This is a genomic window from Pseudomonas sp. B611, from assembly GCF_055407965.1.
In genome coordinates, this window is the sequence record NZ_JBUZST010000008.1 from 114,451 (window position 1) to 171,378 (window position 56,928).

48 protein-coding genes (1 of these 48 only partly in view) are annotated in these 56,928 nt (G+C 62.3%); 25 read left to right on the forward strand and 23 right to left on the reverse strand.

Annotated features, from left to right (window positions below; all coding sequences use genetic code 11):
• Positions 1 to 5 precede the first annotated feature (5 nt).
• Positions 6 to 905, forward strand: coding sequence for a LysR family transcriptional regulator (locus tag ACZRMO_RS18695; RefSeq protein WP_463973796.1), 900 nt, complete (start codon positions 6 to 8; stop codon positions 903 to 905).
• Between the two features lie 89 nt (positions 906 to 994).
• Positions 995 to 1,774, forward strand: coding sequence for a DUF2242 domain-containing protein (locus tag ACZRMO_RS18700; RefSeq protein ID WP_124528863.1), 780 nt, complete (start codon positions 995 to 997; stop codon positions 1,772 to 1,774).
• 1 nt (position 1,775) lies between these two features.
• On the opposite strand, the gene aceE is transcribed toward ACZRMO_RS18700, so the two are convergent.
• Positions 1,776 to 4,436, reverse strand: a complete 2,661-nt coding sequence (aceE, locus tag ACZRMO_RS18705) for a pyruvate dehydrogenase (acetyl-transferring), homodimeric type (RefSeq protein WP_463973797.1) — start codon at positions 4,434 to 4,436, stop codon at positions 1,776 to 1,778.
• A 145-nt stretch (positions 4,437 to 4,581) separates the two neighbouring features.
• Between aceE and ACZRMO_RS18710 the strand changes: the two genes are divergently transcribed.
• Positions 4,582 to 5,034 (forward strand): MarR family winged helix-turn-helix transcriptional regulator, encoded by a 453-nt coding sequence (locus ACZRMO_RS18710; RefSeq protein ID WP_124528864.1) that lies wholly within the window; start codon positions 4,582 to 4,584, stop codon positions 5,032 to 5,034.
• An 18-nt stretch (positions 5,035 to 5,052) separates the two neighbouring features.
• Here the strand turns inward: ACZRMO_RS18710 and ACZRMO_RS18715 are convergent, their stop codons facing one another.
• The 3 genes from ACZRMO_RS18715 to ACZRMO_RS18725 all read right to left on the reverse strand — a co-directional run bounded on the left by ACZRMO_RS18715 (position 5,053) and on the right by ACZRMO_RS18725 (position 8,536).
• On the reverse strand, positions 5,053 to 6,057 hold the full coding sequence (locus ACZRMO_RS18715; RefSeq protein ID WP_463973798.1) for a transketolase-like TK C-terminal-containing protein: 1,005 nt from the start codon (positions 6,055 to 6,057) through the stop codon (positions 5,053 to 5,055).
• A gap of 317 nt (positions 6,058 to 6,374) precedes the next feature.
• Positions 6,375 to 7,409 (reverse strand): AraC family transcriptional regulator, encoded by a 1,035-nt coding sequence (locus ACZRMO_RS18720; protein WP_463973799.1) that lies wholly within the window; start codon positions 7,407 to 7,409, stop codon positions 6,375 to 6,377.
• Entirely contained in the window at positions 7,406 to 8,536 is a 1,131-nt protein-coding gene (locus tag ACZRMO_RS18725) for a carbon-nitrogen hydrolase family protein (protein WP_463973800.1), read from the reverse strand. The genes ACZRMO_RS18720 and ACZRMO_RS18725 overlap by 4 nt, the downstream gene beginning before the upstream one ends.
• A 212-nt stretch (positions 8,537 to 8,748) precedes the next feature.
• On the opposite strand from ACZRMO_RS18725, the gene ACZRMO_RS18730 reads away from it, so the two are divergent.
• Complete coding sequence (locus tag ACZRMO_RS18730; protein ID WP_463973801.1) at positions 8,749 to 10,788, forward strand: oxidoreductase; 2,040 nt, start codon at positions 8,749 to 8,751, stop codon at positions 10,786 to 10,788.
• Between the two features lie 214 nt (positions 10,789 to 11,002).
• Positions 11,003 to 11,887, forward strand: coding sequence for a 1-aminocyclopropane-1-carboxylate deaminase/D-cysteine desulfhydrase (locus ACZRMO_RS18735; RefSeq protein ID WP_463973802.1), 885 nt, complete (start codon positions 11,003 to 11,005; stop codon positions 11,885 to 11,887).
• Here the strand turns inward: ACZRMO_RS18735 and ACZRMO_RS18740 are convergent.
• The 3 genes from ACZRMO_RS18740 to ACZRMO_RS18750 form a co-directional block, all read right to left on the reverse strand.
• A complete protein-coding gene (locus ACZRMO_RS18740; protein WP_463973803.1) occupies positions 11,877 to 12,434 on the reverse strand; it encodes a cytochrome b in 558 nt (185 codons plus the stop codon). The two genes, ACZRMO_RS18735 and ACZRMO_RS18740, sit on opposite strands and share 11 nt — an antisense overlap.
• Before the next feature lie 134 nt (positions 12,435 to 12,568).
• Positions 12,569 to 13,396 (reverse strand): phosphonoacetaldehyde hydrolase, encoded by an 828-nt coding sequence (gene phnX, locus ACZRMO_RS18745; RefSeq protein WP_463973804.1) that lies wholly within the window; start codon positions 13,394 to 13,396, stop codon positions 12,569 to 12,571.
• Positions 13,393 to 14,514: a 2-aminoethylphosphonate--pyruvate transaminase gene (locus ACZRMO_RS18750; RefSeq protein ID WP_463973805.1), complete on the reverse strand. Its 1,122-nt coding sequence runs from the start codon at positions 14,512 to 14,514 to the stop codon at positions 13,393 to 13,395. Before ACZRMO_RS18750 ends, phnX begins: the two co-directional genes overlap by 4 nt.
• Positions 14,515 to 14,625: 111 nt before the next feature.
• On the opposite strand from ACZRMO_RS18750, the gene ACZRMO_RS18755 reads away from it, so the two are divergent.
• Together ACZRMO_RS18755 and ACZRMO_RS18760 are read left to right on the forward strand one after the other, a co-directional pair.
• Positions 14,626 to 15,483, forward strand: a complete 858-nt coding sequence (locus tag ACZRMO_RS18755) for a LysR substrate-binding domain-containing protein (protein ID WP_463973806.1) — start codon at positions 14,626 to 14,628, stop codon at positions 15,481 to 15,483.
• A gap of 99 nt (positions 15,484 to 15,582) precedes the next feature.
• Positions 15,583 to 16,290: a YebC/PmpR family DNA-binding transcriptional regulator gene (locus tag ACZRMO_RS18760; RefSeq protein ID WP_122306558.1), complete on the forward strand. Its 708-nt coding sequence runs from the start codon at positions 15,583 to 15,585 to the stop codon at positions 16,288 to 16,290.
• 133 nt (positions 16,291 to 16,423) lie between these two features.
• Here the strand turns inward: ACZRMO_RS18760 and ACZRMO_RS18765 are convergent, their stop codons facing one another.
• Positions 16,424 to 17,716, reverse strand: coding sequence for a protein kinase (locus tag ACZRMO_RS18765; RefSeq protein ID WP_463973807.1), 1,293 nt, complete (start codon positions 17,714 to 17,716; stop codon positions 16,424 to 16,426).
• 39 nt (positions 17,717 to 17,755) lie between these two features.
• Entirely contained in the window at positions 17,756 to 18,838 is a 1,083-nt protein-coding gene (gene zapE, locus ACZRMO_RS18770) for a cell division protein ZapE (RefSeq protein ID WP_463973808.1), read from the reverse strand.
• A gap of 215 nt (positions 18,839 to 19,053) precedes the next feature.
• On the opposite strand from zapE, the gene ACZRMO_RS18775 reads away from it, so the two are divergent.
• From ACZRMO_RS18775 to ACZRMO_RS18805, 7 genes are read left to right on the forward strand one after another with little or no spacing between them, the layout of a single operon-like run.
• Complete coding sequence (locus ACZRMO_RS18775; RefSeq protein WP_463973851.1) at positions 19,054 to 19,554, forward strand: Csu type fimbrial protein; 501 nt, start codon at positions 19,054 to 19,056, stop codon at positions 19,552 to 19,554.
• Complete coding sequence (locus tag ACZRMO_RS18780; RefSeq protein WP_463973809.1) at positions 19,548 to 20,090, forward strand: Csu type fimbrial protein; 543 nt, start codon at positions 19,548 to 19,550, stop codon at positions 20,088 to 20,090. Before ACZRMO_RS18775 ends, ACZRMO_RS18780 begins: the two co-directional genes overlap by 7 nt.
• Before the next feature lie 18 nt (positions 20,091 to 20,108).
• Positions 20,109 to 20,642 carry a Csu type fimbrial protein gene (locus tag ACZRMO_RS18785; protein ID WP_463973810.1) on the forward strand — a complete coding sequence of 178 codons (534 nt, stop codon included), beginning with the start codon at positions 20,109 to 20,111 and terminating at the stop codon, positions 20,640 to 20,642.
• 5 nt (positions 20,643 to 20,647) lie between these two features.
• Entirely contained in the window at positions 20,648 to 21,142 is a 495-nt protein-coding gene (locus ACZRMO_RS18790; protein WP_463973811.1) for a Csu type fimbrial protein, read from the forward strand.
• Positions 21,143 to 21,168: 26 nt separating this feature from the next.
• Entirely contained in the window at positions 21,169 to 21,951 is a 783-nt protein-coding gene (locus ACZRMO_RS18795) for a fimbrial biogenesis chaperone (protein WP_463973812.1), read from the forward strand.
• 42 nt (positions 21,952 to 21,993) lie between these two features.
• Positions 21,994 to 24,387: a fimbria/pilus outer membrane usher protein gene (locus ACZRMO_RS18800; protein ID WP_463973813.1), complete on the forward strand. Its 2,394-nt coding sequence runs from the start codon at positions 21,994 to 21,996 to the stop codon at positions 24,385 to 24,387.
• A 16-nt stretch (positions 24,388 to 24,403) separates the two neighbouring features.
• Complete coding sequence (locus tag ACZRMO_RS18805; protein WP_463973814.1) at positions 24,404 to 25,390, forward strand: Csu type fimbrial protein; 987 nt, start codon at positions 24,404 to 24,406, stop codon at positions 25,388 to 25,390.
• On the opposite strand, the gene ACZRMO_RS18810 is transcribed toward ACZRMO_RS18805, so the two are convergent.
• A complete protein-coding gene (locus tag ACZRMO_RS18810; RefSeq protein WP_463973815.1) occupies positions 25,387 to 26,124 on the reverse strand; it encodes an anti-sigma factor family protein in 738 nt (245 codons plus the stop codon). The two genes, ACZRMO_RS18805 and ACZRMO_RS18810, sit on opposite strands and share 4 nt — an antisense overlap.
• On the reverse strand, positions 26,121 to 26,627 hold the full coding sequence (locus tag ACZRMO_RS18815) for a sigma-70 family RNA polymerase sigma factor (protein WP_463973816.1): 507 nt from the start codon (positions 26,625 to 26,627) through the stop codon (positions 26,121 to 26,123). Before ACZRMO_RS18815 ends, ACZRMO_RS18810 begins: the two co-directional genes overlap by 4 nt.
• Positions 26,628 to 26,826: 199 nt before the next feature.
• Here ACZRMO_RS18815 and ACZRMO_RS18820 point away from each other — a divergent pair, with 199 nt between their 5' ends.
• The 5 genes from ACZRMO_RS18820 (at position 26,827) to ACZRMO_RS18840 (ending at position 32,213) form a co-directional block, all read left to right on the forward strand.
• On the forward strand, positions 26,827 to 28,416 hold the full coding sequence (locus tag ACZRMO_RS18820; RefSeq protein ID WP_463973817.1) for an amino acid adenylation domain-containing protein: 1,590 nt from the start codon (positions 26,827 to 26,829) through the stop codon (positions 28,414 to 28,416).
• Positions 28,409 to 29,695, forward strand: a complete 1,287-nt coding sequence (locus ACZRMO_RS18825) for a hypothetical protein (RefSeq protein ID WP_463973818.1) — start codon at positions 28,409 to 28,411, stop codon at positions 29,693 to 29,695. The genes ACZRMO_RS18820 and ACZRMO_RS18825 overlap by 8 nt, the downstream gene beginning before the upstream one ends.
• A gap of 39 nt (positions 29,696 to 29,734) precedes the next feature.
• On the forward strand, positions 29,735 to 30,499 hold the full coding sequence (locus ACZRMO_RS18830; RefSeq protein WP_463973819.1) for an enoyl-CoA hydratase-related protein: 765 nt from the start codon (positions 29,735 to 29,737) through the stop codon (positions 30,497 to 30,499).
• 104 nt (positions 30,500 to 30,603) lie between these two features.
• A complete protein-coding gene (locus tag ACZRMO_RS18835) occupies positions 30,604 to 31,677 on the forward strand; it encodes a catalase family peroxidase (protein WP_463973820.1) in 1,074 nt (357 codons plus the stop codon).
• Positions 31,674 to 32,213 carry a cytochrome b gene (locus tag ACZRMO_RS18840; RefSeq protein WP_463973821.1) on the forward strand — a complete coding sequence of 180 codons (540 nt, stop codon included), beginning with the start codon at positions 31,674 to 31,676 and terminating at the stop codon, positions 32,211 to 32,213. The genes ACZRMO_RS18835 and ACZRMO_RS18840 overlap by 4 nt, the downstream gene beginning before the upstream one ends.
• Positions 32,214 to 32,252: 39 nt before the next feature.
• On the opposite strand, the gene ACZRMO_RS18845 is transcribed toward ACZRMO_RS18840, so the two are convergent.
• Positions 32,253 to 33,404, reverse strand: a complete 1,152-nt coding sequence (locus ACZRMO_RS18845) for a M14 family metallopeptidase (RefSeq protein ID WP_463973822.1) — start codon at positions 33,402 to 33,404, stop codon at positions 32,253 to 32,255.
• Between the two features lie 465 nt (positions 33,405 to 33,869).
• Complete coding sequence (locus tag ACZRMO_RS18850; RefSeq protein WP_463973823.1) at positions 33,870 to 34,220, reverse strand: DUF6124 family protein; 351 nt, start codon at positions 34,218 to 34,220, stop codon at positions 33,870 to 33,872.
• A gap of 131 nt (positions 34,221 to 34,351) precedes the next feature.
• Here ACZRMO_RS18850 and ACZRMO_RS18855 point away from each other — a divergent pair, with 131 nt between their 5' ends.
• Positions 34,352 to 34,987, forward strand: a complete 636-nt coding sequence (locus ACZRMO_RS18855) for a LexA family protein (protein WP_463973824.1) — start codon at positions 34,352 to 34,354, stop codon at positions 34,985 to 34,987.
• Here ACZRMO_RS18855 and ACZRMO_RS18860 read toward each other — a convergent pair.
• From ACZRMO_RS18860 to ACZRMO_RS18875, 4 genes are read right to left on the reverse strand one after another with little or no spacing between them, the layout of a single operon-like run.
• On the reverse strand, positions 34,984 to 36,909 hold the full coding sequence (locus ACZRMO_RS18860) for an acetyl/propionyl/methylcrotonyl-CoA carboxylase subunit alpha (protein WP_463973825.1): 1,926 nt from the start codon (positions 36,907 to 36,909) through the stop codon (positions 34,984 to 34,986). The genes ACZRMO_RS18855 and ACZRMO_RS18860 overlap by 4 nt on opposite strands.
• The gene (locus ACZRMO_RS18865; RefSeq protein ID WP_463973826.1) at positions 36,906 to 37,712 is read right to left on the reverse strand and encodes a gamma-carboxygeranoyl-CoA hydratase; all 807 of its coding nucleotides are present in this window, start codon (positions 37,710 to 37,712) and stop codon (positions 36,906 to 36,908) included. Before ACZRMO_RS18865 ends, ACZRMO_RS18860 begins: the two co-directional genes overlap by 4 nt.
• Before the next feature lie 14 nt (positions 37,713 to 37,726).
• Positions 37,727 to 39,334, reverse strand: coding sequence for a carboxyl transferase domain-containing protein (locus ACZRMO_RS18870; RefSeq protein ID WP_463973827.1), 1,608 nt, complete (start codon positions 39,332 to 39,334; stop codon positions 37,727 to 37,729).
• Positions 39,335 to 39,345: 11 nt separating this feature from the next.
• Entirely contained in the window at positions 39,346 to 40,509 is a 1,164-nt protein-coding gene (locus tag ACZRMO_RS18875) for an isovaleryl-CoA dehydrogenase (RefSeq protein WP_463973828.1), read from the reverse strand.
• A 150-nt stretch (positions 40,510 to 40,659) separates the two neighbouring features.
• Between ACZRMO_RS18875 and ACZRMO_RS18880 the strand changes: the two genes are divergently transcribed.
• Complete coding sequence (locus tag ACZRMO_RS18880; protein ID WP_463973829.1) at positions 40,660 to 42,297, forward strand: AMP-binding protein; 1,638 nt, start codon at positions 40,660 to 40,662, stop codon at positions 42,295 to 42,297.
• Positions 42,298 to 42,989: 692 nt separating this feature from the next.
• Here ACZRMO_RS18880 and ACZRMO_RS18885 read toward each other — a convergent pair.
• The 3 genes from ACZRMO_RS18885 to ACZRMO_RS18895 form a co-directional block, all read right to left on the reverse strand.
• Complete coding sequence (locus ACZRMO_RS18885) at positions 42,990 to 43,889, reverse strand: hydroxymethylglutaryl-CoA lyase (RefSeq protein WP_463973830.1); 900 nt, start codon at positions 43,887 to 43,889, stop codon at positions 42,990 to 42,992.
• 16 nt (positions 43,890 to 43,905) lie between these two features.
• Positions 43,906 to 44,298, reverse strand: coding sequence for a MerR family transcriptional regulator (locus tag ACZRMO_RS18890; protein ID WP_017737716.1), 393 nt, complete (start codon positions 44,296 to 44,298; stop codon positions 43,906 to 43,908).
• Positions 44,299 to 44,416: 118 nt separating this feature from the next.
• Positions 44,417 to 45,352 carry a LysR family transcriptional regulator gene (locus ACZRMO_RS18895; RefSeq protein WP_017737717.1) on the reverse strand — a complete coding sequence of 312 codons (936 nt, stop codon included), beginning with the start codon at positions 45,350 to 45,352 and terminating at the stop codon, positions 44,417 to 44,419.
• A gap of 152 nt (positions 45,353 to 45,504) precedes the next feature.
• Between ACZRMO_RS18895 and ACZRMO_RS18900 the strand changes: the two genes are divergently transcribed.
• Positions 45,505 to 46,734, forward strand: coding sequence for an acyl-CoA dehydrogenase (locus ACZRMO_RS18900; RefSeq protein ID WP_017737718.1), 1,230 nt, complete (start codon positions 45,505 to 45,507; stop codon positions 46,732 to 46,734).
• 118 nt (positions 46,735 to 46,852) lie between these two features.
• Here ACZRMO_RS18900 and ACZRMO_RS18905 read toward each other — a convergent pair whose 3' ends face one another.
• Together ACZRMO_RS18905 and xthA are read right to left on the reverse strand one after the other, a co-directional pair.
• Positions 46,853 to 48,184 (reverse strand): substrate-binding domain-containing protein, encoded by a 1,332-nt coding sequence (locus ACZRMO_RS18905; RefSeq protein WP_463973831.1) that lies wholly within the window; start codon positions 48,182 to 48,184, stop codon positions 46,853 to 46,855.
• Between the two features lie 213 nt (positions 48,185 to 48,397).
• Positions 48,398 to 49,210 (reverse strand): exodeoxyribonuclease III, encoded by an 813-nt coding sequence (gene xthA, locus ACZRMO_RS18910; protein WP_463973832.1) that lies wholly within the window; start codon positions 49,208 to 49,210, stop codon positions 48,398 to 48,400.
• A 170-nt stretch (positions 49,211 to 49,380) separates the two neighbouring features.
• On the opposite strand from xthA, the gene ACZRMO_RS18915 reads away from it, so the two are divergent.
• From ACZRMO_RS18915 to ACZRMO_RS18925, 3 genes are all read left to right on the forward strand, one after another.
• A complete protein-coding gene (locus ACZRMO_RS18915; protein ID WP_124528933.1) occupies positions 49,381 to 50,031 on the forward strand; it encodes a GNAT family N-acetyltransferase in 651 nt (216 codons plus the stop codon).
• Between the two features lie 64 nt (positions 50,032 to 50,095).
• Positions 50,096 to 51,823, forward strand: coding sequence for an autotransporter assembly complex protein TamA (locus ACZRMO_RS18920; RefSeq protein WP_463973833.1), 1,728 nt, complete (start codon positions 50,096 to 50,098; stop codon positions 51,821 to 51,823).
• Entirely contained in the window at positions 51,823 to 55,494 is a 3,672-nt protein-coding gene (locus tag ACZRMO_RS18925; RefSeq protein WP_463973834.1) for a translocation/assembly module TamB domain-containing protein, read from the forward strand. Before ACZRMO_RS18920 ends, ACZRMO_RS18925 begins: the two co-directional genes overlap by 1 nt.
• A gap of 176 nt (positions 55,495 to 55,670) precedes the next feature.
• On the opposite strand, the gene ACZRMO_RS18930 is transcribed toward ACZRMO_RS18925, so the two are convergent.
• Positions 55,671 to 56,928 carry the 3' portion of a fimbria/pilus outer membrane usher protein gene (locus ACZRMO_RS18930; protein WP_463973835.1) on the reverse strand. The gene runs 1,229 nt beyond the window's last position, so 1,258 of the gene's 2,487 nt are visible here — the last part of the coding sequence; its start codon lies off the right edge, out of view; its stop codon occupies positions 55,671 to 55,673.

Consider the following 56,928-nt stretch of genomic DNA (forward strand, 5'->3'; position numbering starts at 1 on the left):
ACATCATGGACAGTCTGGGCAGTCTTTCGGTATTCGTGCAGGTGGCGGAGGCCCGCAGTTTCACCGCTGCCGGGCGAGTGCTGGGCATTTCTTCCTCAGCGGTAGGCAAAAGCATTGCACGCATGGAAGAACGTCTCGGCGTGCGCCTGTTCCACCGCAGCACGCGCAGCATCACCCTGACCGCCGAGGGTGCGCTGTTCCTTGAGCGTTCGCGGCGCATCCTGGCCGAGGTCGAGGCCGCCGAGCGCGAGCTGACCGAGGCCAGTGCCACACCTCGGGGCAAACTGCGCATCAGCGTGCCGCAAGTGCGCGGCCTGTTGATGCCGGTGCTCAGTGACTTTATGCGCGCCTACCCGGAGATCGAGTTGGATGTGGATTTTTCCGACCGCATGGTGGATGTGATCGAGGAAGGTTTCGACGCGGTGATTCGCACCGGCAAGCCGGAAGATTCGCGCTTGATGGCGCGACATTTGGGGCATTACCAGTTGGTGCTGGTCGGCACGCCGGCGTATTTCCAGCAACACGGCAGCCCGCGGCGGCCTCAGGACTTGAGCGATCACGCCTGCCTGCGGCACAAATTCTGCGCCACCGGAAAGCTCGAGGCCTGGCCGCTGCGCCTCGAACCCGGCGAGTCAGAGCCCGCCTTGCGCACGCCATTGGTCAGCACCACCATCGAATCCCTCAACCACGTGGTGCACGAAGGGCTGGGCATCGCCTGCCTGCCCGATTACATGGTCAACCAGGCCGTGGGGGCAGGGCGCTTGCAGCGGGTGCTGGACGACTACCTGGAGCACCGTGGCAGTTTCTGGATGTTATGGCCCTCCAGCCGCCATGCCTCGGCCAAATTGCGCGTGTTTATTGATCATATGTGTGCGGGGCTTTTTCCTGCAGACCCCAGCGCGTAGGCCTGTGACGTTTTACCGACAGGAATGCGCGCGCCAAGGCCTCGTTCTGTTGCACAATACCGCCCGGACCGTTTTTCTCAGGATTTTCAATGTTGACATCATTTCACTTGCGCAGCCTTGGGCTGGCGCTGGTGCTGGCGGGCGCCGCGGGCTGCTCGTCACCCAAGACCGCTATTTATGAACATGAGAATTTCGACGACTCCGGTACGTTTTCCCGTGATTACCCAGTGACGGATGTGGCCGCGTGCGAAGCGGCGCGACGTGCTTTGCTGAGCCAGGGCTACATCATCACCAGCAGTGATCCGAAGCTGGTGGTGGGTAACAAGAGTTTCCAGCAGACCGGCGAGACCCATCTGCAGATCAGCTTCAACGTAGTGTGTGCCGATGATGGCAAGGGCACCAACCACTCGACGATGTTTGCCAACGCGTTGCAGGACCGTTACGCCCTGAAGAAGGTCAACAACTCTGCGAGTCTGGGAGTGGGCGTACTGGGTTCGGTGTCGATGCCGATTGGCTCTACCGATGACTCGATGGTCAAAGTCGCAAGCGAAACCGTCTCGGCGCCGAAGTTCTACGAGCGTTACTTTGCGCTGGTGGACGTGTTCCTGCCGCAAGAAGTGAAAAAGGCCGAGCATATCCCTGAGCAGCCAAAAGCTGACCTGGGTGTGCCGGAGCCGAAGGCCGCGCCGGTTGCCGAGAAGGTCGAGGCGCCGAAGGAAGAACCTGCCGTTTCAGAGCCGCTTGCGCCGCCTGTCGAGCCTGCGCCGATTGCGCCGCAGCAAGAGCCTGCCGCTGCACCGGCGACCAGCAATCCGACACTACCGGCACCGACAGAAGCGATTCCGCCCCTGCCGACACCGGCGCAGTAAATCAGACCGTTACGGGGTTGGCCTTGTCGACGTCGATCCCGTAGCGCCTGATCGCCTCACTGACATTATCGCGACCGATCACGCCGTCATCCGCCAGCGCCTTGAGCGCCGCCAGTGCGATGAAGTGGCGGTCCACCTCGAAGAACGCGCGCAAGGTTTCCCGCGTATCCGATTGCCCAAAGCCGTCGGTGCCCAAGGCAACAAAGCGGCGGTTGGGGATGAACGGGCGAATCTGATCGGCAAACAACTTCATGTAGTCGGTCGCCACCACCACCGGCCCGGTTTGACCGGCCAGGCATTGTTCGACATAGCTCACCCGGGGCGCGCTTTGTGGGTGCAACAGGTTCCAGCGTTCCACCTCATGCCCGTCGCGGCGCAGTTCGGTGAGGCTGGGCGCGCTCCACACAGTGCTGTGCACGGAGAAGTCTTTCTCGAGTAGCTCAGCCGCCGCAATCACTTCCCGCAGGATCGAGCCGCTGCCCATCAGTTGTACCTGCGCCTGCGCGTGTTGGTTGAGCGGGTAAATGCCCTTGAGAATGCCTTCCTCGACACCGTCCGGCATCGCTGGGTGCGGGTAGTTTTCATTGAGTAGGGTGATGTAGTAGTAAACGTCCTCCTGCTCGACATACATACGCCGCATACCCTCGCGAATAATTACCGCGAGCTCGTAGGCAAAGGTTGGGTCGTAGGACACGCAGCACGGAATCACCGACGACAGGATATGGCTGTGGCCATCGTCATGCTGCAAGCCTTCGCCCATCAGCGTAGTGCGCCCGGCGGTGGCCCCCAGCAGGAAACCCCGCGCCCGCGCATCGCCGGCTGCCCAGGCCAGGTCGCCGACTCGCTGGAAGCCGAACATCGAATAGAAGATATAGAACGGAACCGTCATCAAGCCGTGGTTGCTGTAGGACGTACTGGCGGCAATCCAGGAGGAAATGGCACCGGATTCGTTCAGGCCTTCCTGCATGATCTGCCCGTCCTTGCTCTCCTTGTAGTAGCTCAGTTGCCCTGCGTCCTGTGGGGTATAGAGCTGGCCGACGGCGGAATGGATGCCGATCTGACGAAACAGGCTTTCCATGCCGAAGGTACGTGACTCATCTGGCACGATGGGCACGATCAGTTTGCCCAGGTGCGGGTCCTTGAGCAGGGTGCCGAGGATACGCACGAAGGCCATGGTGGTGGAGATACCGCGCGCGCCCGTGTCCTGGAGTTGGGTGGCGAAGGCGGCCAGTTCGGGAATCTGCAAGGGGGCGACGGCGCTGTGACGCGCCGGCACGTAGCCGCCCAGAGCCTGGCGACGCGCCGCAAAGTAGCGGGCTTCTTCGCTGTCGGCGGCGGGCTTGAGGTAGGGAATATCGGCGAGTTGTTCGTCAGCGACTTCCAGGCCAAAGCGATCGCGGAAGGCGCGTACCGCATCAGCGCCCATTTTCTTCAACTGATGATTGATGTTTTGCCCTTCACCCGCCTCACCCATGCCAAAGCCCTTGACGGTTTTCGCCAGGATCACCGTGGGTTGGCCGGTGTGACGCAGGGCGGCGGCGTAGGCGTTGTAGACCTTGTCCGGGTCATGCCCGCCTCGTGAGAGTTTCCAGATGTCGTCGTCGGACATGTCTGCAACCAGTGCCAGCAGCTCCGGGTATTTGCCGAAGAAATGTTCGCGCACATAGGCGCCGTTCTGGGACTTGTAGTTTTGATAGTCGCCGTCCACGCATTCCATCATGCGTTGGCGCAGCAGGCCGCTCTGGTCTCGCTCCAGCAGGGCATCCCAGCCGCCACCCCAGATGACTTTGATCACGTTCCAGCCGGCGGCGCGGTACAGGCTTTCGAATTCCTGGATCACTTTGGCGTTACCGCGTACCGGGCCGTCCAGGCGTTGCAGGTTGCAGTTGACGACAAAGATCAGGTTGTCGAGCTTCTCCCGCCCGGCCATGGAAATGGCCGCCAGGGATTCCGGCTGGTCCATCTCGCCATCACCCAGGAACGCCCACACTTTGCGGCCCTGGTGCTGCTTGAGGCCGCGCAACTCCAGGTAACGCATGAAGCGCGCCTGATACGCCGCGGTGATCGGCCCGAGGCCCATGGACACCGTAGGAAATTGCCAGAAATCCGGCATCAGTCGTGGATGTGGATAGGAAGAAATACCCTCGCCACCGGCCTCGCGACGGAAGTTGTCCAGTTGCGCCTCGCTGATGCGGCCTTCGAGATAGGCGCGGCCATAGATGCCTGGTGAGGAGTGGCCCTGGATGTACACCAGGTCGCCGTCAAAAGTGTCGGTTCGGCCACGGAAGAAGTGGTCGAAACCTACGTCATACAGCACGGCGGCTGACGCGTAGGTAGCGATATGCCCACCGACACCGGAATGTTTGCCCGCCCGCAACACCATGGCCATGGCGTTCCAACGGATGTAGGCATTGGTACGACGCTCGATGGCCAGGTTGCCGGGGTAGGGCAGTTGGCGGTCCACCGCAATGGTGTTGACGTAAGGGGTGGTGACTCGCCCGTAGAAATCACCATGGCGCGCAACGTCGAAGTCCAGCAACTGATCGATCAGGTAATGGGCACGCGGGCGGCCTTCGGTGGACAACACCGATTCGATGGACTCCAGCCACTCGCGGGTTTCCTGTGGGTCGTCGTCGTGTCTGACTGCGTTGTTCGGGGACATGTGAGGCTCCAAGGTAGGCGGATTTCAGGTGGCGGGCTCCTTGTGGGAGTGCCGCCAATGTAGTTGCAATTGCAACTACATGGCCGAATCTAGCGCGGGATGAGCTACTATTGCAACCTTCTTGAAATTCCCCGGATGGTGTTGCATGTCGTCGAAAGAACCGGATGTATGGTTCCGTTTTGTCAGGGCCCACAGGACCGTCATCCGTGAAATCGAACGGCGCCTGGCCGTTGCCGGATTGCCGGCCTATGCCTGGTACGACGCCTTGTGGGGCCTGGAAAGCGGCCCCGAGGGCACCCGCCGCATGCACGAACTGGCGGATGTGCTGGCCATCGAGCGCTACAACCTCACGCGGCTGGTGGACCGCCTGGAAAAAGACGGGCTGGTGGTGCGTTCGCGCTCTGACGGCGATGGCCGTGGGTCATTCGCCACCATCACGGAGGCGGGCAAGGTGTTGCGCAAGAAAATGTGGAAGATCTACGAAAGCACGGTAGATGAGTTGTTCCTGTCGCAAATTGAACCGGAGCAGCGCCAGGTGTTTGCCGATACCCTGGAGCGCACAGCCACGTTGGCAGTTCGCAGCCGCAGCAAGATCTGAAGCACCTTGAAGCCCACTTCATGCCAGTGGATACCGGGCCATCGCCGTTTTTACCTGTTGTGAATCGATACGCCCCTCATCGGCCAACGCCCTGAGCGCCGCCACCACAATCCAATAGCGGCTCGGCGCCGAAGCCTGCACTGTTCCCGCTCCCAGCGGTACAAACCGGGCATCCACATACCCCGCCAACTGATCCACGATCGGCTGCGGGTAACCGGTGACCGCGATCACCGGCGCTTCACTCCCCGGCAGGCAACTGCGCAAGTGGCAACTGCGCCGGGGCACTGTGGGATGCAGGCGGTTCCAGCGTTCAGCGGCCGCCGCTTCACGGGCCAGGCGCGTGTAGCTGGGGCAACTCCACAGTTGTGCGCGGATATTCCAATCTTGCTTGAGCAAGCGCGCGGCGTGGATGACCTCTTCAAGCGCCCGGCCGGCGCCGAGCAAGCGCACATCCCCCGTATGGCCGCGTTGTAGCGGATACATGCCCTTGAGGGCGTCCTCACGGTCTTGCTCGCTCAAGGTCCGTGCACCCTCTCGATCATGCAATGCCAGGTAATAGAACCCAGGTTTGCCGTCGACATACAGCGCGTGCAGCCCCGCCAGCACAATCGCCCGAGTTTCGGCGCCCGAAGCCGGGTCGTATGGCAGGCAGTGCGGGTTGGTGGCGAGCCACAACGGCAGGGACGGTTGTGCGCCCCTGGGCCAGACGGAAGGATGGTTCTCGATGTCATTGCACAGAATGCCACGCTGGGCCGTCTCCCCGGACAGCGCACACAATTGCGCCGACGACGCCGCGCTGTGCAGGTACAGCAGCGGTTTTTCCGCGGTATTGCGCGCGAACCAACTGGGCCAGCTGCCTACCCGTCGCGAGCGGGACTGAGCGCGAATCACCCAGGCCTGCCTGCTTGATTCCAGGGTGTTGGCCATGGTCATCACTGTGTAGAGCGGCGAATTGTGCGAGTGCGCGGCGCTATTCAGCGCAGCGATGCAAAGTTGTGCGGCGTGGGCAGTAGAGGCGGGCATGGGCAGGTTCCCTGAAGACGGATGCCCATACCCTAATGGAGTTTTGTATTTGATTGCAATTGCAACTAAAAACCCAAGTGCTAAATCGATACAACGCTGCTACGTTTAATCTTGAAGTGCAGGAACGTCATGACGCTGACTTTTTTTCGTCACAACGGCACTTTAGGCTGGTGATGCAGGTCATTTACCTGCAACCGCTTTCAATCAGACAAGGAGCCCACTATGGACGACTACCAGGAAGAACTGCTTGAGTTCAGCGCGATCGAGTTGGACCCGCTGGAACCCGCAGACGACGCCACCGAGCTGTAACCCCGACTTCAGGCGGAATGCCGCTGACTGCGGCGAAATTCCCCTGGGGTCTGGTTGTTCCATCGCCTGAACGCCCGTTGAAACGCCTGGGCTGAGGCAAAACCGAGCAAGTAGGCGATTTCGCCGAACGCCAACTCCGTGTCGCGAATGTAGGTCATGGCCAGGTCGCGGCGGGTGTCATTGAGAATCGCGCGGAACTGAGTGCCTTCTTCGGCCAGTTTGCGGCGCAGTGTCCAGGTCGGCAGCTTCAAGCGTGCCGCCACTTCTTCCAGGTCGGGTTCCCGGCCGCCATTGAGCATCGGCCCGAGCAACCGGGTAATGCGCTCGCGCAGGCTGCGGGTGCGGGTCAGCTGCTCCAATTCCCGTTCACACAGTTGCAACAACAAGTGCCAGGTGCTGGGGCAATGCTGTGGATTGCGCAGGGCCAGGGTCTGTTGGTTCAGGCGCAGTTGGTTGGATTCGGCGCCAAACTGGATCGGACCCTCGCCCAGCACGCTGTACGCGTTGGCGTAGTCCGGTGCGGCAAACTCGATTTCGATACGTTGCGCCTGTACGGGCTGCTGGGCCAGGCCCGACAATTGGTGGAGCCAGCCGGCGATGATCGAGTCCACCACAAAGCGGTTGTAGGCGTTGTAGGGGCTGATGGAATAGAACCGCAGCCAGGCGCCCTCGGCATCCTCATGGAAACTCGACTGTCCACGATAATTGGAGCCGTACAGCGCTTCGAAGCGTGTCAGCGTGCGCGCAGCTTCCCGTACGTTGGGCGCCTGGGCGGCGGTGACGCCGGCGAGCCCGGCCTGGCTCAAGCGGCTGAGCTGGCCCATGCGCAGGCCCAGGCCCGGCTCACCGGTAAGCTGGATGGCGGCATGGCCCAGGCGCATATAACGCGGGATGGATAAGCGTGCACCCGCTTCGGCGAGTCGCGCCGGGTCCAGGCCGTATTGCAGCAGCAGCGGTTGCGGGTCCAGGCCGTGACTTTGAATGGCATCGGCCAAGGTGTGCACAAAGCCCACCGACAGATCCCCCAGGCGTACCGGTTTCACAGCCAGACATTCAACAAACGTGCGCCACGGGCTTCACCGTCGGCGCTGATCTGCCCGTTGTTGCTGAGAAAACTGTGGCCGGCGGTACCCAGGTCCCAGAACTGCCCACGCAGGAACACGCTCATGCCAGCGGTCGCCTGGCTGATGGGCTGCTGACTGATCAACGTGAGGCGGCGCCAGGCCTCGCCTTCACTGAGCTCTTCGGGCTTGAGGCTGATCTCCGGCGGGGTGGATACGCTTTTAAAACCGCGCCACGGTCGGTCCCAGGTGTCGCGACCGAGCACAAAGGCCGGCACTGCGATCAGTTGCGCGCCGTGTTCGTTGAGTTTGCGGTAGTTGTCTGGATACCAGCTGTCACTGCCCACCAGCACGCCGAGGCGACCGGCCGGAGTGTCGACCACGCTGACGACGTTCTCATCGCCGGGCGTGATAAAGCCGCGTTCATCGTAGATCGGGTACAGCTGGCGCTGCGGCTGGCCCAGCGGCACACCGTCGGCGTTGAACACCAGGCTGGCGTTGTACAGCGCGCCATGGCCCACGTGCAGTTGCCCCTGGCTCACGCTGGGGTTGGGCAGGGCGATGGAACCGGCCACCAGGGTGACGCCGAATTCCTTGGCCAAACCGCCGAACAGCAACTGATAGTCCCGCGCCATGCCGTTGGCCTTCATACGCAGGTAGGCATCGTCCATGCGGTTGTCGCCGGTGGCGCTGAGCCATGCACGGGCAAACTGCAACGGGTTGCTGGCCGACAGCCAGTTCATCGCGTCCTTGGCGTGCAGGGCCTGGTACACCTCGTTTTTTTCGCCGGTGAGCATCAGCCAGGTGCCGATATGTTCCGGCAGCACGACGATGGTTTTCTCGTTGATGAGCCCCTGTTCCCGGGCGTTTTGCAGGTACGCCGCGAGCTTCAGGTGCAGGCGTTCCAGGCTTTGATAGTCGGCGGGGAACAGCTCCGGCTGGATGCCCAGCAAGTTGCCACGCTCGGCAGGCTCGCCTTCGTTGACGGCCAAAGTGATGCGCAGGTCTGACAGGTAATGCGCCACAGGGCGCTCCTGGGTCCAGACCAGATACGCGGCGACGGCGGCAACCAGGGCCAGGGTGACGGTGAACGCTAGTAGTTTACGCATGGGGCAACAGACAACAGACCGTGTGCAGGGTTCGCCGACTAGGTTAGGGCCCATGGCACGGCTTGCCAAGGGGCGCTGCGCATTTGGATCAATAACTTGTCAGTTTCGGTCATTGAGCAGTAGTCCAGCGAATCATAGGCTGTGGGACATAAACCGATGGCACACCGTTCGAGTGCGCCACGTCCCGTGATGATCCGTTGTGGAGCTGTACCATGAGCGCTGCTGCCTACCCGCACCTGCTGGCCCCGTTGGACCTGGGTTTTACCACCTTGCGCAATCGCACCCTGATGGGCTCGATGCACACCGGCCTGGAAGAAAAACCCGGCGGTTTCGAGCGCATGGCGGCCTACTTTGCCGAGCGCGCCCGTGGCGGTGTGGGCCTGATGGTTACCGGTGGCATTGGCCCCAACGATGAAGGCGGCGTTTACGCCGGCGCGGCCAAGCTGACCACTGACGAAGAAGCACAAAAACACAAGATCGTGACCCAGGCCGTGCACGACGCGGGCGGCAAGATTTGCATGCAGATTCTCCACGCCGGCCGGTATGCCTACAGCCCCAAGCAGGTCGCGCCGAGTGCGATCCAGGCACCGATCAACCCGTTCAAGCCCAAGGAGCTGGACGAGGAGGGCATCGAGAAACAGATCCAGGATTTCGTCACCTGCTCGCTGCTGGCCCAGGTCGCCGAGTACGACGGCGTGGAAATCATGGGTTCCGAAGGCTACTTCATTAACCAGTTCCTCGCCGCCCACACCAACCACCGTACCGACCGCTGGGGTGGCAGCTACGAAAACCGCATGCGCCTCGCGGTGGAAATCGTGCGACGCGTGCGTGAGGCTGTCGGCCCGAACTTCATCATTATTTTCCGCCTGTCGATGCTCGACCTGGTGGAAGGTGGCAGCACCTGGGAAGAGATCGTGCAACTGGCCAAGGCCATCGAGCAGGCCGGTGCGACGATTATCAACACCGGTATCGGCTGGCACGAAGCGCGTATCCCGACCATCGCCACCAAGGTGCCACGTGGCGCGTTCAGCAAGGTCACGGCCAAGTTGCGCGGTGCGGTGCAGATCCCGCTGATCACCACCAACCGCATCAATACCCCGGAAATCGCCGAGCAAATCCTCGCCGAAGGCGATGCCGATATGGTTTCCATGGCGCGGCCGTTCCTCGCCGACCCGGAGTTCGTCAACAAAGCGGCTGCTGGGCGCGCCGATGAGATCAACACTTGCATCGGCTGCAACCAGGCCTGCCTGGACCACACCTTTGGCGGCAAGCTGACCACCTGCCTGGTCAACCCGCGCGCGTGCTATGAGACCGAGCTGAACTACCTGCCGGTCAAGCAGATCAAGAAAATCGCCGTGGTCGGCGCCGGCCCAGCCGGTTTGGCCGCGGCGACGGTAGCCGCCGAGCGCGGCCATCAAGTGACGCTGTTCGATTCCGCCAGCGAGATCGGTGGTCAGTTCAATATCGCCAAACGTGTGCCGGGCAAGGAAGAGTTTTTCGAAACCCTGCGCTACTTCAAACGCAAATTGCAGACCACCCATGTGGAGCTGTGCCTCAACACCCGCGTGGATGTCGAGCAACTCAAGGCGGGCGGCTATGACGAGATCATCCTCGCCACCGGCATTGCCCCGCGCACTCCGGCAATCCCGGGCGTTGAAAACGCCAAGGTGCTGAGCTACCTGGACGTGATCCTGGAGCGCAAGCCGGTGGGCAAGCGCGTGGCGGTGATCGGCGCCGGTGGTATCGGTTTTGACGTTTCGGAGTTCCTCGTCCATCAAGGCGTATCCACCAGCCTCGACCGCGAAGCGTTCTGGAAAGAGTGGGGCATCGACACCCAGCTGCAAGCCCGTGGCGGTGTGGCCGGGATCAAGCCGCAGGTGCATGCGCCGGCGCGTGAGGTGTTCCTGCTGCAACGCAAAGCCTCCAAGGTTGGCGACGGCCTGGGCAAGACCACCGGCTGGATTCATCGCACCGGCTTGAAGAACAAACAGGTGCAGATGCTCAACAGCGTCGAGTACCTGAAAATCGACGACGAAGGCCTGCATATCCGCATCGGCGCCGAGGGTGAGCCTCAGGTGCTGGCGGTAGACAACATCGTCATCTGCGCCGGCCAGGACCCGCTGCGCGAGTTGCAGGACGGCTTGGTTGCCGCCGGCCAGAATGTGCACCTGATCGGCGGCGCCGACGTAGCGGCCGAGCTGGATGCCAAGCGCGCCATCAACCAGGGTTCGCGACTGGCCGCCGAGCTGTAAGGCCGGCAGGCCGAGCAACACACCCTGTGGCGAGGGAGCTTTTGTGGCGAGGGAGCTTGCTCCCGCTGGAGTGCGCAGCGCTCCCACGCTTTTGGGGCCGCTAGGCAGCCCAGCGGGAGCAAGCTCCCTCGCCACAGGTCCATGACTCCACTGCATTGGCGTCGAGTGGGCGGTGTTAGACTACCCACCCCTTTTTTCATGCAGATGCATTCCGATGGGCCCCTTCGATTGGCTTCCCAATGCACCGCTTGAACCCTTGCACCTGGACTGGCTGCAAGGCGTCGAGTTGGCCGTACTGCGCCTGGACCGCATCGACCCGCTGATCAGCGGCAACAAGTGGTTCAAGCTCAGCGGGCACCTGGCGCAAGCGCAAGACGCCAACGGCCTCATCAGCCTCGGCGGTGCCTGGTCCAACCATCTGCACGCGCTGGCGGCGGCGGGGAAACGTTTTGGTTTCGCCACCGTCGGCTTGATGCGTGGCCATCCCCAGGACACGCCCACGGTTCTCGACCTGAAAGCGTTCGGCATGCAGCTGCATTGGCTGGGTTATGGCGGCTATCGTGCGCGCCATGAGCCGGGTTTCTGGTTGCCGTGGCTTGAGCAATATCCCGATCTGCATCCCGTGCCCGAAGGCGGCGGCGGGCTCGCCGGTGCGGTGGGTTGTGCGGTGCTGGTCGAGCAAGCCCGCGCGCAGTTGCCCGCGCTGGGCTGGGCCGATTACGACGGCTGGTGGTTGGCGGCGGGCACCGGCACCACCGTGGCCGGGTTGGTGCTGGCAGAGGCGGGCACCCACACGGTGTACGGCGCCATGGCGGTGCCGGACGACCACGGTGTGGCGCAGAACGTGGAGGCGCTCGTGCAGGGTGGTTATGAGCTGCTGGATGCCAGTCTGGGCGGTTTCGCCAAAGTCGATCCAGAGCTCTTGGCGTTTATCGAGCACACCGAAAAAACCTGCGGCCTGCCCCTGGAACCGCTTTACACCGGCAAAGCGCTGTTGGCCTTGAAACAACAGATCGAGGCCGGGCGTTTCGCTCCCGGCACTCGCCTGATCTTCATCCACACCGGCGGCCTGCAAGGCCGCCGCGGCTTCACGGGTTAGCGCGCTTGCCCGGCATCATGCGCAACGCGGTGTTGTCGCGCAGGATGTAGTGGTGGCCAATCCCCGCCAACGCATGCAGCCCGATCAACCAATACCCGACCTTGCCGAACCATACGTGCCAGCCTTCGATTTCCTTGGCTAGCGCCTTGTTCTCGGCGATCAGCGGCGGCAATTCCATGCCATAGAACATCACCGAATGGCCCTCGGCACTGACGATAAGCCAGCCGGCAATCGGCATGCCGATCATCAACGCGTACAACGCGAAGTGCATCAGCGTCGCCAACAGGCTTTGCCATTGCGGCGGCGTCGGTACGATTTTTGGCGCCACGCCCAGGCTGCGGGCAAACAGGCGTAGCCACACCAGCACAAACACCGTGAGGCCGAGCATGAAGTGCATCTCGACAATCAACGTGCGTGCGCCGCTGCCTTTGGGAAACTGGCCGCGCAATTCAATGCAGGCGTAGACCACCGCCAGCAGCACCACCATCAACCAATGCAATGCAATCGACATGGTGCTGTAACGCGTATCGGAGTTTTTCCACGGCATTGCTGGTTTCCTCACTCATCAGGGCAAACAGTTTCATCACGGAACAGCGTTGCGTTCTTTGGTGACGCAGTGACTTAACTGTATGCCGGTTTTGAGCGCCGCGCCTGGCACAAATGCCCTTGTCTTGACCTCCATCAGTCGTTTTGTGGCATTTCCCCGCGAGCCAAACGTGCATTGATATCAGCGATCACCCCCGGCAGGTCGTTGAGCGTGTCGATCAGGTAGTGCGGGCGCGAGCCTTTGAACATGCTTTCGATGCGCGCGCGCTCGGTGGCCAGGGTGGTGCCATCCAGGTCACGGAATTGCGCATAGCTCAGGCCCAGCGCGTTGCCAGAGCACGTCAGCGCCACGGTCCACATGCCGGCACGGCGGCCTTCGAGGATGCCCGGCACGGTGTCGTCGACCTTCACGCACGCCGCCACATCGTCAATGCCCAGGGCGATCACGTTGGCCAGGGCCTGGGCGGGCCAGGGGCGGCCGTTGGGCACCTCGTCGGTGGCGACCACGTGGTCGGCGACGTAGCCGTTGGTCGCGGCCAGGGCGACGACCTTGTCCATCACTTGCTTGGGGTAGCCGGAGCAGGAACCGATCTTCAGGCCCAGGCCACGCAGTGCGGCGATGGTGTCGAGGGCGCCGGGGATCAGCGCCGAGTGCTCGGCGATTTTCTCGATCTGCAACGGCATGAAGCGCAGGTAGATCGCGGTTACGTCGTCATCCGTCGGCGTACGGCCAAACACCTGGCGATAGCGTTCGGCGACCTGCGGCTGGTTGCACAGGGTGCGGATATGGTCCCACTTGCCCATGCCCATCGGGCCACGGGCTTCTGCGATGGACACTGGCACGTCGAACTCGGCAAACGCCTCGACAAAAATCTGCGTGGGTGCGAACGAGCCGAAATCGACCACGGTGCCCGCCCAATCGAGGATCACGGCTTGCAGGGTGTTGGGGTTTTGATAGTTCATGCTGGCGATCCGATAGATGAAAGAGTAATGCCCATGGCGTGCAGCGCCTCGCCGATGGCGGCGACGGCGGCGTGCATTTCGGCGGCGTCAACGTGGCCGATGCAGCCGACGCGGAAGGTATCCACCTGGGTCAACTTGCCCGGGTAGAGGATGAAACCCTTGGCCTTGACCCGCTCGTAGAAGTCCTTGAACTGGTAGCGCGGGTCTTGCGGCGCGTGGAAGGTGACGATGATCGGGGCCTGGATCGCCGCCGGCAGGAAACTGCGCAGGCCCAGTTCGGCCATGCCCTCCAACAGCGTCTGGCAGTTGCATGCATAGCGTTGCTGGCGTGCGCGCAGGCCGCCTTCTTCTGCATATTGCAGCAGCGCTTCGTGGAGGGCGGCGACCACATGGGTCGGCGGGGTGAAGCGCCATTGGCCGGTCTTGGCCATGTAGGCGTGCTGCTCGAACAGGTCCATCGCCAGGGAATGGCAGTTGCCTTGGGCCGCGGCCAGTGCCTGTTTGTCGGCGAAGACAAAGCCCATGCCGGGCACGCCTTCCAGGCATTTGCCGGACGCAGCGATCAGCGCGTCGAAAGGCACTGCGTGGGCATCGATGGGCAGGGCGCCGAAGGAACTCATGGCGTCGACGATCAGGCGCTTGCCGTGGTGTTTCACCACCTGGGCGATCTCGGCCAAGGGGTTGAGGATGCCGGTGCTGGTTTCGCAGTGGATCAACGCGACGTGGCTGATGGCTGGGTCGGCGTGCAGCAGGCGGTCCACATCGGCGGCGGTGGTGGGGTGGTCTTCGGCGGTTTCAAAGGTGCTGAAGTCGCGGCCGAGGACTTCGCAAATCTTCGCCAGGCGCTTGCCGTAGGCGCCGTTTATCAGCACCAGCACCTTGCCATCGCGCGGCACCAGGGTGCCGATGGCCGCTTCGACGGCGAAGGTGCCGCTGCCTTGCAAGGGCACGCAGTGGTGGCTGGCGGCGCCGTCGATGATCGCCAGGAGCTGCTCGCAGACGCTGGCGGTCAGTTGGTTGAAGCGTTCATCCCACGAGCCCCAATCCACCATCATCGCCTGGCGGGTGCGGGCGGAGGTGGTCAAGGGGCCAGGGGTGAGCAGGATAGGCGCGGTCATTGCAGGTCCTCGTAAAGCGTTCGGTTCACGCTACGGCGCCTAAATTGCAGTTTGGCTTGTTATCAATCAAATTGTTTGTTGTTATGCGAGCTATCAGTGAGGCCGATAGCTATGAATCTATTCCAACTGCGTGCATTCGATGCCGTGGCCCGCGAGGGCAGTTTTACCCGGGCGGCAGCGCGGCTGTTTATCAGCCAGCCGGCGGTGACCGGGCATATCAAGGCGCTGGAGGAGCACTACCAGATCCCCTTGCTACGGCGTACCGCGCGACGGGTGGAGTTGACCGAGGAGGGCGCACGGCTGGCGGCCATCACCCGGGCGATCTTCGGCTTGGTGGATGAGGCGCAGGCAATGCTGGAAGCCAATCGCCAATTGCTCACCGGGCGCCTGGAGGTCGCGGCCGACGGCCCGCACCTGGTGATGCCGATGATCGCCAGCCTGCGCGCGCGTTACCCCGGCATCACCGTCAACCTGCGCCTGGGCAATGCCCAGGAAACCCTGGCGGCACTGTTGTCGGAGCATGCGGATGTGGCGGTGCTTACCGAGGTGGAACCGCGCAATGGCCTGCATCTGCAAGCGTTGGGCGAGTCACGTATCTGCGCGCTGGTGCCCGTCAAACATGCTTGGGCCACGCAGGCGGCGGGCATTCGCCTGGCGCAACTGCACGAGCAGATCATGGTGCTGCGCGAACCCAGCTCCATCACCCGGCGCACTTTTGATGACGCCTGCCAGGCGGCTGCGGTGGCGCCCAAGGTGCTGCTGGAACTGGACAGCCGCGAGGCGGTGACCGAAGCCGTCGCCGCTGAATTGGGGGTAGGGGTGGTGTCGTCCATGGAGGTCAGCCCGGACCCGCGCGTCAAGGCGATTGCCTTGCAAGGCGCTGGGTTGGTCAACCGGCATATGCTCGGCTGCCTGGAACGGCGTCGCTCATTGCGCCTGATCCAGGCGTTTTTCGAGTTGGCGCCCTGACGGTTTTTTGGTGGAACGTTGCGTTTTTGCCCTATAAACTCTGCCCCCAAAGCGCCGGCCAGTAGACGTCTCGGCGCTATGGATATTAGAGAGTGAGTCATGGGCGCACAGTGGAAAGTCAAACATAAAGAAGCGGCATCCAATGCCAAGGGCAAGATCTTCGGCAAGCTGGTGAAAGAAATCACCATCGCCGCCCGCAACGGTGCCGACACCGCCACCAACGCCCACCTGCGACTGGTGGTGGAGCAGGCCAAAAAGGCCTCGATGCCCAAGGAAACCCTGGACCGCGCCATCAAGAAAGGCGCCGGCCTGCTGGGTGAAACCGTGCAGTACCACCGCGTGACCTACGAAGGTTTTGCACCGCACCAGGTGCCCTTGATCGTCGAGTGCGTCACCGACAACATCAACCGCACCGTGGCGGAAATCCGCGTGGCGTTCCGCAAGGGCCAACTGGGTGCTTCCGGTTCCGTGGCCTGGGACTTCAACCACGTCGGCCTGATCGAAGCGTCGCCGGATACCCCGGATGCTGATCCGGAGATGGCCGCCATCGAAGCCGGCGCCCAGGATTTCGAAGACGGCGAAGAAGAAGGCACCACCTTGTTCATCACCGAGACCACCGACCTGGATGCCGTGCAGAAAGCACTGCCGGAGCAGGGTTTCACCGTGCTGTCGGCCAAGCTGGGCTACATCGCGAAGAACCCGGTGAGCGGTTTGACCGATGAGCAGATGGCTGAAGTCGAGGCGTTCCTGGAAGGCCTGGACAACCATGATGACGTGCAGGATATGTTCGTCGGCCTGGCTGGCTGATTTTTAACTGAATCAACACAGTCCAAAATGTGGGAGCTGGCTTGCCTGCGATAGCGGTCTATCAGTTGCTGATATGCAAACTGACCCACCGCTATCGCAGGCAAGCCAGCTCCCACAGTTGTATTGAGTTTCGTCAGGCTGACTTGAGTAGTGCTTCGATTTCGTCGAAGCCCGGACGCGCCAGCACATCCGGCTGGCAGCAACGCTCGCGCAGTGCCACCAGTTCCTCACTCACCCCCGCTTCAACCCGCTCCAGCAACTCCCCCAGCAACACCCCAAACGCGCGCACTTCAATACGCTGCAACGCCTTGGTTTCCAAGGTGTCCGCCGTGGCATGGAACGACGCTGCGCCAAAATCCCCGAGCAGACAATCGCCGGCCTCATTCCACAGAATGTTGTGGCCGTACAGGTCGCCGTGGGTGATGCCATGGCGGTGCAGGTGCGCGGCCACTGACGCAACGCCCCGCGCCATGCGCAAGGCCACGTCCAGGCTGAACACCGCGCCCGGCGCGTAGATGTCGCGGGTGCACGACGCCAGGCTCGGCAATGCGGCGAGGTTGCGGTAGCTGGGGTCGATCAGGTCCATCACCAGCGCTGCCTGATTATCCGGGTGGCCGACGACGCGGCCTTCCACCTTGATCAGGTTGGGGTGCAGCCCGGCGGCGATGCACGCCTGCATTTCATGCAGCGGCGAGCCGTCGCTGGTGATGGTGCCTTTGTAGAGTTTTACCGCGACGGATTGCCCCGAGGGCTTCCACAGTGCCTTGTGGATCACCCCCGATGCGCCTTCTCCGAGTACTTCAGCCAATTCCAGCTCGGACCAGGGAATGTCCGGCGTGCTGTCATCGTCAGACAGCTGCACCGCCATTTCCACCGGGTTCCCCGCATACGCCAGCCAGGTCAGGCTTGGCAACGCCAGCAGCCACTCGGGCAGGCAGGTGAAACGGTTGGAGGCGATGCGCAGCAGTTCAAGGTTATGGCAGTTGGCCAGGCTTTCCGGCAATTGCGTCAGGTGATTGCCGGCCAGCATCAGTTTTTGCAGCAATGGCCGCTCGCCCAGTTCAACGGGTAACTGGCTGACCTGGTTGTCGGTGAGGATCAGCCAGCGCAACCGTGGCGGCAGCGCAGCGGCGGGTACGTGGGTGATCTGGTTGGCCTTGAAGCCGACCATGCTCAGCGTGGCGCACTGGCCCAGGCATTCGGGCAGTTCGGTGAAGGCGTTGTCCGAGCAGAACAGCACGCGCAGGTGCGGCAGGCGGTGCAGGTCGTCGGGCAGGCGGCTCAGGGCGTTGCCGCTGAGGTTGAGGATTTCCAGGGAGTCGGCCAGCTCGAAGATTTCCCGGGGGAATTCGGTCAGCCCGCAGGACAGGTCCAGACGCGTGATACCGGCCAATTGGCCGGCCTTGAGTTGGGCGAGGGTATGCATGAATGGCGCGATCTCTGGGCAAAGGGGCGTAAATGGCGCTCATGATAGCGGTTGTGCGCCGCTCTGTTGCAATTGCCCGAGGCGACTGGCGGTGCGCGCAAGGTCGATGGCCTGGCCATGCAAGGCCTGTTCAAGCGGCTGCTCGCCGATGAGGATCAGGTGCTTGTCCCTGTCGTAGAGCACGTCCACCAGGTTGATAAAACGCTGTTGCACGGCAATCGGGCAATCGGCCAGCGCGGGCAGGCCGTCGATGATCCAGTGGTCGAAGTCGTGGCACAACAGCAGGTAGTCCATCACCGCCGTGAGCTGTTCGCACAGGTCGTTGAAGGTGAAGGCGATGGTGCGCCCCTGGTGCCTGCGGCATTGCAACTGGCGGTTGCCGACGGCCAGGGGCAGCGCAGGGCAATCCGCGGCAGGCAGGCCGAGCGCTTCCCGTTGGCTCGCGGTGCCTGGCCACAGGTAGTGGCCGGCGGTGAAACGTTGCGTGCTGTGGGCTTGGGGCAGGCTGCGGAAGTCCTCGGGCGAGCTGACTTCCAGCACGTCCATGCGCGCGGCGATCAGGTCGATCACCGGCTTGAACCGTTGGTGATACAAAGGGTTGGGCAGCAGGCCAGCGGGCGGGTAGTTGGAGGTGACCAGCACCCACACACCGCGCTGAAACAATGCCTTGAACAGCCGGCTGATAAGCATGGCATCGCCGATGTCATGCACGTGGAACTCGTCGAAACACAGCACCTGGCAACCGGCCAGTAGCTCATTCAGGGTCACCGCCAGGGCATCGTCCTGTGCACGGTGCTTGAACATGCCGCGGTGCAATCGCGCAAAGAAATCGTGGAAGTGCACTCGCTGCTTTTCGGCCATCGGCAGCGCCTGGAAAAACCCGTCCAGCAGCCAGCTTTTGCCGCGCCCCACCGGCCCGTGCAAGTACAGGCTGCGGGTGGGCTGGCGTGCCAGCAGGTGCCGCGATTCGCGGGCCAGGGCGCTGATGGCGCGGGCTTGCCCAGCGCTGAGGGTATAGCCCTGTTGCGCGGCTTTTTGCGCAAAGAATGTGGTGATAGGCGAGGCGTCGTGGGGCACGGTTTTTTTACCGAGCAGGCGACGGATCAGTGAAAGCGCGGCCAATGGGGATCACTCTGTCTACCGGTGGTCGCCTACTTTAGGGCGACCACCGCGTTTTGACCAATACAGAAGGGGCCTTCGCGTTATCTCAAAAAAGCATGGCACGCCTGCGTTCCTCCATTGGCTGGCAGTTTCCTCCTGACTGACTAACCTCATACAAAGCAGTCACCCCTGTACAAGGATTTGGGGCAGTGAAGGGACGAGCAGTATTGGCAGTCATGAGCGCGATGCTCTGCAACACGACTCACGGTGCGCAGCTTCAGGTCGAAGTGCGCATCGACGTGCAGCGGGGTTGCCAACTGGTGGGCATTACCCGCGAGGCGGGCATCGAGCAACTTGGCATTTTGGATTTTGGCAGCGGCCCGCGTCTGGATGACCCGGCCGGGCCCTTGAGTGCGGCCTTGATCAGCCAACGCCAGCCCCGCCTGGAGTGCAACCCCGACACGCCCTATCAGATGCGCGTTGACGGCGGCCTGCATGGCGGCACCGGCGAAGTGCGTTACCTGAGCGCCGTTGCCCCTTCGAGCAAACCCATTCCCTATCGCATTTATGCCGATGCCGCGCGGCGCATCCCGTTGCCGGTGGACGTGCCGCTCAGCGGTCGGGTGCCGGATTCCGGCAGCGTCGATTTGCCCCTCTACGGTCGTATTGAACCGCTCAAGGATATTCCCGTCGTTGGGCGTTATTCCGACCTGCTCAAGGTCACGGTCACATGGTGAGTCGTGGCTTGGCCCTTGTGGCAATGGGCGGCTTGTTGCTGCTGGCGGATGACGCGCAGGCGGCGGTCACCGGGCAGATCCACGCGCGCCTGGTGATTACCGCCAGTTGCGAAGTGAGCAAAGGCGCCGACACCACCCCGGTGACCCCGGACAGTGGTTCGGCGGTGCTGGATTTCGGCAGCCATGGGCCGACCTGGGACAACCGCTTGACCAGCGGTGTCACCGATGGCGAGAAGGCGCCGCTGGCGGTGTCCTGCAATCCCTCGCTGGTCAGCAGCTTTACGGTGACCATCGACGGCGGCGTCAACGGTGATGGCACCACACGGCGCCTGAGCAACGGGCGTCAGACCATTCCCTATCGTTTGTCGGCTGATGCTTTGGGGCGTAGCGCCTACAGCATCGGCCAGCAACGCAATTTCGTCGTGACCAAGGGCACACAAGTACCGATTCCGGTATTCGGCTCGGTGGTGGCGAATACCAGGGCCCTACCGGCCGGCATTTATACAGACACCCTGACGGTGACTCTGGATTGGTAAACCATGAGGATGAAGATCATGCATGCACGTGTATACAAGGCAGTTTTTCCATTACTGGCACTGGCGTGGGTGTCGGGGGCACAGGCGGCCACGGTGGCCGGGACGATTGGCGCGACCCTGGTGCTGACCAGTAGCTGCCAGGTCAACGGCGCGGCCGCCACCGGGGGGATGAGCTTCGGCGCATTGACCTTCGGCGCTTCCAACAGCTTGTTTACCGAGTCTTCGGGCCAGGTCCTGGGCGGCGGCGGCGGTGCGTTGTCGATCCTGTGCTCGGCCGGCACCTCGCCGACACTGACCGTGGCCGGTGGCGCCAATGACGGCAAGTCCACCGGCGGCACCCGTGCGTTGTTCGACGGCGTTGCCAACTACGTGCCCTACGACCTCTATACCGATAGCGGCCATTCCAATCTGGTGGCCATCGGTGGGGTGATTCCCCTCGCCGCCAGTACGGGTGTGGCCCAGGCCGTGAATATCTACGGTAAAGCCACTGGCAAGGCGGGGCTGCCGGCGGGCACCTATACCGACACGATCAATGTGACCCTGACGTTTTAACGGCCATGAAATGGGCGGGATGGGTGGCGCTGTGCATCGGCTGGGGGATGCCGGTGTCGCTGTTGGCCGTGACCAGCCAATCGTTCCAGGTAAGTGCGACGATCACCCCGGGCTGCCTGGTGGCCAGCGGTGGCAGCAATTACGGCAGCCTGGCGTTCGGCAGCTATTCGGCGCTGGCGACCAGCACTGCGTCGGTGGCACTGGCCAACTCGGTCGTCTTGCAATGCACGCCAGGGGTGGCGTTGAGCATGACGGTCGATGGCGGTTTGTATAACAGCGGCGGTCGACGTATGCAGCTCAACAGCGGCACGGCGAAGGTGGCGTACCAGCTGTTTCGCGATGCGGCGCTGAGCCAGAGCCTTGGCATCAGCCAGAGCGTCAGCGTGGCCTACGCCAACGCGAACAACATCACCTTGCCGATTTACGGCCGGGTGCAGCTACCGGGCAATACGCCTGGGGGGACGTACAGCGACACGCTGCAGGTGCAGCTGACGTGGTAAGGCGAATGGCATAAGGAGTGGGATCTATGTATGCAGCTTCCCGGCAATGGTGGGTAGCGGGTTTGTTCGGTGTGTTGGGGGTAGCGGGGCAGGTGCAGGCGGCCAGTTCGGTGCTGATCTGGCCGATTGACCCGGTGCTGGAGGCCGATCAACAGGCCAGTGCGTTGTGGTTGGAAAATCGCGGTACAGAGACGGCCAACCTGCAGATCCGCGTATTTGCCTGGACGCAGAACGGGTTCGACGAGCAATACCAGAACCAGCGCGATGTGATCGGCAGCCCGCCGGTGGCGAAGATCGCGCCGGGGCAGAAGCAGTTGGTGCGCTTGACTCGCACCAAGGAAGTGCCGCCAGGCCAGGAGCTGGCGTATCGCATCATCATCGATGAGATCCCCTCTGCCGAGCCCGTCGTCACTGCGGCGGACGGCAAGACCGCAGCGGCCGTGCGCTTTCAGATGCGCTATTCGGTGCCGTTGTTCGCTTACGGCCCGGGCCTTTGGAGCAAGGTTGACGGCACCCGCGACCGTGACCCCAAGACCGCCGGCAAACCGGACCTGAGCTGGAAGAAGGTCACCGTCGCGGGCCGCAACTATGTGGAAATGCATAATCAGGGCGCCGTGCATGCGCGCCTGACCGATGCCAGCTTCAAGCAGGGTGGCCAGTCGCGCCCACTGGTGGAGGGCCTGATGGGTTACGTGTTGCCGGGGGCGACCATGCGCTGGCAGGTACCCGACGGCTTGCCGGCCGACCAGCCATTACAGCTGCGGATCAACGGCGGCACACAAGTGGAGAGCCTGGCGCCGGGTCGGTAGAACAGGCGCGACAGGGCAGGGAATAGCCCCGGGTGTTAACGGATGGAGATGTCCATTGATGGACACAAAGCCTTGGTGAGCCAGGTTTGGGCTCGTTGTCTATGGCGATCGGTGTGGGTAGTGGGCAGCGTGTCGGGCCTGGTGTTTGCACCGCTGGGCATGGCTGCGCCATTGCCGCCGCCGCCCAGCAGTATGGAGGCTGTCGCCGATGCACAGTTGTTCCTGGAACTGGTGGTCAACCAGCAGGATACCGGCCGTGTGGTTGCCGTCAGCCAGCGTGCGGGTGGGCTGTTTCTGCCGGCGAGCGTGTTGCAGGAAATCGGCATGAAACTGCCGGGCGACGTGCCGGTGGAGGTCGACCTGGATAAGGTGCCAGGCCTGCACAGCGACTATGACAGCCAGGCCCAGCGCCTGCTGCTCAACGTGCCGGCGAGCTGGTTGCCGGCGCAGTTTATCGGCAATCGCAACAACTACCCGCGCACCCAGGCGCTGACCAGCTTTGGCGCGTTGCTCAATTACGATGCCTACCTCAACGACACCGATGACAGCAGCACTTACCTGGGCATCTTCAACGAAGTGCGCCTGTTCGATACCTGGGGCACGCTGTCCAACACCGGCCAGTACCGCACGACCATCGGCCGCGAGACCCAAGGCAGCACGTTCAACAATGGCTACCGGCGCTACGACACCACCTGGCGTTTCTCCGACGATGAGCGCCTGTTGACCTACGAGGCGGGCGACGTGATCAGCGGCGCCTTGCCCTGGAGCAACTCGGTGCGCCTGGGCGGGGTGCAACTGTCCCGAGACTTCGGCGTGCGCCCGGACCTGGTGACCTACCCGTTGCCGCAGTTCGCCGGGGAAGCGGCGGTGCCGTCGTCGGTCGACCTGTTTATCAACGGCTACAAATCCAGCAGCGCCGACCTGCAGCCGGGGCCTTACACCTTGACCAACGTGCCGTTTATCAACGGTGCCGGCGAAGCCGTGGTGGTCACCACCGATGCCCTCGGGCGGCAGGTGTCCACCACGGTGCCGTTCTATGTCACCAGCTCGTTGCTGCAAAAAGGCCTGGCGGATTTTTCCCTGTCGGCCGGCAATTTGCGCCGCGACTACACCGTGCGCGACTTCGGCTACGGCCCCGGCGTGGCCAGCGGCACCTTCCGCTACGGGCTGTCGGATGCGTTGACCTTGGAAAGCCATGCCGAAGCGTCCAATGACCTGACCCTTGGCGGCGTGGGCGGCAACCTGCGCCTGGGCAACTTCGGCGTGCTCAACACCGCCATCAGCCAGAGCCAGTTCGACGGCGGTTCGGGCCAGCAACTGAGCCTGGGTTATCAGTACAGCAGCCAGCATTACAGCCTGTCCTACCAGCGGGTCGAACGCCGTGATCAATACGCCGACCTGACCCTGATCGACACCCCGTACGCCAGCCTCAGCAAGCGCAGCGAGCAGGTGACCCTGAGCCTGAACCTGAATGACTTTGGCAGCCTCGGCGTGGGCTATTTCGATGTGCAGGCGGCGGACGATTCGCGCACCCGCCTGCTGAACCTGACGTGGAGCAAATCCCTGTGGCGCAACATCAGCTTTTACCTGTCGGCAAACCGCGAAATCGGTGACAGCAACTGGGCGGTGCAAGGGCAATTGATTATCCCGTTCGACGTCTACGGCAGCCTCAGCCTGGGCAGCGAGCGCAGCAACAGCGGGCAGGTGCAACAACGCGTGAATTACAGCCGCGCCGTGCCTGCCGGTGGCGGGGTGGGTTTCAACCTGGGCTATGCCAGCGGCGATGCGCCGACCTACCGCCAGGCGGACCTGACCTGGCGCATGCAGTCGGTGCAGTTGCAGGCCGGCGTGTATGGCACGCGCGACGCCCAAACGCGCTGGGCCGATGCGGCCGGTTCGCTGGTGTGGATGGACAAGGAGTTTTTTGTCGCCAACCAGGTCAACGATGCCTTTGTGGTGGTGAGCACTGGCGGTTTTGCCGGGGTGCCCGTGCGCTACGAGAACCAGGTGGTCGGCGAGACCGATCGCAATGGGCACTTGTTGGTGCCGTGGAGCAGCGCTTACTACCGCGCCAAATATGAGATCGACCCGTTGAACTTCCCCACCAACGTGCAAGTGGCCAACGTTGAACAGCGGGTGGCGGTGCGCCGGGGCAGTGGTTACCTGCTGGAGTTTCCGGTGCGCCGGGTGGTGGCGGCCAGCATCACCCTGGTGGATGGCCAGCATCAGGACTTGCCCCTCGGCAGTCAGGTGCGCCATGAGCAAAGTGCCGGGTTGGCGGTGGTGGGCTGGGATGGTTTGGTCTATCTGGAGAACCTTGCGGCGCATAACACGTTGCAAGTCACCCTCAGTGGCGGGCAAAGCTGTCAGGCCACCTTCGACCTGGACATTACCCAGGCGCAGGTGCCCCTGATCGGGCCGCTGGTGTGTCAATGAATTAAGGAGCGTGCGTGTGCGGGGCAAGGAATGGCTGTGGGGTCTGTGGGCGGCGGTGAGCCTGGGTGTGTCGATGCAGGTGCACGGCGCGTGCAGCGCGGTTGCCACCTCGCCGGCCAGCTTTGGCCCGGTGAGTTCGATGTCGGTGCTCGCCACGGCGCAGCTCAGTTCCACCACCAACGCCGGCCTGAGTTGCACCCCGCTGTTGCTGTCGATACTCGGCAGTGGCGACCAATTCACCGCAAAGATCACGGGGTCGACCCAGGGCGGCATGCTGGGGCCGACCGGTGATGTGATCCCCTATACGATCTATGGCAACAACTCCACGACGTATCCCATTACGCGAGGCAGCACGTTCGACTTTGGCGGCAGCAGCGGTATCGCCCAGAGCTACGGGTTGGTGTTCGGCCCAGGCACCAAGACCTTGCCGCTGTATCTGCGCAGTGTCGCCGGCAGCAACGTGGCGGCCGGCCTGTACAGCGAAACCCTGAGCATCGTCTGGACCTGGAACTACTGCTCGACCATCAACCTGATCGGTATTTGCCTGGGTCGCGACAGTGGCACCGGCACGCAGGCGTTGACCGTCAGCATGCTGGTGACCAACGACTGCCTGATCACCACGCCGGCTATCGCCTTCGGCAGTGCCCCGGTGGTCAGTGGGTTTGCCACCGTCAACGGCCAGGCCAGCGTCAATTGCACCAAGGGCAGCGCCTACACCGTCGGCCTCAGCGATGGGCAGCAGCCGGTCAGCGTGGGCGGGCGCCGCCGGATGATTTCCGGCAGCAACTATTTGGCCTACGACATCTTTGTCAGCGCCGGTACTACCCGTTGGGGCAGCGTCGGCGCGGCGCGGCGGGCGAGCGCTTCGGCGGACATCAACCCCGGCAACGGCCTGGGCACCGGCAGCCAGGTCTTCAACTACAACGCCAAAATCTACACCGACCAGGCCACGCCGCCCGGGGGCACCTATCTGGATAACGTGGTGCTGGATGTCGGGTTCTAGAGCTTTTGCTGCGCGGGCGTCGGCTGATCCACCGGGCTGACCATCGCATAGTTGTAGCCGCCGCCGGACCAGTACTCGGCCAGCAAGCCATCGGCACTGCGGCTGCCACGGGGCAGGAAGCCGTTATCCGGGCCCGGTGGGCGAATGTAGAAACTGACCCGCCGCCCTTGTTGATCCTCATACAACACCATCGCCGCCGCGCCCTGGTCGGTGGTCAACAAGCGCCCGCTGACCGGCGCGTAGCCCGCTGAACTCAAGTCCGGCAGGCGGCTGGCCTGGTGGAAATAGCGATCCAGCCAGGCTTGCATGCTGCCGCCGTCTTGCACGTGATAGTCGGCGGGCAGAACACCGTCCTGGGCAAACAGGCGGTAGGCCTGCATGGCGTCGGCCATCGGCACCAGGGCCGGTTGCGTGGCTTCGCGCGCCTGCCAGCCGCCGATGCCGCCGAGGCTGACGGCGATCAACAGCACCGCCGCCGAGGCGAAGTGGCGGCGCGATTGGTGCTTGAGGCGCTGGCGAATCTGCGCCGGGTCCAACTCTGGGTTGGCCGGCTGTTGCAGGGCGCCGCCGAGTGCGGCGCGCAGCAACTGCGCATCCTGCTGCCAGGCATGGACCTGGGCGGCAACATCGGGATGGGCGGCCAGATAGGTGTCGAGCACACGGCGATCGCTGTCCAGAAGCTGGTGATCGACGTAGGCATGCAAATCGCGTTCGCTGGGGGGCAGGCTGATCATTTGAGTATCCGCAGGGAAGGGCTGGCAATTTCGCCATCACTGAGTTGACGCAAGGCTTGGCGTGCGCGGGACAGGCGCGACATCACGGTGCCGATGGGCACCTCAAGGATGTCGGCGACTTCCTTGTAGCTCAAGCCTTCGACCGACACCCACAGCAGCAGGGCGCGCTGTTCGGGGTTGAGGCGATCGAAGGCTTGCAGGGTCGATTGGGCGATGACCGTGCGTTCTACCGACGGCTGCGCGTCGTCGCGGCCGCTGAAAAAATCGAGCATGCGCGCGTAGCGCCGGCTGCGGCGGTGGGCGTCGAGGAACTGGCGGTAGAGGATCGAAAACAGCCAGGCGCGCAAATCGCCTTCGCTGCGCTTGTCGGCCCAGCGGGTGATGGCCCGTTCCAGGGTCGATTGCACCAGGTCGTCGGCGCTGCTGGCGTTACGGGTCAGGGACACGGCAAAGCGCCGCAGCCTGGGGATGAGTTCACGTAACGCTTCGTCGAGTTCATGCATGGGGGTTGGAGTCTAGCCGGTTGTGCTGAGGTAGACGCTGGCCCGTGTAGGTTTATTCCGTTCACATCTGAAAGAAATCCATTGTCGGCTTCATAGGATGCATCTGCATAAATTGTGAGGCTGTAATCGCCGGTGATGCACTCAATCCACCGTCGTACCTGCCAGAAAGTGTCGGCAGTAAAACGATGAGGGTGTATCGATGATGTTGTCGCCAACAGATGAAACGCATTTTTCCCGCAGCGCACTCGCGCACTTGCCCGGTGTACAGCAGGCAATATTTGAACAGTGGGCGCAGGGGCCGCAAGCCCAGCCCGGTTATGGGTGTGTGCATCACGCCATTGATGCGCAGGTGGCGCTAACACCGCAGGCCACGGCCGCAGAGTGCCAGGGCCAGCGCATCAGCTATGAGCAACTTGACCGTCAGGCCAACCGCTTGGCCGCACGCTTGATCGAGCGCGGCGTGGCACGTGGTGACACGGTGGCGTTGTTTGTCGAACGGTCGATCCCCATGCTGGTGGGGATGCTCGCGGTGTTGAAGGTTGGTGCGGCCTACGTACCTCAAGACGCCAGGATCGTGCCACCGATGCAGCTGGCAATGGTCCTTGAAGTGCTCTCCAGCCCGGTGATACTGACCTTGTCGAAGCTGCAAGGGGTTGTGGCCGAGTCAGACGCTCATCGTTGCCTGTGCCTGGATGAGTTCCTCGCCGAAGAGCCTTGGGTCGCCGAGGATAATCGCCGTCTGTTTGCCGTCACCTATCCAGATGACCTGTGTTTTGTGCTCTTCACGTCGGGCACCACCGGGCGTCCCAACGGCGTGCGTGTGACCCATCGTAATGTGTGCAACATCCTGTTGACGGAGCCTGGACGGATGGGCATGGCGCCGGGCCGCACCGTAGGGCAGATCCTCAATATCGGTTTTGACATGGCCGCCTGGGAAATACTCGGCTGCCTGGTCCATGGCGCGACCCTGCTGATTCGCGGCGAGGACATCGCGCAAACTGCGGCACAGTGCGATGTGTTGATCGCAACGCCCTCGATATTGGCCACGCTTGATCCTCAACACTGCCCCAGCCTCAAGGTGGTGGCCGTGGCCGGTGAACCTTGCCCCCAGGGCTTGGGCGACTGCTGGGCCGCACACTGTGACTTCTATAACGGGTGCGGACCGACCGAAACCACCATCGTCAACACCTTGCACCGGCATGCGCCCGGTACACCGCTGACCATTGGCACGCCGACGCCCAACAACACCGTCTACGTTCTCGATGAACAGGGGCGCGCCTGTGAGTTGGGGGAGGTCGGCGAAATGTGGGCCGGCGGGACAGGGGTGACCGCAGGTTACCTGAACAACCCCGAGCTGACTGCGCAGCGTTACCGGCCGGACCCGTTTCTGGGGGGCGGCGCAATGATGTTCCGCACGCGAGATCTGGGGCGCTGGACGCCAGACGGGCAGCTTGAGCATCTGGGGCGTGTGGATGATCAGGTCAAGGTACGTGGTTTTCGCGTGGAACTGGATGCGGTGTCTGCTGCGCTGGAGGTCGGCGCTGGATGCTTGCGCGCAGTTACGCTGAAGCTCGACAGCCGCACCCTCGTGGCATTTGTATCGCCGGCCAGCGCCGATGTTGATTCCTGCCGGCAGCAGGCTGAGCTGCGTCTTGCCTACTACTGTGTGCCCGCGAAGATTTACGCGCTGGCGCATTTGCCCCTGACTGCCAGGGGCAAGATCGATAAGGCTTTACTGTTGCAGTGGGCTCAGCAGAGGCAGGCAGTGAAGGAGGTCGTCGATGTGTGAGGCCATGATGCACACCGTGGTACAGCGTAAGCCGGGGTTGTGGCGGCGCTTGTCGGCGGCGCCATTGCTGTCTTATTACAACCGCCTGTTCGCCCTGGTGATCACCTGCAATGCCGGGGTGATTTGGCTGGGCCCAGGCGTGCTGTCCATGGGCGTGGAAACACTGTCGACACTGGTGCTGATCAATCTGTCGCTGGCAACGCTGGTTCGCCAGCAATACCTGATCAATGCGTTGTTCTGGCTGGCGACACGTGTGCCGGTGACATGGCCGCTGGGCATTCGGCGGCGTGTGGCGAAGGTCTACCATTTTGGCGGGCTTCACAGCGGTGCGGCAGTGGCGGCCACGGCATGGTTTATCGCACTGGTTGGCGCGCAGACAGCCATGCATCTGCACGAGCCTGGAAGTGTCTCGGCGCCGGTGTTCTGGCTCAACGCGGTGCTGATGGGCGTGCTGTTGTTGATGGTGGGCATGGCGATGCCGCAGGTGCGTGGCCGTTTTCACAATGGCTTTGAGCGTGTTCACCGGTTTGCCGGCTGGGGCGTGTTGCTGCTGTTTTGGGGGCAGACACTGCTGGCCTCGGCTGATCCGCTGCGCAGCGGGTCATTCTGGATGCTGGTGTTGTTGACGTTGAGCATTGCCCTGCCATGGCTGCGCCTGCGCAAGGTGGCAATCGATACGGTGCGGCCTTCCGGGCACGCGGCGATCGTGCGCTTTGCCCACACCACACCCTTTGCGGGGTCATCCACGGCCATCAGTTTGAACCCTCTGTTGGAATGGCATTCATTTGCCAATATCCCCACGCCGGGCCAAGCCGGCTTTCGCTTGATTATTTCCCGCGCCGGGGATTGGACGGGGCAGTTCATTGAGCAATTGCCGTCCCACGTATGGGTCAAGGGCATTACCACTGCAGGCGTGGCGAATGTGGAGACGCTGTTCAAATCGGTCTTGTACGTCGCCACAGGTAGCGGCATCGGTCCGGTGATGCCGCATCTGCTGGCGGGTAACGTGCCTGTTCACTTGATCTGGTCAACCCGCAGCCCGAGGGGCACCTACGGGGATGCGTTGGTCGACGAGATCCTGCAAGCCCAGCCCCAGGCGTTGATCTGGGACACCGATGAGCGCGGCAAACCCGACCTTGTGCAACTGGCCTGTGCGGCCGTCGAGGCGCTTGGCGTGGAGGCGGTGATTTGTATTTCCAACCAGGGTTTGACGCGGCGCGTGGTGCAGGCACTGGAGGTCAGGGGGATACCCGCGTATGGCGCGATCTGGGACTCCTGAAACGCTGTGGTCGAATCCTATTAATCTGTGGAGGTTTCTATGAATGTGCTAATCGAGCGTCACGGTCGAGTGGTCCTGGTCAGGCTCAATCGTCCGCAAGTCAAGAATGCGCTGAGTTCGGCGCTGATGTTGGAGTTGGTCGCATGCCTGGAGGTCCTGGACCGGGACCCGCAGGTCGGGTGTTTTGTCATTACCGGCAGTGCGCAGTACTTTGCCGCCGGGGCTGACATCAAGGAGATGAGTGGCAAGTCTTACCTGGACATGCTCAACGAGGACTACTTCGTCGGATGGGAGGCCTTTACCCGTCTGCGCACGCCGACCGTTGCCGCCGTCAGCGGATATGCCTTTGGTGGCGGCTGTGAGTTGGCGCTGATGTGCGACATGATTTTTGCCGCTGACACCGCCACGTTTGCCCAGCCGGAAATCAAGTTGGGTGTGATCCCGGGCATGGGCGCGACCCAGCGGTTGACGGGGTTGATTGGCAAGGCCAAGACCATGGATATGGTTCTGACGGGGCGCCCGATGACGGCCCGGGAAGCGGAGCAGGCGGGGTTGGTGTCGCGGGTCTATCCAGAGGCGGTTTTGCTGGAGCAGTCGTTGGCAGTGGCGGGTTTGATTGCCGGCTTTTCGCGCACGGCCACCCGGGCGGCACGGGAAGCGGTGACGCAATCCCTGGAGGTGGGTTTGCACGAGGGCGTGCGTGTGGAGCGCCGACTGTTTCATGGTTTGTTCGCTACACCGGACCAGCAGGAGGGCATGCAGGCGTTTCTGAACAAGCGGCAGGCGTCCTTTAACCAGCCATAGCCATCTGCCTTCCCTGAAAAAACTACAGCGTCTTGGGAATAAGCCTACGTGGGGGTCGTCTCATAGTACTTTTCCCCATGCGGCCCTGTGCCCTGGAGTTTTTCATGGTAGATCACGCACGTCCGCCGCTCAGCAAGGCCAGCCTGGTTCTCAGGCTGGCCGGTATCGGTGCCGTGGTTACGCTGGTGGCCGGGGCATTTGCCTACGTCAACGGCACTCTCGACCCACAGCGCTTGCGGCCAAAAACCTTGGTCAATGCCTTGGAAGCCAATAACGGCGTACATCCCGGTTTCCGGCGTAACCATGCCAAGGGCGTGTGTGTCGCCGGGTATTTCGAGAGCAGCACTGAAGCCCGGGCGTACTCCAGCGCCGAGGTGTTCAGCGCGGCCAGGACCCCGGTGGTCGGCCGTTTTGCCTTGCCCAGTGGTAATCCCTATGCGCCGGACAGCAGCGTGCCGATCCGCAGTTTTGCCGTGCAGTTCAGCCAGGCCAACGGCCAGCAATGGCGCACCGGGATGAACAGCATGCCGGTGTTCCCGGTGGGTACGCCTGAGGCGTTCTACGCGCTGCTCAAGGCGGGTGCGCCGGACCCGGCTACTGGCAAGCCGAATCCTTCGAGCATGCCGGCGTTTTTTGCCGCGCACCCGGAGACGGCGGCGTTTCTGGCGTGGGTCAAGACCGCCAAGCCGTCGGCCAGTTACGCCACCGAAACCTATAACGGGATCAACGCGTTCTACCTGGTGGGCGCCGATGGCAAGCGCCAGGCTGTGCGTTGGGGGGTGGTGCCGCAGCGTCAGGATGCCGTGGGTGACACGGCGCCGGCCGGTGCCGATTTTCTCGAAAAAGACCTGGTGCAGCGCCTGGCTGCTGGGCCGTTGCGTTGGCAGTTGAACATGACCCTGGCCAACCCCGGCGACCCGTTGGACGACGCGAGCAAGATCTGGTCGGGCGAGCATAAGGTGCTGAATGCCGGGACGTTGGTGTTGCAAAGCAGCCAGCCGCAAGCGGATGGCGATTGCCGTGACATCAACTTTGATCCACTGATTCTGCCCAGCGGCATCGAAGCCTCCAATGACCCGCTGTTGGCGGCACGTTCAGCGGCGTATGCCAGTTCCTACCTTCGCCGTGCCGGTGAAGTCAGTGCGCTGCACAGCGCCCCTCAGGAGTCGAAGCCATGAATGCCCAACCGCGTTTTTTTGCACCCTTGGCGCGTCTGCTGCACTGGCTGATGGCGTTGATGATCATCGCCATGCTGTTTATCGGGGCTGGGTTGGCGGCATCGGTGTCGGAGCGCCATGCGTGGTTGATCCATCTGCATAAGCCGTTGGGGATTGCGATCCTGGCGTTGGTGATTGTGCGCTTGCTGGTGCGCTTTGCTACGCGCCAGCCGCCGTTGCCCGCCGACCTGCCGTTGTGGCAAGTGCTGGCGGCCAAGGCCTCCCACCTGGTGCTGTACGCGTTGATGCTGGTGTTGCCGCTGCTGGGCTGGGCGATGATTTCAGCCGCGGGCGATCCGGTGATGCTCACCAGTTCAGTGCAGTTGCCCGCACTGGTGGGGGCGAATGCGCCGTTGTTCGCGGTGCTGCGCAAGGCCCACGGGTTTCTCGCCTACCTGTTGTTCCTGACGGTGCTGTTGCACCTGGCGGCGGCGTTGTTCCATGGGTTGATTCGCCGTGATGGCGTGCTGCAAAGCATGACGGGTAGCAAGGACTGATCCGGGTTGAGCGAATTTGCTCGCTCAACCCGAACAGGGTCAGCGCAACACGCCGACGATATCGGCGACGGTACTCAACACGTCCTTGCCCAATTGCATCGAGCGTTTGCCCGACCAGCCGGTGTGGGGGTTGGGCGCGTCGTCGTTGTCCTTGAAGGGCATTTCCAGGGTCAGCGACAGGCAGTCGTACTGTTCACCAACGGCATTGCAGGCCAGGGTCATGTTGGCCTCACCCGGCAGGTCGCGGGTGTAGCCGTGGGTGGTCTGGAAGTCGCGGGTGAGGGCGCTCAGGTGGCTGCGGAAGCGCTTTTCCAGTGATTCGATACGTGGGGTGTAGCCTGGGTTGCCTTCGCAGCCGGCGGTGAAGACGTAGGGGATTTCTTCGTCGCCATGGATGTCGAGGAACAGGTCGACGCCGTATTTCTCCATCTGTTGCTGGACGAACAGCACTTCCGGGCTGATCTCCTGGCTGGCGCTCTGCCAGGCACGGTTGAGGTCCTGGCCCATGGCGTTGGTGCGCAGGTGACCATGGAAGGCGCCATCCGGGTTCATGTTGGGTATCAGGTACAGGTCGGCGACTTTCAGCAGTTTTTTCAGTTCGCTGTCACCGTCCTGTTGCAGGCGTTCGATGATGCCTTCCATAAACCATTCGGCCATGTGCTCGCCGGGATGCTGCTGGGCAATGATCCAGATGTTGCGTCGGCCTTCGCCGCCTTTGCCACGGCGCAGCAACTGAATGTCACGGCCCTCGACGCTTTTACCGGTGGCCAGCAATTGGGTGCCGGCGCGGCTCAAGGCCTGGCCGATCAGCCAGTCGTGGCGTTCGCGGCTGTAGGGTTCGAAATAGGCAATCCACGCATGCTTTTCGCGGGTTTCGAGGCTGATGTGCAGGAGTTCGCCGTCAAAACGCGAGGGCACGCGGAACCAGTTGATATGGTCATAGGAGGCGACGGCGTTGTAACCGCTCCAGGCGTGTTTATAGGAGGACTGGCTCGCGTTGCTCAGGCGGAAGGTGTGGGTGTGGCCCACATGCATGCCTTCGGCCTTGAAATGAAACCACTGGAAATGTGCGCTGCGGGTGTCGGGTTTGATGGCGAGCAACAACTGATAGGCATCGCTGGCGTCAAGCACCTGGATATTGCCACTGTCGAAGTCGGTGCTGATCCTGATGGAGGTCAAGGCCACGGTCATAGTCTGGTTGCCTGAATATGAGTGTTGTGGCGGATATCTTACACAGGAGCCAGGCAAAATCTTGATGCAAAATTGTTGCAGGGAGGAGGGGGCGTCGTCCTTGACGCGCCAGCAGCTTAGAATCTATGAGATTGATTCTCAAGCGCTAATTCGCAAAGATCCGACGTAGAGCGTTCGTTCGGCTTTCTTTTGGCGATGGTCTTTTGCTACCATGCGCGCCATCAAGCAACACACAGTCTTCATTAGCCTGAAGCCATGCCAGGGAAACTGGCAAAAAAAAGACCCGGCCAAAGAGCCGGGTCAAAAACCGTGATTAGCCTGATGAGGAGATATTCCAAGAGTCCGACCTAAGGTCCCTTGGTCTATCGACTGATCTCGCGATCAGCTGGGTCCAATAATAATCATTATCATTTGCAAGTCAAATGTTTTTATCGTCGGGATAGAAATATTTTTCCTTTGCGCCTGTTAAACGCTTGCCTGAGCCTGTGGCGCACGCAACGATCGCTCCACCATCGCTTTCGCCATATCAATCAAATACACCACTGAAAACGCCAGGTCGCGGTTGTTGCCTTGGTGGCTGCTCGCCGATTCATAGGCAGTGGCTGCGGCGCTGCGCAGCAGGTCCGAGGCGTGGATCAGTGCTTCTTCCTGGCTGATGCCGGGTTTGATGCTGAAGAAGCTGTCGTCCGTGCCGGATATCGACACCTCTTCTTTCAAGTAATAGTCCAGCGCGCGCTGGGCGGCGCCACTGCTGCGTATGTCGAGGATATCTGCGGTTTCGGGGTCGTCGGGCAGGGGATGGGGGCTTGTCGTCATAAGGGGCGGTACTCCGGTTGGGTGTCGAAAACCTTATGTCCGATCATAGTACGTATCGTATTTATGTCGTTTTATGGATTACTACAAACTGTTTATTGCCCGGGAAAATACCTCACGTATTGTCAGGCCCCATGGATAAATGGATAGCGTTGGTCAAAGCCAACATGAAACACCCCAAGGTCACGCAAACCGAGTTGGCCGAGCGCTTGGGCATGACCCAGGGCGGCGTCGGCCACTGGCTGGCGAAACGTCGTGTGCCGAGCGTGGCGGACATGAACAGGGTACTGGCGGAGCTGGGCCTGGGGTACCTGGAGGTCTCGTTGCAGATTCGCGAACGGTCCGCCGAGGAACCCGACACCACGAGCCACTACAACCCGTATTTCCGCTACCCGGTCAGCGATTGGAGCGGCCTGTGCGAAACCCGTGAAGAGCGTGCCAGCTATGGCCCGCCGCGTTTCGAGCTGACGGATTACCACGCTCGAGGCGAAGCGTTCTGGCTGCCGGTCACGGGCGATGCAATGACCGCGCCCAGCGGCCTGAGCATCAGCGCGGGGATGATGATCCTGGTGGATCCGGCCATCACCGCCGAACCGGGCAAGCTGGTGGTTGCCCGATGGGCCGACAGCCCACAGGCAACCTTTCGCCAGTTGCTGAAAGAGAGCGGCCAGCTGTACCTGGTACCGCTCAATCCGACCTACCCGAAGCTGCTGCTTACCGACGATTGCCACATCCTCGGCGTGGTGGTGCAGGCCACGGCGAAGTTCTAGCCTGCTGTTTCGAGTTCCACCAGCGCGCAACCTTCGGCAACCATTTCGCCTTCCTGGCAGAACAGTGCCTTGACCACGCCCGCCTGGGGCGCACGAATACTGTGCTCCATCTTCATCGCCTCCAGCACCACTAGTTGCGTGCCGGCTTCCACGGTTTGGCCGACCTCGACCAGCACCCGCACGATGCTGCCGTTCATTGGCGCGGTGAGGCCACCCTGGTGAGACTGGTTGGCCTCGACCGCTGCAATCGGGTCGAACAGGCTGACCGCGTGCATTTCTCCGTCCCAACGCAGGTACAAGGTATCGCCGCTGCGCACCGCCAGATGCGCGCGACGCACACCCTGTTGTTCGACCCACAGCTGTTCGTCACGCAACTGCGGCGTATCTGCCGCCAGCGTCACCAGCCGGTCCTGGCCATTGCAGCTTAAATGCAGGGACACCTCGGCAGGCAGACCGGCGCGAAAGCCACGGGTGTCGGCCCAAGGCCCATCATCCGCCGGCAAGGTCTGTATAAAGGCCGCACCGGCGGCCCGCCAGAACTCATCGCTCAACCCGCCAGGCATTGGCAGCAGTTCATCCTGATAGCGCGGGATAAACCCCGTATCCAATTCCGCCGTCGCAAACGCGGGATGGCCGATGATGCGCCGCAAGAAGCCCAGGTTGGTCTTGAGCCCGCCAACGGCGAACTCATCAAGCATGCTCAGCAAGCGCAGGCGGGCTTGTTCACGGTCTTCGCCCCAGGCAATCAGCTTGCCGAGCATCGGGTCGTAGAAGGGCGACACGCTATCGCCTTGGGCGACGCCACTGTCCACTCGACGCCCTGGGCCTGCTGTCGATTCGCGGTACAGCGCCAGCTGCCCGGTCGCCGGCAGGAAATCATTGGCCGGGTCTTCGGCATACAAGCGCACTTCAATCGCATGGCCGACCAGTGGCACCTGCGCTTGCGTGATGGGCAGCGCTTCGCCCTGGGCGACGCGAATCTGCCAGGCCACCAGGTCGAGGCCGGTAATCGCCTCGGTCACCGGATGCTCCACTTGCAGGCGCGTGTTCATCTCCATGAAGAAAAACTCACCGCGCGCATCCAGCAAGAACTCCACGGTGCCGGCGCCGACATAACCGATGGCCTGGGCCGCGCGCACGGCGGCTTCGCCCATGGCCTTGCGTTGTTCAACGCTAAACCCCGGCGCCGGTGCTTCTTCCACGACCTTTTGATGGCGGCGCTGGATCGAGCAGTCGCGCTCATTGAGGTACAGGCAGTGGCCGTGTCTGTCGGCAAACACCTGGATTTCCACATGGCGCGGCTTGAGCAGGTATTTCTCCACCAACATCTGCCCATTGCCGAATGAGGACAGCGCCTCACGCTGGGCAGAGGCGAGGGCCTCGGCAAGCTGGCTGACCTCCTCGACCACCTTCATGCCCTTGCCGCCGCCGCCCGCCGTGGCCTTGAGCAACACCGGATAACCGATGCGTGCGCAGGCGTCGCGGAATGTTTCCAGATCCTGGGCTTCGCCGTGGTAACCCGGTACCAACGGCACGCCGGCAGTTTCCATCAGCGCCTTGGCCGCAGATTTGCTGCCCATGGCGTCAATGGCCGAGGCGGGCGGGCCGAGGAAGATCAAGCCGGCCGCTTCAATCGCACGGGCGAACCCGGCGTTTTCCGACAAAAAACCATAACCTGGATGAATCGCCTGGGCACCGCTGGCGTGGGCGGCGGCGATCAACTTGTCGATTTGCAGGTAACTCTCGGTGGCCTTGCTGCCGCCCAGATCAACGCGAATATCGGCTTCGCGACTATGGCGTGCGTCGCGGTCCGTGGCGCTGTGCACAGCCACAGTGGTCAGGCCCATGGCCTTGGCGGTACGCATTACCCGGCAGGCAATCTCGCCGCGATTGGCTACCAGCACGGTGGTCAGTGTGCTCATGAGCGCGGCTCCTGGGACTGCCAAATTGGCGCACGTTTTTGCAGGAACGCGCGCAAGCCTTCCTGGCCTTCGGCGCTGACGCGAATTCGGGCGATGGCATTTTCGCAATAGCGGCGCAGCGCCGGCGTGAGGGCGCCGTTACCGACTTCGCGCAGCAAATCCTTGCTGGAACGCATCGCTGCGGGGCTGTTTTGCAACAGGTTGGCGACCCACAACTCGACGTGCAGATCCAACTCGCTGATTGGATAGCTCTCTGCCAGCAAGCCGATCTCCCGCGCCCGCTGGCCGCCGAAACGCTCGGCGGTCAAGGTATAACGCCGTGCGGCGCGTTCGCCGATGGCCTGCACCACGAACGGGCTGATCACCGCCGGGGCCAGACCAATACGCACTTCCGACAGGCAGAACTGCGCATCATCGGCGCCGATCGCCATGTCGCAGCAACTGATCAAGCCCAGCGCGCCACCGTATGCCGCGCCTTGCACCACTGCCAGGGTGGGGATTTTCAGCTTGGCCAGGTTGTACATCAGCTCCGCCAGTTCGCGGGCGTCGTCCAGGTTGGTGTGGTAATCCAGCTCGGCCGATTGCTGCATCCAGGCCAGGTCGGCGCCGGCGCTGAAATGCTTGCCGCGCCCACGCAAGACGAGAAAGCGCAGGGTAGGATCGCCCTGCACCTGGTCGAGGGCGATGATCAGTTCGCGGATCATCTCGGCATTAAACGCGTTGTTCTTGGCTTCACGACTGAGCCACAGCGTGGCAAAACCACGGCTGTCGGTGATCAGTTCGAGGGTGTTGAAATCGCTCATGGGGACAGCTCCATTTACATGCGGAACACGCCGAAGCGGCTCGGCTCGATGGGGGCATTCAACGCGGCAGAGAGGGCCAGGGCCAGCACGTCACGGGTTTGCAGCGGGTCGATGACCCCGTCGTCCCATAGGCGAGCGCTGGAGTAGTAGGGGTGGCCCTGGGTTTCGTATTGGTCGAGGATCGGCTGCTTGATCGCGGCTTCTTCCTCGGCACTGAATCCCACGCCTGCGCGTTCGGCCTGCTCGCGCTTGACCTGCACCAGTACGCCAGCGGCCTGTTCGGCGCCCATCACGCCGATGCGCGCATTCGGCCACATCCACAAGAACCGTGGGTCATAGGCGCGGCCGCACATGCCATAGTTACCGGCACCAAAGCTGCCGCCGATGATCACCGTGAACTTCGGCACCTTGGCGCAGGCCACGGCTGTGACCAGTTTGGCGCCGTGCTTGGCGATGCCGCCGGCTTCGTATTTCTGCCCGACCATGAAGCCGGTGATGTTCTGCAAAAACAGCAGGGGAATGCCGCGCTGGCACGCCAGCTCGATAAAGTGCGCGCCTTTTTGCGCGGCTTCGGCGAACAGGATGCCGTTATTGGCGAGGATCGCAATCGGGTAGCCGTGCAGGTGCGCAAAACCGCACACCAGCGTGGTGCCGAACAGTGCCTTGAACTCATCGAACACTGAGCCATCCACCAGCCGCGCGATCACTTCGCGCACATCGAACGGTTGCTTGGCGTCGGCCGGGATCACGCCGTACAACTCTTCACCGCTGTACAACGGCGCCACGGGTGGGCGTTGTTGCAACTGGCCCTGTTTGCGCCAGTTGAGGTTGGCGACGCTGCGCCGCGCCAATGCCAAAGCGTGTTCATCGCTGTCGGCATAGTGGTCGGCCACACCGGAGATCTTGCAGTGCACATCGGCGCCGCCGAGGTCTTCGGCGCTGACCACTTCGCCGGTGGCAGCTTTTACCAGCGGCGGTCCGGCGAGGAAGATCGTGGCTTGCTGGCGCACCATGATCGCTTCGTCGGCCATGGCCGGTACATAGGCGCCGCCGGCGGTGCAGGAGCCCATCACCACGGCGATTTGCGGGATACCCTGGGCGCTCATGTTGGCCTGGTTGAAGAAGATCCGCCCGAAGTGTTCGCGGTCGGGGAACACTTCGTCCTGGCGCGGCAGGTTGGCGCCACCGGAATCCACCAGGTAGATACACGGCAGGCGGTTCTGTTCGGCGATGGTCTGGGCACGCAGGTGTTTTTTTACCGTAAGCGGGTAGTAGGAGCCGCCTTTCACCGTCGCGTCGTTGGCGACGATCATGCACTCGACGCCCTCCACGCGGCCGATCCCGGCAATCACCCCGGCGGCGGGCACGTCTTCGCCATACACCTGATGGGCGGCGAGCTGGCTCAGTTCGAGGAACGGCGAACCCGGGTCGAGCAGGCGGTTGATGCGTTCACGGGGCAGCAGTTTGCCGCGTGAGGTGTGCCGTTCCTGCGCCTTCGCGCCGCCGCCTTGTTGCACATGGGCGAGTAGGGTGTGCAGGGCATCGACCTGTTGGCGCATCGCTGCGCTGTTGGCGGCAAACTCCGCCGAGCGCGGGTTGAGCTGGGTATGCAAGGTGGCCATGGCGCGCTCCCTCAGCGGGTTTCGTTGAAGAGTTCGCGACCGATCAACATCCGGCGAATCTCACTGGTACCGGCGCCGATTTCATATAGCTTGGCGTCGCGCAGCAGGCGGCCGGCGGGGAATTCATTGATGTAGCCGTTGCCGCCGAGGATCTGGATCGCGTCGAGGGCCATTTGCGTGGCGCGCTCGGCGCTGTAGAGGATCACGCCAGCGGCGTCCTTGCGCGTGGTCTCGCCGCGCTCGCACGCCTGGGCCACCGCGTAGAGGTAGGCACGGCTGGCGTTGAGTTGGGTGTACATGTCGGCGACTTTGCCCTGGATCAGCTGGAATTCGCCGATGCTCTGGCCGAACTGCTTGCGATCGTGGATGTAGGGCACGATCAGGTCCATGCAGGCTTGCATGATCCCGGTGGGGCCGCCGGAAAGTACTACGCGCTCGTAGTCCAGGCCGCTCATCAGCACTTTCACGCCGCCGTTGAGCACGCCGAGTATGTTTTCTTCCGGCACTTCGACGTCATCGAAAAACAGCTCGCAGGTGTTCGAGCCGCGCATGCCCAGCTTGTCGAATTTGCTGCTGCGGCTGAAGCCGTTCCAGTCACGTTCGACGATAAACGCGGTGATGCCGTGGGCGCCCTTTTCCAGGTCGGTCTTGGCGTAGATCACGTAGGTGTTGGCGTCGGGGCCGTTGGTGATCCAGGTCTTGCTGCCGTTGAGCACGTAGTGGTCGCCGCGTTTGTCGGCGCGCAGTTTCATCGAGACCACATCGGAGCCGGCATTCGGCTCGCTCATGGCCAGGGCGCCGACGTGTTCGCCGCTGAGGAGTTGGGGCAGATACTTGAGTTTTTGCGCGTGGTTGCCGTTGCGGTTGATCTGGTTCACACACAGGTTGGAGTGGGCGCCGTAGGACAACGCCACGGAGGCGGAGCCGCGGCTGATCTCTTCCATCGCCACCACATGCGCCAGGTAACCCAGACCCGCGCCGCCGTACTCTTCCGGCACGGTAATGCCGAGCAGGCCCATGTCGCCGAACTTGCGCCACAGGTCGGCGGGGAACAGGTTGTCGCTGTCGATTTGCGCGGCGCGGGGTGCGATTTCCTTGGCTACAAAGGACTGCACCTGATCGCGCAGCATGTCGATGGTTTCGCCGAGGGCGAAGTTCAGGGACGGGTAACTCATGGACAGGCACCTTAATGTGAGCTTTGTTTTTGTGTGGGCTGAACGTCGGGGGAGGGCGCTCACCTTTACGTTAACGTAAGCTTGCGTTACGGCGCTGTCAATCGTAGTTTACGTTTACGTCAACCTACAAAAAAGACAATAGGGGTCGTTATGGAACAACCGAATCAGAGTTACAGCCGTGGCGCTCAGGACAAGACCTTGCTGGCCATGACGATTGGCCAGGCGTTCGATCACACCGTGGCGCAATACCCGGAGGGCGAAGCCCTGGTGGTACGCCATCAACAACGCCGCTACACCTGGCAGCAACTGGCCGAGACCGTTGACCTGCACGCCCGCGCCTTCCTTGCCCTGGGCATGCAGGCGGGTGATCGCTTGGGCATCTGGGCCCCCAACTGCGCCGAGTGGTGCATCAGCCAGATCGCCAGCGCCAAGCTGGGCGTGATCCTGGTCAACATCAACCCGGCCTATCGCAGCAGTGAATTGGACTACGTGCTCAAGCAGTCCGGTTGCCAGTGGCTGGTGTGCGCCGGGGCGTTCAAGACCTCCGATTATCACGCGATGGTGCAGGCGTTGAAGCCTGACCTGCGCGGCCTCATCAGCCTCGACCCCAGCCCGCCGCCGGGCTTCATGCCCTGGTCGCAACTGGCGGCCGTTGGCGCCGGCATTCCACCCGAGCAACTGCACAGCCGCCAGGCCAGCCTGCATTTCGATCAACCCGTCAATATCCAGTACACCTCCGGCACCACCGGTTTTCCCAAGGGCGCCACCCTCAGTCACCACAACATTCTCAATAACGGTTACATGGTCGGCGAAAGCCTGGGCCTGACCGCGCAGGACCGCCTGGTGATCCCGGTGCCGCTGTATCACTGCTTCGGCATGGTGATGGGCAACCTCGGCTGCATCACCCACGGCACTACGATGATCTATCCCAATGATGGCTTCGACCCATTGCTGACCCTCACTGCGGTTGCTGAAGAGCGCGCCACCGGCCTCTACGGCGTGCCCACCATGTTTATCGCCGTACTCGATCACCCGCGCCGGGGCGAGTTCGACCTGGCCAGCCTGCGCACCGGTATCATGGCCGGCGCCACGTGCCCCATCGAAGTGATGCGCCGGGTGATCAGCGAGTTGCACATGGGCGAGGTGCAGATTGCCTACGGCATGACCGAAACCAGCCCGGTGTCGTTGCAAACCGGCGCCAATGACGACCTGGAGCGCCGCGTCGCCACGGTCGGGCGTACCCAGCCGCAGTTGGAAAACAAGATCATCGACGTTGATGGCAACACGGTTGCGCGCGGTGAGATCGGTGAGCTGTGTACCCGTGGCTACAGCGTGATGCTCGGCTACTGGAACAACCCCGAAGGCACCCGCGAAGCCATCGACGACGCCGGCTGGATGCACACCGGCGACCTGGCGAGCATGGACGCCCACGGCTACGTGTGCATTGCCGGGCGTAACAAGGACATGATCATTCGCGGCGGCGAGAACGTTTATCCGCGGGAGTTGGAAGAGTTTTTCTTTACCCACCCGGCGGTGGCGGATGTGCAAGTCATTGGTATTCCGGATGAGCGTTATGGCGAAGAGATCGTGGCCTGGATCAAGTTTCACCCGGGCCATGTGGCCAATGCACTGGAGCTGCAAACCTGGTGCAAGGGGCGAATTGCACACTTCAAGACGCCCCGGCATTTCAGGTTTGTGGAGGAGTTTCCGATGACGGTGACGGGCAAGATCCAGAAATTTCGCATGCGCGAGATTTCGATGGAGGAGCTGCGAGTCCAATCTCAATAACACCATGAGCTTATGTGGGAGCTGGCTTGCCTGCGATAGCATTCTGTCAGTCAATACAGCTGTGCCTGATACACCGCTATCGCAGGCAAGCCAGCTCCCACACAAACAGCTCCCACATTTTGAATAGTGCTGTGTCAGGCAAATTGAGGAATCGCAGAAAGCACAAAGGGGACCCAGAGGTCCCCTTTAATTTGTCGTTGCGTGCTCTTTTTTTATTATTGAGGGGCGGTCTATTGTTGTTTTTGGCAACCGTTACCCTTTACCGCTGTTTTTGGCGACCCCCATCCGGGGTCAAGAGCAAACGTATTTTTTTGAACGCTGATCTGCTTCTTCGCACGCGATCCAACCAGTGGGTAGCTACCTGAGGTAGTTTTATTTTTCTCTACTGGTCGCGGGTTTCGGCATTGCCGTTCCCTGCGAAGCACATCTTCTCCAAAAAAATCTGTTAGCTGCGTCTCTGCCGTGTTGTTTTTGTTATGTCAGAGTCGTTTCGTCTTATTTTTATTAGGTTTGGCGCTTTTTATTCTTGTTATGCCATAGAGATAGCAGAAGCCGTGCCAACTTTTAAAAGTCCTTTGAAATCAATGGTTTGATTTTTGTGTAGGTAATTGCCTACGGCAAATGAGACAAAATATGTTCCCGTGTTACTCGATGTGTAGGCAGGCGGTAACACATTGTCACGGCTATGCTACTCAACCGGCGTTACGTGCCTTGGTCACACGCGAACCTGTCGGCCGACCGAGCACGCGGCTGATTTGTTCGCCCGCGCGGATCAAGGCCTCCAAGTCGACACCGGTCTCGATACCCAGGCCGTTGAGCAGGTACAGCACATCTTCGGTCGCCACGTTACCGCTGGCGCCTTTGGCGTAAGGGCAGCCGCCGAGGCCCGCGATAGAGCTGTCGAACACGTTGATCCCCTCCAACAGGCTGGCGTAGATATTCGCCACGGCCTGGCCGTAGGTGTCGTGGAAGTGCCCTGCGAGCTTGTCCCGTGGCACCTGCGCACCGACCACCTCGAACAGCCGCCGTGTAGCGCCCGCCGTGCCGGTGCCGATGGTGTCGCCCAGGGACACCTCATAGCAGCCCATGGCATACAGCTCCCGCGCCACTGCCGCCACCTGCTCCGGGGCGATCTGGCCTTCGTACGGGCAACCCAGTACACAGGACACATATCCGCGCACACTGATCCCATGCTGTTTGGCCGCCGCCATGATCGGCGCAAAGCGTTCCAGGCTTTCGCTGATGGAACAGTTGATATTGCGCTGGGAAAACGCCTCGGACGCCGCCGCAAACACCGCCACTTCCTTGACCCCGGCGGCCAATGCATCCTCAAAACCGCGCAGGTTCGGCGCCAGTGCGCCATAGGTCACGCCCGGCTTGCGCTGGATCTGCGCAAACACCTCGGCCGACCCAGCCATCTGCGGCACCCATTTGGGCGAGACAAAACTGCCGACTTCGATATAGCTCAAGCCGGCCGCACTGAGTGCATCCACCAACTGGACCTTGTCGGCCACGCTGATGGGCTGGGCTTCATTCTGCAAACCGTCGCGCGGGCCGACTTCCACCAGGCGCACATGGGAGGGGAGGGACATGGCAGCTACCTTCTGATCAATGGCCAACCTGGCTCATGGTGTGGGCCAGGGCCTGGGTGCAGCGCTCTTCGGCGGTGTCCAGTTCGAGTTTCATCTGTTCGATGTCCAGCAGTTGCTGTTCCAACTGCTCACGGCGCTCGGCGATTTTGCTGAGCATGCTGTTGAGCTGGATGTGGTTGCCGCTGGTAGGGTCGTAGAGTTCGATCAACTCGCGGCATTCGGCCAGAGAAAAACCGATGCGTTTGCCGCGCAGGATCAGCTTGAGGCTGACCTTGTCCCGTGCCGAGTAGATGCGCTCCTGGCCCCGGCGTTCCGGGGCCAGCAGGCCTTGTTCTTCGTAGAAGCGAATGGCGCGGGTGGTGATGTCGAGCTCGCGGGCGAGGTCGGAGATGCTGTAGGTGGTGCTCATGGCGGTGCCCGAGAAAATGTCGTGGGCGCTAAGCTAATGTTTGGTTGACGTTAACGTCAAGGGCTGCTGTGCAGCCCATCGGGGGCAAGTCGAACCGTCGCACCGCCCCTCCCACAGGTCAAGCTTGCTTGCCATCCAGTTTCTTCTCATGCGCCGTGACCTGCTGGCACAACTCGATCATCTGCTCACGCATCCAACGGTTCGCCGGGTCCTGGTCGGTGCTTTCGTGCCAGTACAGGTGGGTTTCCACCGGCGGCACGTCGTTGACCGGCAGGTTGAACCAGTGCAGTTCATGGCGGCGGGCAAAGCGTTCGGGCACGGTCATCACCATGTCGGTCTGCTGCAACACTTGCGAGGCCATCAGGTAGTGCTGGGAGCGCAGGGCGATCTTGCGTTGCAGGCCCATCTTGCCCAGCGCCAGGTCCACATGGCCCAAGCCGTTGCGGCGGCTGGAGATATGAATGTGGGTCAGCCCCAGGTAGTCATCCAGCGTCAGTTTGTCCTTGCCCGCCAGCGGATGGCCCTTGCGCATGGCGCACACGTAGCGGTCTTCCATCAGCTTGACGTGGCGCACCTGCGGGTCGGTGTTGAGCGGCGCATCCACGGCAAAGTCCAGGCGCCCGGCGGCCAGTTCCTTGGTGGTTTCACGGCGTTTGGACAGGAAACTCTCGATCACCACCGTCGGCGCCAGGCGGCGCAGGCGCTGGAACAGCGCCGGCAATATCACCGCTTCCGTGAGGTCGGTCATGCTGATGCGGTAGGTCTTGGCCGCCTGCTGTGGGTTGAAGATGCGGCTTTCCTGCACCGACACCCGCAGCAACGACAGCGCATTGCGCACCGGGCCGATGATGTTCTGCGCCATCGGCGTGGGCACCATGCCTTGGGCGGTGCGCACGAACAGCGGGTCGTTGAAGGTTTCGCGCAGGCGCGCCAATGCGTTGGACACCGCCGGCTGGGTGATGCCGACAATCTGCCCGGCGCGGGTCAGGTTGGCTTCGGTGTAGATGGCGTCGAAGACGATAAACAGGTTGAGGTCGACCTTGCTCAGATTCATGTGCATTGCGCTCTTATTGTTAGATGCCGATAGGCCGATCATATATCGGTGATGAATGTTAATACACGCCGAGAATAGGCTAGGTAAATTATCAACGCTGTTCTAGCATCGATTGCATGACCTAAACAACCTCTCAGAGAAGGGAGCTGCTCATGGATTTCGCCTATTCGCCCAAGGTTCAGGAACTGCGTGAACGCGTCACCGCGTTTATGGACACATACGTCTACCCGGCCGAGCCGGTGTTCGAACGCCAGGTCAACGAAGGTGATCGCTGGCAGCCCACCGCGATCATGGAAGAGCTGAAGGCCAAGGCCAAAGCCGAAGGCCTGTGGAACCTGTTCCTGCCGGAATCCGAACTGGGTGCCGGCCTGACCAACCTCGAATACGCGCCATTGGCAGAAATCATGGGCCGCTCGCTGCTGGGCCCGGAGCCGTTCAACTGCTCCGCCCCTGACACCGGCAACATGGAAGTGTTGGTGCGCTACGCCAACGCCGAGCAGAAACAGCGTTGGCTTGAGCCGCTGCTGCGCGGCGAGATCCGCTCCGCGTTCGCCATGACCGAACCGGACGTTGCGTCCTCCGACGCCACCAATATGGCGGCCCGCGCCGAGCGTCAGGGCGACGAATGGGTGATCAACGGCAAGAAATGGTGGACCTCCGGCGCCTGCGACCCGCGCTGCAAGATCCTGATCTTCATGGGCCTGAGCAACCCCGACGCACCGCGCCACCAGCAGCACTCGATGATCCTGGTGCCGGTGGACACCCCTGGGGTAAAAATCGTACGTCCGCTACCGGTATTCGGCTACGACGACGCGCCCCACGGCCATGCCGAAGTGTTCTTCGACAACGTACGTGTACCGTACGAAAACGTCCTGCTCGGCGAAGGCCGCGGCTTCGAAATCGCCCAAGGCCGCCTGGGCCCAGGCCGCATCCACCACTGCATGCGCTCCATCGGCATGGCCGAGCGTGCGCTGGAACTGATGTGCAAACGCGCCGTCAGCCGTACCGCGTTCGGCAAGCCGCTGGCGCGCCTGGGCGGCAATATCGACAAGATCGCCGACTCGCGCATGGAGATCGACATGGCGCGCCTGCTGACCCTGAAAGCGGCGTACATGATGGACACCGTGGGCAACAAAGTGGCGAAAAGCGAAATCGCCCAGATCAAGGTCGTGGCGCCGAACGTGGCGTTGAAGGTGATCGACCGTGCGATCCAGATCCATGGCGGCGCCGGGGTTTCCAATGACTTCCCGCTGGCCTACATGTATGCCATGCAACGCACCCTGCGCCTGGCCGATGGCCCGGATGAAGTGCACCGGGCGGCGATTGGCAAGTTTGAGATTGGCAAGTATGTGCCTCGGGAGTTGATGCGTAGCGGGCAGTAACCCACATGATCGTTCCCACGCTCCGCGTGGGAATGCATCCCTTGACGCTCCGCGTCATGGCTTCAAGAGCGGACGCGGAGCGTCCGGGGCGGCGTTCCCACGCGGAGCGTGGGAACGATCAGTACACCCAAACCTCCACCCGCCGATTCTTGATCCTGCCCTCATCCGCCGTATTCGCCGCCACCGGCATCTGCGCGCCAAACCCGCGAATATCCCTCAGCACCACGCCGCTCTTGACCAACTCCCGCCGCACCGCCATGCCGCGCAATTTCGACAACAACGCCGCCCGCTGCGGGTCATCCTTGGCATCGCCGAAGCCCACCAGCGTAACCTGCCGGTCGAGCTTGTCATGGCCTTTCAGATACGCCACCACCCGTTGCAAATCCTGGCGGGCCTTGTTGTCGAGGCTGGCACTGCCTTCTTCGAAGCGGAAATTGACAGTCAAACGCTGGGCCTCGCGGGCGATGGCCTGGTAATCCTCAGGCATCGACGGGCGCGCCTGCACGCTCATCGCCTGCACCTGCTGCGCGATAAACCCACTGGCCGCGACAATCGCCTGGCCCTTGCTGCTCTGGGTAAAGTCCACCAGGGCCTTGGCCCACGGATTGTGACCGGATGGCGGCAGGTAGAAAAACAACCGCCGCGACAGCGGGTAATCTTCTGTGGCAATCAAGCTGTTCAACGGCAACATCGGTTGCGAGTCACCGTCGACAATCGCCACCGCCTTGGCCTGGCGCACATAGGGCAGGCCGATAAAACCAATACCTTGCGGGTCCTGGCTGACCGCGTCCGACAACTGCTCGCTGGATTCGAAGCGCTTGGCCGTGGGCGCCAGCGGTTTGCCGCGCAGGCGCAGCACCAGTTCCTTGAAGGTGTCGTAGGTGCCGGACTGGTCATCGCGCGCATATACATGAATGTTCCCGCCGACACCGCCCAGGGCTTCCCAGGTGCTGATCTCGCCATTGAAGATCTGCGCCAGTTGCTCGGTGTTCAGGGTGGTCAACGGGTTTTGCGGGTTGAGGATGATGGCCAGGCCGTCGATGGCGATCACTTGTTCGGCCTCGGGGCTTTTCAAGTCGCCGAGGGGTTCGAGGTCTACCAGTTCGCTGTCTTTGATCGGGCGGGAGGACGCAGCCAGGTCGGCAGAGGATTTTTTCAGCGCCGTAAAGCCGGTGCTGGAACCGTGGGCTGCGACTTCGATGGTGACGATCTTGCCCTGGCGCGTCTTGCCGACCACGCGCTGCTCGTTGGCGCCTTGTGCCGGTTCACTGTGCACCGCCTGCAAACCTTGATGCTCCAGCAGCCCCTTGACCAACGCCGGCCCGAGCGCCGCGCCAATGGTGTTGGAACCCTGGAGGCGCAAGGCGGGGCCTTGATCGGGAACGGGCAGGGAGGCAGCAACGGCGGACAGGGGAAACAGGACCAGCAGGAACAGAACGCGCAGCCTCATGCCGGCACCTTCTCAAGCCAAAGGGAGTGCCGCGAGAATAAGTCAGTAAGGTTGCGTAAATATGACAGGTGTTCACAGAGCAAAATGTGGGAGCGGGCTTGCTCGCGAAAGCGGAGTGTCAGGCAATTAATTTTTGACTGACCCACCGCATTCGCGAGCAAGCCCGCTCCCACACAAGCCCGCTCCCACATTTAGAATGAGTACAGCCAGAGGTCAGCTCAGCTCAAGCCAGATCGGCGCATGGTCCGACGGCTTTTCCAACCCACGCAATTCATAATCCACCCCCGCATCCTTGACCCGTGGCAGCAAGCCATTGGACGCCAGGATCACGTCGATCCGCAGCCCACGCTTGGGCTCATCCTCAAAACCACGGCTGCGGTAGTCAAACCAGCTGAAACGGTCGGCCACGTCCGGGTTCAGGTGGCGGAAGCTGTCCACCAGGCCCCAGTTCTTCAAACGTGCCATCCACTCGCGCTCTTCCGGCAGGAAGCTGCACTTGCCGGTTTTCAGCCAACGCTTGGCGTTGTCGGGGCCGATGCCGATGTCGATGTCTTCCGGGGAGATGTTGATGTCGCCCATCACCACCAGCGGCTGGTCATTGTTGAACTGGCTTTCCAACAGCTGTTGCAGGTCTTCGTAGAAGCGTTTCTTCGCCGGGAACTTGGTCGGATGGTCGCGGCTTTCACCTTGTGGGAAATAGCCATTCATGATGGTGATCGGGTTGCCGTTTTCGTCGGCGAACGTGCCCCAGATAAACCGGCGCTGGGCGTCTTCTTCATCGCTGGCGAACCCTTTGTGCAGGCTCAACGCCGGTTGGCGCGAGAGCAGGGCGACGCCGTAGTGGCCTTTTTGGCCGTGGTAGTACACGTGATAGCCAAGAGCCTGCACTTCGGCCAGGGGGAACTGGTCGTCGTGGACCTTGGTTTCTTGCAGGCCGATCACATCCGGTTGGTGCTTCTCGATCAGTGCCGCCAGCTGATGAGGGCGCGCGCGCAGCCCGTTGATATTGAAGGAGACGATTTTCATGGTCGGCAGTCCAGTCCTGGCAAAAGGGCGATGCTAGCCGACAAGTCGGACGGGGGCCAGCGTGGCGGTAGGGCAGTTGCACTGCTAATGTCTGGGAACGACTGGAGTCGCGTAGGTTCGTACCCATAAGAACGCCATCCTTTTCAGTGGCGCCCAGGGAGATCAACTGTATGCCGGACACGTCCACTGCCCCCGCCGAAATCCGCCTGCTCAACAGCGGCTATTCCCGCGAGGCCCGCTCCCTGTTGTACCAGGCCTATCGCCATGAGCCGACGTTCGCCTACATCTTCGAGGCCGAACGCCCAGGTTACGAACAGCGCGTGCGCGCCACCGTGCGTGAACTGGTCAAGCAGCATTTCTTCCAGAAACTTCCCGCCATTGGCCTGTTCGTCAACGATCGCTTGATCGGCATCGCCCTGATTGCGCCACCGCAACGTCGCCTGGGGATTACCGAGAGCTGGGCCTGGCAACTGCGCATGTGGTTGAGCACCGGCGTGCGCGGTACCCGGCGTTATCTGGACTACCATCACGCGGTGCTGGCGTGCCTGCCCGGCGAGGCGGTGCACATGCTGCCGCTGCTGGGCATTCACCCGCAGTTCCAGGGCAAACATTACGGTGAGCAACTGCTGGAGGCGGTGCACAACTGGTGTGCCGAAGACCCGCACTCGTCTGGCGTGGTGTTGGACACGGGGAATTCTCGCTATCTGGAATTCTATAAACGCCAGGGCTATGAGGAGATTGGTGAAGTCGCTGTAGGACCGATCCTGGAGCATGTGTTTTTTCACGCCAATCCACAGCGGTTACATGCTGCAACGCCTTGATCCAGAATTATTCAGATAAATCCGGGTTCAAAGAATCTCCCCGGCTCGTGTAGCATCCCCGCCTATGAAGTTTCCAGGAAGATGTACCAGCGGCTTGATTCTGCTGTTCACAAGCTGCAGCGCCTTGGCGCAAAGCGAACTGGACGTGCGCATCAAACCCTCAAACGACGCGTTGAAAGCCAACATCGAAGGCTATATCGGCGGGGTGGGCGATCGTGATGAAGAAGCGTTGCTGCGGTTCAGCCGTGGCGCCGAGGAGCAGGCGCGTAAAGCGGCCCAGGCTCTGGGTTTCTATCAGCCACAGATCGAGAGTGACGTGAAGGGCGGCAAGAACCCGCGCCTGATCCTCACCATCGACCCCGGCGAGCCGGTGCATTTGCGCAACGTGACCATTCGGGTGGACGGCCAGGCCGCCAACCTCAAGGCGTTTCGCGTGCCCACCAGCGACGACCTCAAATCCGGCGCCGTGCTCAACCACGGCCATTACGAAGACGCCAAGCGTCTGATCCAGAACCAGGCCTCACGCTACGGTTTCTTCAGCGGGCGCTTTACCAGCCAGAAACTGGCAGTGGACCCGCAGGCAGGCGTGGCCGATATCGAACTGATCTACGACAGCGGCCCGCGCTACACCTTGGGCCAGGTCAACTTCAAGGGCGACACGCCGTTTGATGACGAACTGCTGCAACGCATGGTGCCGTTCAAAAGTGGCGCCCCCTACGACTCCGAACTGATCGCCGAACTCAACCAGAACCTGCAAGCCAGCGGCTTTTTCGAAGGCGTGCGCGTGGACGCCGCACCCGCCGCCTCAACCAATGATGTGATCCCGGTGGCCGTGCAACTGGAAACCCGCAAGCCGCGCACCATGGGCCTGGGCCTGGGCTACTCGACCGACGTCGGCCCGCGCGGCAAGGCCAACTGGACCCGGCACTGGGTCAACCCCCAGGGCCACAGCTATGGCTGGGAGGCCGAACTGTCGGCGCCGCGCCAGAACGTCGGCCTGTGGTACGACATCCCGCTCGACCCACCGCTCACCGACAAACTGCGCTTCGCCGGTGGTTACCAGAACGAAGAACTGGCCAACACCGACACCCTGAGTAAATTGCTCACCCTCGGCCCCGAATGGCACAGCAAGTTGCCCAGCGGCTGGACCCGGGTAATCTCGCTCAAATACCAGCGCGAAGAATATCGCCTGGGCAATGACTCCGGCCTCAGCAACCTGGTGATGCCGGGCATCAGCTATTCCTACCTGCGCAGCGACAACCGCATCGACCCGCATAACGGCTACCGCCTGCAATTTGATTCCAAGGTGGCCAAAGAGGGCCTGGGCTCCGACACCAACCTGCTTTATGGCACGGCCATGATCAAAGGCCTGACCACCTTGTGGGACAACCATCGCTTCCTCGCCCGTGCGCAGGTGGGCGGCAGTGCCACCAATGGCTACAAATCGGTGCCGCCGTCGCTGCGCTTCTTTGCCGGTGGCGACCAGAGCGTGCGCGGCTACGAGTACCAGACCCTGTCGCCCGAGAACGACCGGGGCGACCGCATTGGTGGTCGCTACATGGTGGCCGTCAGCGCCGAGTATCAATATTCCATCGCCGAGAAATGGCGAATCGCAACCTTTATCGACCAAGGCAACTCCTTTAACAGCCTGGAACTGCCCAGCCTGAAAACCGGCGTGGGCGTGGGTATTCGCTGGGTCTCGCCGGTGGGGCCGATCCGCCTCGACCTGGCGCATGCCCTCGAAGATCCGGGCGGCGTTCGATTGCACTTTTCCATGGGGCCTGAGTTGTGATGCGTGGTGTGAAAATAGCGGGGCTGGCCGTGGTGGCAATCCTCGCCGTGCTGTTGCTGGCACTGTGGGCGGTACTCGGCACCCAGGCGGGCAGCCGCTGGGCCTTGGGCCGTGTGCCGGGCTTGAGCGTGGAGAATTTCCAAGGCCATTTGGGGGGACGCTGGAGTGCAGATCACCTGCTGTGGCAACAGGACAGCAGCCGCGTCGAGCTCAAGGCGCCGACATTGGATTGGTCGCCCGCGTGCCTGTTGCGCATGACCTTGTGTGTCAACCAACTGGACGTGGAGCAGGTCAGCCTGCAATTTCCACCCTCCACCGAGGAGAGCAGCGGGCCGATCCAATTGCCCGAGTTGAAACTGCCCGTGGCGATCCAGTTGGGCGACGTTCGCGTCGGCAGCCTGCTGTTCAACGGCAGCGAAGAACTCAAGGGCCTGCAACTGGCTGCGCACTGGACTGCCGCTGGCATGCAGATCGATTCAGTGCACCTGCAACGCGACGATCTGGTCCTGGACCTGGCGGGCCTGCTGCAACCCACTGGCGACTGGCCGCTGAGCGCCACCGGTAACCTGAGCCTGCCTTACGCACCCGGCGGCGCGCCGTGGACTGTCGCGCTGAAAGTCGACGGCGACCTGCTCAAGACCCTCAAGCTCGACGCCGACAGCAGCGGCTACCTGCCCGCCAAGCTCAAAGGCGAGCTGCAACCCCTGGCGGACAACCTCCCGGCCCAGGTGCACATCACCGCCGATGGCTTCAAAGCCAGCGCCGACTTGCCTGACACGCTGCAACTCAATCAACTGGACCTCACAGCCAAAGGCGACCTGAAAAGCGGTTACCAACTGCTGGGCAAGGCCGTACTCCCTGCGGAAAACGGCCCGGTGGATTTGCTGCTGCAAGGCCGGGTCGACGCCAAGGGCGCGCAGATCGCCGGCCTGGACCTGACGGCCGGCGACAAGCAAAGCCTCAAGCTCAGCGCCCAACTGGATTGGCAGCAAGGTTTCAGCGCCGATGCCAAGATCGATTGGCTGGATTTTCCCTGGCACCGTCTGTATCCGCTGATCGACGAGCCGCAAGTCACGCTGCGTACTTTCAATGGTGAGATTTCGTACAAAGACGGCAACTACCTGGGCAACCTCAAGGCCGACCTCGACGGCCCGGCCGGCAAGTTCAACGTGGTCACGCCGTTCAGCGGCGATCTCAAGCAAATCTTCCTGCCCGAGCTGAAGCTCACCGCCGGTCAAGGCAAGGCTGAGGGCCACTTGAATGTGCAGTTCGCCGATGGCATCGCCTGGGACACCGCACTCGACCTGTCGGCGCTGAACCCGGCGTACTGGGTCGCGGAACTGCCCGGTACCCTCGCCGGGCCGCTGCGCAGCAAGGGCGAGTTGAAGAACGAGCAGCTCAAGCTGAACGCCGACCTCGACCTCAAGGGCCGCCTGCGCGGGCAAACCGCCGTGCTTGCGGCCAAGGCCGAAGGTGCCGGTGAGCAGTGGACCTTGGCCAACCTGGACATCCGCCTGGGCGACAACCGCATCAACGGCAGTGGCAGCCTGCAACAACGCCTGGCCGGGCAGATCGACATCAAGCTCGCGCGCCTGGCCCAGTTGTGGCCGCAGTTGCGCGGGCAAATCAACGGGCGCCTCGACGTCGCCGGCAGCCTCAAGGCGCCGCAAGGCAAGCTCGGCCTCAAGGGCCAGCAACTGGCGTTTGCCGACAATCGTCTGCAAAGCCTGAACCTCGACGCCACGTTGGACAGCGCCCAGCGCGCGAAGATCGACCTCAAGGGCAGCGGCATTCAAGCCGGCGAGACCCAGGTCGGCACCCTGACCGCCAGCGCCGCAGGCGACATCAAGAACCAGAAGGTCCAACTGGACCTGGCCGGCCCGCTGGTCAAGCTGGCCCTGGCGTTGGACGGCAATCTCGACAAAGGCAACTGGCGCGGGCGCCTCGCCAGTGGCGATGTGCAAGCCGGTGGCCAGGACTGGAAGCTGCAAGCCCCGGCGAAAATCGACTACATGGCCGACGGCAAGCTGACGTTCTCCGCGCACTGCTGGGTGTCCGGCCCGGCCAGCCTGTGTGGCGAAGACCAGCGCCTGATGCCTGAGCCGAAGCTGCGTTACCACCTCAAGCAATTCCCCATCGACAGCCTGGCGGCGTTTTTGCCCAAGGACTTCGCGTGGCAAGGCAAGCTCAACGCCGACCTGCAATTGGACCTGCCCGACAGCGGCCCCAAGGGCGTGGTTGCGGTGGACGCCAGCGGCGGCACCTTGCGCGTCAAGGACAAGGACCAGTGGCTGGACTTCCCCTACGACACCCTGAAGCTGGAAACCACCCTCAACCCAAAACGCATTGACACCCAGCTGAACTTCCGTGGCGGCAAACTCGGCGAACTGATGGTGCAGGCGCAGATCAACCCGCTGCCGAAGAACAAACCGATCACCGGCAATTTCAGCCTGGTCGGCCTCGATCTCGCCGTGGCGCGGCCGTTTGTGCCGATGGTGGAAACCCTCAGCGGCAAGCTCAACGGCAACGGGCGCATCAGTGGTGGCCTGTTGGCGCCGCTGGTCAACGGCAACATCAACCTGGTGGGCGGCGAGGTCTCCGGGCCTGAACTGCCCATCAGCCTGGAAGGCCTCAACGTGCAGGCGCTGATTGCCGGCGAGAGCGTGCAGCTCAATGGCGCCTGGCGCAGCGGCAAGGCCGGGCAGGGCAGTCTCAAGGGGCAGATCGACTGGGGCCGCGCCCTGGCGGTGGACCTCAGCCTGCAGGGCGCGCAACTGCCGGTGACGGTGGAACCCTATGCCGTGCTGGAAGTGGCGCCCGACCTGAAGATCAGCCTCAAGGACGACAAACTGGCCATCGCCGGCAAGGTGCACATCCCGCGTGGCGATATCACCGTGCGTGAGCTGCCGCCGTCTACGGTCAAGGTCTCCGACGACACCGTGATCATCGGCAGCCAGACCGAAGAGGGTAAGCCGGCGATGGCCATGGCAATGGACATCGACGTGGTGGTGGGCGAAGACAAGCTCAACTTCTCGGGCTTTGGCCTCACCGCCAAGGTGCAGGGCCATGTGCATATCGGCGACAACCTCGACACCCGTGGCGAGCTGTGGCTCAACGACGGCCGCTACCGCGCCTACGGCCAGAAGCTCGACGTGCGCCGCGCGCGCCTGTTGTTCGCCGGCCCCCTGGACCAGCCGTACCTGGACATCGAAGCGATCCGCAAGACCGACGACATCATCGCCGGTATCCGCTTGAGCGGCAGCGCCGAGCAACCCACCACACAAATCTTCTCCGAACCGGCCATGAGCCAGGAGCAGGCGTTGTCCTACCTGGTGCTGGGGCGTCCGCTGACCACAACCGGCGAAGACAACAATATGCTTGCCCAAGCCGCACTGGGCCTGGGCTTGATCGGCAGCGCCGGGGTCACCTCGGACCTGGCGAAGAACCTCGGTATCCAGGACTTTGAGCTCGACACCCAAGGCAGCGGGACCAACACGGCGGTGGTGGCCAGCGGCAAGATTACCGAGAAGCTCAGCCTGCGTTACGGGGTGGGGGTGTTTGAACCGGCGAGCACGATTGCGCTGCGGTATTTGTTGAGCAAGAAGGTGTATCTGGAAGTGGCGAGTGGCGTGGCCAGTTCGCTGGATATCTTCTACAAACGCGACTTCTGAGCCTTATGCAGTAAAAAATGTGGGAGCTGGTTAGCCAGCTCCCACAGTTGATCGTTCCCACGCTCTGCGTGGGAATGCCGCCGGTGACGCTCTGCGTCAAGCCTTCAAGAGCGGACGCAGAGCGTCTAGGGATGTATTCCCACGCAGAGCGTGGGAACGATCAAACTGTGGTGGCTTCAGGGTTGCGGGGCGCACCTCAAGTCCACCCGCTCATAGTTCAGCGCCTTGTTGCGTTCCCCCAGCGCATAGCTCGCCCGGCACTGCTCCTCCCCCCACTTGATCACCAGCGTGCCCGTATCCTGCTCAACCAAGGCCAGCGCCTTGCCGTTGGGATCGGAAATCGCCATCTGCTTGCCCGCACTGTCTTCCAGCGAAGCACCAAACGGGATCGGCTGCTGCTGTGCATCGAACAGCGCGAACTGCACACGTCGCCCGGTCTTGCTGACATACCGCGCCAACACCACGGCACCGCGGCGTGGCACCACTTGTTGGGTGGCGTTGTCGATCTCGATATCGGCGCCCAGGTCGCGGGTGTCGAGGCTGATCCAGTTGACCCGATAGGGTTGCGCATTGGGCACTACCGCATAGCCATTGCTGCCGGTCTTGGCCCCGGAAAAACTGCCGATCTTCACCCCGCTCACGCCTTCGACTTGCGCCAGCGCAAAGGTTTCGCCCACGGTTTGCCCCAGGTTGATCCCGCCGCCGTGACCCACCACCGAGCCGGCCACATTAAGGCTCTGTGAGTTGTACCCACGGCCCTGGCTGTAACTGGCGCTGATATCTGCCACCGTGGTGCGGGTGCTGAGGTTGGCCGAACCGGTGCTGCCACCGGTGCTGCTGTTACCCCCTTGCAGCGAGTAGTAAGTGTCGCTGTTTTCGGTCAGGTAGCCGTTGACGCCCACTTGGGTGGTGTCGTTGTTTTTCTGCGTGCTGGAGGAGACAAACGCCCTCGGCGCGCGCGGGGTCGAACCGAGTGGAAACGACAGTGACAGGTTGACCAGGGTGTCATTGTTCGACGGCCCGGCGTTGCCCACATCCTTGGTGTAGGTGGCGCCAATGTTGTAACTCACCTGTCCCCAGTAGTTGCTGTAGCCCGCCGACAGACTTTGCGAGCCGCCACGGCTCCAGTAGCGCTGGTCGCTGGCATTCACATAGACGCTGCCCAATTGCTGGTTGCGGCCCAGGCTCTGGTTGACGGTGAGGTCAGTGCGGGTTTTCGAGTTGCCGGTGCGCCGTTGGCCGTCGCTGCTCAGCTCCTCGACGTGTTCGGTGAGGGTGCGATAGCCCTCGGTGGAGTAGCGGTAGGCGGCGAGGGTGAAGCTGGTGTCGGTGCCGGTAAACGTCTTGGCATACAAGGCGCGCAGGCTGTTACCCGTGACGGCCTGGCCGAAGGTGCGGCTGGCGGAGTGGGTCATGTCCAGCGACACGGCGCCG

Excerpts from the sequence above, each read along its gene's own strand:
- ACZRMO_RS18895 (WP_017737717.1), bottom strand. The coding sequence starts at position 45,352 with ATGAATCTGAGCAAGGTCGACCTCAACCTGTTTATCGTCTTCGACGCC.
- phnX (WP_463973804.1), bottom strand. The coding sequence starts at position 13,396 with ATGAACTATCAAAACCCCAACACCCTGCAAGCCGTGATCCTCGATTGG.
- ACZRMO_RS18835 (WP_463973820.1), top strand. The coding sequence starts at position 30,604 with ATGGTAGATCACGCACGTCCGCCGCTCAGCAAGGCCAGCCTGGTTCTC.
- ACZRMO_RS18860 (WP_463973825.1), bottom strand. The coding sequence starts at position 36,909 with ATGAGCACACTGACCACCGTGCTGGTAGCCAATCGCGGCGAGATTGCC.
- ACZRMO_RS18775 (WP_463973851.1), top strand. The coding sequence starts at position 19,054 with ATGAGCGCGATGCTCTGCAACACGACTCACGGTGCGCAGCTTCAGGTC.
- ACZRMO_RS18715 (WP_463973798.1), bottom strand. The coding sequence starts at position 6,057 with ATGCCCGCCTCTACTGCCCACGCCGCACAACTTTGCATCGCTGCGCTG.
- ACZRMO_RS18870 (WP_463973827.1), bottom strand. The coding sequence starts at position 39,334 with ATGGCCACCTTGCATACCCAGCTCAACCCGCGCTCGGCGGAGTTTGCC.
- ACZRMO_RS18750 (WP_463973805.1), bottom strand. The coding sequence starts at position 14,514 with ATGACCGCGCCTATCCTGCTCACCCCTGGCCCCTTGACCACCTCCGCC.
- ACZRMO_RS18815 (WP_463973816.1), bottom strand. The coding sequence starts at position 26,627 with ATGCATGAACTCGACGAAGCGTTACGTGAACTCATCCCCAGGCTGCGG.
- ACZRMO_RS18760 (WP_122306558.1), top strand. The coding sequence starts at position 15,583 with ATGGGCGCACAGTGGAAAGTCAAACATAAAGAAGCGGCATCCAATGCC.
- ACZRMO_RS18905 (WP_463973831.1), bottom strand. The coding sequence starts at position 48,184 with ATGAGGCTGCGCGTTCTGTTCCTGCTGGTCCTGTTTCCCCTGTCCGCC.
- ACZRMO_RS18820 (WP_463973817.1), top strand. The coding sequence starts at position 26,827 with ATGATGTTGTCGCCAACAGATGAAACGCATTTTTCCCGCAGCGCACTC.
- ACZRMO_RS18880 (WP_463973829.1), top strand. The coding sequence starts at position 40,660 with ATGGAACAACCGAATCAGAGTTACAGCCGTGGCGCTCAGGACAAGACC.
- ACZRMO_RS18710 (WP_124528864.1), top strand. The coding sequence starts at position 4,582 with ATGTCGTCGAAAGAACCGGATGTATGGTTCCGTTTTGTCAGGGCCCAC.
- ACZRMO_RS18915 (WP_124528933.1), top strand. The coding sequence starts at position 49,381 with ATGCCGGACACGTCCACTGCCCCCGCCGAAATCCGCCTGCTCAACAGC.
- ACZRMO_RS18695 (WP_463973796.1), top strand. The coding sequence starts at position 6 with ATGGACAGTCTGGGCAGTCTTTCGGTATTCGTGCAGGTGGCGGAGGCC.
- ACZRMO_RS18840 (WP_463973821.1), top strand. The coding sequence starts at position 31,674 with ATGAATGCCCAACCGCGTTTTTTTGCACCCTTGGCGCGTCTGCTGCAC.
- ACZRMO_RS18875 (WP_463973828.1), bottom strand. The coding sequence starts at position 40,509 with ATGAGTTACCCGTCCCTGAACTTCGCCCTCGGCGAAACCATCGACATG.
- ACZRMO_RS18795 (WP_463973812.1), top strand. The coding sequence starts at position 21,169 with ATGTATGCAGCTTCCCGGCAATGGTGGGTAGCGGGTTTGTTCGGTGTG.
- ACZRMO_RS18755 (WP_463973806.1), top strand. The coding sequence starts at position 14,626 with ATGAATCTATTCCAACTGCGTGCATTCGATGCCGTGGCCCGCGAGGGC.
- ACZRMO_RS18740 (WP_463973803.1), bottom strand. The coding sequence starts at position 12,434 with ATGCCGTGGAAAAACTCCGATACGCGTTACAGCACCATGTCGATTGCA.
- ACZRMO_RS18825 (WP_463973818.1), top strand. The coding sequence starts at position 28,409 with ATGTGTGAGGCCATGATGCACACCGTGGTACAGCGTAAGCCGGGGTTG.
- ACZRMO_RS18865 (WP_463973826.1), bottom strand. The coding sequence starts at position 37,712 with ATGAGCGATTTCAACACCCTCGAACTGATCACCGACAGCCGTGGTTTT.
- ACZRMO_RS18845 (WP_463973822.1), bottom strand. The coding sequence starts at position 33,404 with ATGACCGTGGCCTTGACCTCCATCAGGATCAGCACCGACTTCGACAGT.
- ACZRMO_RS18790 (WP_463973811.1), top strand. The coding sequence starts at position 20,648 with ATGAAATGGGCGGGATGGGTGGCGCTGTGCATCGGCTGGGGGATGCCG.
- ACZRMO_RS18830 (WP_463973819.1), top strand. The coding sequence starts at position 29,735 with ATGAATGTGCTAATCGAGCGTCACGGTCGAGTGGTCCTGGTCAGGCTC.
- ACZRMO_RS18765 (WP_463973807.1), bottom strand. The coding sequence starts at position 17,716 with ATGCATACCCTCGCCCAACTCAAGGCCGGCCAATTGGCCGGTATCACG.
- ACZRMO_RS18925 (WP_463973834.1), top strand. The coding sequence starts at position 51,823 with ATGCGTGGTGTGAAAATAGCGGGGCTGGCCGTGGTGGCAATCCTCGCC.
- ACZRMO_RS18885 (WP_463973830.1), bottom strand. The coding sequence starts at position 43,889 with ATGTCCCTCCCCTCCCATGTGCGCCTGGTGGAAGTCGGCCCGCGCGAC.
- ACZRMO_RS18725 (WP_463973800.1), bottom strand. The coding sequence starts at position 8,536 with ATGCGTAAACTACTAGCGTTCACCGTCACCCTGGCCCTGGTTGCCGCC.
- ACZRMO_RS18810 (WP_463973815.1), bottom strand. The coding sequence starts at position 26,124 with ATGATCAGCCTGCCCCCCAGCGAACGCGATTTGCATGCCTACGTCGAT.
- ACZRMO_RS18700 (WP_124528863.1), top strand. The coding sequence starts at position 995 with ATGTTGACATCATTTCACTTGCGCAGCCTTGGGCTGGCGCTGGTGCTG.
- ACZRMO_RS18855 (WP_463973824.1), top strand. The coding sequence starts at position 34,352 with ATGGATAAATGGATAGCGTTGGTCAAAGCCAACATGAAACACCCCAAG.
- ACZRMO_RS18920 (WP_463973833.1), top strand. The coding sequence starts at position 50,096 with ATGAAGTTTCCAGGAAGATGTACCAGCGGCTTGATTCTGCTGTTCACA.
- aceE (WP_463973797.1), bottom strand. The coding sequence starts at position 4,436 with ATGTCCCCGAACAACGCAGTCAGACACGACGACGACCCACAGGAAACC.
- ACZRMO_RS18900 (WP_017737718.1), top strand. The coding sequence starts at position 45,505 with ATGGATTTCGCCTATTCGCCCAAGGTTCAGGAACTGCGTGAACGCGTC.
- ACZRMO_RS18890 (WP_017737716.1), bottom strand. The coding sequence starts at position 44,298 with ATGAGCACCACCTACAGCATCTCCGACCTCGCCCGCGAGCTCGACATC.
- ACZRMO_RS18735 (WP_463973802.1), top strand. The coding sequence starts at position 11,003 with ATGGGCCCCTTCGATTGGCTTCCCAATGCACCGCTTGAACCCTTGCAC.
- ACZRMO_RS18850 (WP_463973823.1), bottom strand. The coding sequence starts at position 34,220 with ATGACGACAAGCCCCCATCCCCTGCCCGACGACCCCGAAACCGCAGAT.
- xthA (WP_463973832.1), bottom strand. The coding sequence starts at position 49,210 with ATGAAAATCGTCTCCTTCAATATCAACGGGCTGCGCGCGCGCCCTCAT.
- ACZRMO_RS18800 (WP_463973813.1), top strand. The coding sequence starts at position 21,994 with ATGGAGATGTCCATTGATGGACACAAAGCCTTGGTGAGCCAGGTTTGG.
- ACZRMO_RS18730 (WP_463973801.1), top strand. The coding sequence starts at position 8,749 with ATGAGCGCTGCTGCCTACCCGCACCTGCTGGCCCCGTTGGACCTGGGT.
- ACZRMO_RS18780 (WP_463973809.1), top strand. The coding sequence starts at position 19,548 with ATGGTGAGTCGTGGCTTGGCCCTTGTGGCAATGGGCGGCTTGTTGCTG.
- ACZRMO_RS18785 (WP_463973810.1), top strand. The coding sequence starts at position 20,109 with ATGCATGCACGTGTATACAAGGCAGTTTTTCCATTACTGGCACTGGCG.